The sequence below is a fragment of the Telluribacter sp. genome (genome assembly GCF_035998675.1).
In the GTDB taxonomy this organism is placed as follows: domain Bacteria; phylum Bacteroidota; class Bacteroidia; order Cytophagales; family Spirosomataceae; genus Telluribacter.
Genome location: NZ_DASYHI010000008.1, coordinates 1 through 57671, shown reverse-complemented (window position 1 = coordinate 57671; position 57671 = coordinate 1). Strand labels below are relative to the sequence as shown.

The 57671-nt window shown below is 48.9% G+C and carries 40 protein-coding genes and 4 pseudogenes (1 of these 44 running past the window's edge); 38 read left to right on the top strand and 6 right to left on the bottom strand.

Translation table 11 applies throughout. The features are described from left to right. From VGN67_RS03435 to VGN67_RS03345, 19 genes and pseudogenes are all read left to right on the top strand, one after another. On the top strand, positions 1-486 hold the 3' portion of the coding sequence (locus VGN67_RS03435; RefSeq protein ID WP_327485368.1) for a sugar phosphate isomerase/epimerase. 420 nt of this gene lie to the left of the window's left edge; the window shows 486 of its 906 coding nt (coding positions 421-906); the start codon falls outside the window, past its left edge; the stop codon is at positions 484-486. Positions 487-518: 32 nt separating this feature from the next. Further along, complete coding sequence (locus VGN67_RS03430; RefSeq protein WP_327485367.1) at positions 519-1430, top strand: sugar phosphate isomerase/epimerase; 912 nt, start codon at positions 519-521, stop codon at positions 1428-1430. 47 nt (positions 1431-1477) lie between these two features. After that, positions 1478-2395, top strand: coding sequence for an ROK family protein (locus tag VGN67_RS03425; protein WP_327485366.1), 918 nt, complete (start codon positions 1478-1480; stop codon positions 2393-2395). A gap of 4 nt (positions 2396-2399) precedes the next feature. Then, a complete protein-coding gene (locus VGN67_RS03420; protein ID WP_327485365.1) occupies positions 2400-3329 on the top strand; it encodes a DMT family transporter in 930 nt (309 codons plus the stop codon). Beyond that, positions 3326-4240: a hypothetical protein gene (locus VGN67_RS03415; RefSeq protein ID WP_327485364.1), complete on the top strand. Its 915-nt coding sequence runs from the start codon at positions 3326-3328 to the stop codon at positions 4238-4240. Before VGN67_RS03420 ends, VGN67_RS03415 begins: the two co-directional genes overlap by 4 nt. 102 nt (positions 4241-4342) lie before the next feature. Next, positions 4343-6922: a glycosyl hydrolase-related protein gene (locus VGN67_RS03410; RefSeq protein ID WP_327485363.1), complete on the top strand. Its 2580-nt coding sequence runs from the start codon at positions 4343-4345 to the stop codon at positions 6920-6922. 40 nt (positions 6923-6962) lie between these two features. Further along, positions 6963-8027, top strand: coding sequence for a hypothetical protein (locus VGN67_RS03405; RefSeq protein WP_327485362.1), 1065 nt, complete (start codon positions 6963-6965; stop codon positions 8025-8027). Positions 8028-8410: 383 nt separating this feature from the next. Further along, positions 8411-9223, top strand: coding sequence for a sugar phosphate isomerase/epimerase family protein (locus tag VGN67_RS03400; RefSeq protein WP_327485361.1), 813 nt, complete (start codon positions 8411-8413; stop codon positions 9221-9223). A gap of 178 nt (positions 9224-9401) precedes the next feature. After that, positions 9402-9956: a sigma-70 family RNA polymerase sigma factor gene (locus VGN67_RS03395; protein WP_327485360.1), complete on the top strand. Its 555-nt coding sequence runs from the start codon at positions 9402-9404 to the stop codon at positions 9954-9956. A gap of 67 nt (positions 9957-10023) precedes the next feature. After that, on the top strand, positions 10024-11160 hold the full coding sequence (locus VGN67_RS03390; RefSeq protein ID WP_327485359.1) for a FecR family protein: 1137 nt from the start codon (positions 10024-10026) through the stop codon (positions 11158-11160). Positions 11161-11385: 225 nt separating this feature from the next. Beyond that, on the top strand, positions 11386-14700 hold the full coding sequence (locus VGN67_RS03385) for a TonB-dependent receptor (protein WP_327485358.1): 3315 nt from the start codon (positions 11386-11388) through the stop codon (positions 14698-14700). Between the two features lie 54 nt (positions 14701-14754). Beyond that, a complete protein-coding gene (locus VGN67_RS03380; protein WP_327485357.1) occupies positions 14755-16350 on the top strand; it encodes a RagB/SusD family nutrient uptake outer membrane protein in 1596 nt (531 codons plus the stop codon). Further along, positions 16350-17849 carry a sulfatase gene (locus VGN67_RS03375; protein ID WP_327485356.1) on the top strand — a complete coding sequence of 500 codons (1500 nt, stop codon included), beginning with the start codon at positions 16350-16352 and terminating at the stop codon, positions 17847-17849. Before VGN67_RS03380 ends, VGN67_RS03375 begins: the two co-directional genes overlap by 1 nt. 12 nt (positions 17850-17861) lie before the next feature. Then, positions 17862-19263, top strand: a pseudogene (locus VGN67_RS03370) (sulfatase). An 88-nt stretch (positions 19264-19351) separates the two neighbouring features. Next, a complete protein-coding gene (locus VGN67_RS03365; protein ID WP_327485355.1) occupies positions 19352-20794 on the top strand; it encodes a sulfatase in 1443 nt (480 codons plus the stop codon). A 132-nt stretch (positions 20795-20926) separates the two neighbouring features. Beyond that, a complete protein-coding gene (locus VGN67_RS03360; protein WP_327485354.1) occupies positions 20927-22405 on the top strand; it encodes an arylsulfatase in 1479 nt (492 codons plus the stop codon). A gap of 120 nt (positions 22406-22525) precedes the next feature. Continuing rightward, on the top strand, positions 22526-22726 hold the full coding sequence (locus tag VGN67_RS03355) for a hypothetical protein (RefSeq protein ID WP_327485353.1): 201 nt from the start codon (positions 22526-22528) through the stop codon (positions 22724-22726). A 45-nt stretch (positions 22727-22771) separates the two neighbouring features. Next, on the top strand, positions 22772-24691 hold the full coding sequence (locus VGN67_RS03350) for a sulfatase (RefSeq protein WP_327485352.1): 1920 nt from the start codon (positions 22772-22774) through the stop codon (positions 24689-24691). A gap of 974 nt (positions 24692-25665) precedes the next feature. Further along, positions 25666-26481, top strand: coding sequence for a tyrosine-type recombinase/integrase (locus VGN67_RS03345; RefSeq protein WP_327485351.1), 816 nt, complete (start codon positions 25666-25668; stop codon positions 26479-26481). A gap of 633 nt (positions 26482-27114) precedes the next feature. Here the strand turns inward: VGN67_RS03345 and VGN67_RS03340 are convergent. The 3 genes and pseudogenes from VGN67_RS03340 to VGN67_RS24475 form a co-directional block, all read right to left on the bottom strand. Continuing rightward, positions 27115-28383, bottom strand: a complete 1269-nt coding sequence (locus tag VGN67_RS03340) for an IS256 family transposase (RefSeq protein WP_327485449.1) — start codon at positions 28381-28383, stop codon at positions 27115-27117. Positions 28384-28584: 201 nt separating this feature from the next. Continuing rightward, on the bottom strand, positions 28585-28965 hold the full coding sequence (locus VGN67_RS03335; RefSeq protein ID WP_327485350.1) for an XRE family transcriptional regulator: 381 nt from the start codon (positions 28963-28965) through the stop codon (positions 28585-28587). Positions 28966-28989: 24 nt separating this feature from the next. Continuing rightward, a pseudogene (locus VGN67_RS24475) lies at positions 28990-29211 on the bottom strand (type II toxin-antitoxin system HigB family toxin); the annotation flags it as partial. A gap of 757 nt (positions 29212-29968) precedes the next feature. Between VGN67_RS24475 and VGN67_RS03325 the strand changes: the two are divergent. Then, positions 29969-30094, top strand: a pseudogene (locus VGN67_RS03325) (hypothetical protein); the annotation flags it as partial. 146 nt (positions 30095-30240) lie between these two features. Here VGN67_RS03325 and VGN67_RS03320 read toward each other — a convergent pair. Further along, positions 30241-30969 carry an NUDIX hydrolase gene (locus VGN67_RS03320; protein ID WP_327485349.1) on the bottom strand — a complete coding sequence of 243 codons (729 nt, stop codon included), beginning with the start codon at positions 30967-30969 and terminating at the stop codon, positions 30241-30243. 93 nt (positions 30970-31062) lie between these two features. Next, on the bottom strand, positions 31063-32973 hold the full coding sequence (uidA, locus tag VGN67_RS03315) for a beta-glucuronidase (protein ID WP_327485348.1): 1911 nt from the start codon (positions 32971-32973) through the stop codon (positions 31063-31065). A 311-nt stretch (positions 32974-33284) separates the two neighbouring features. On the opposite strand from uidA, the gene VGN67_RS03310 reads away from it, so the two are divergent. From VGN67_RS03310 to VGN67_RS03235, 16 genes are all read left to right on the top strand, one after another. Then, positions 33285-37058: a ThuA domain-containing protein gene (locus VGN67_RS03310; RefSeq protein ID WP_327485347.1), complete on the top strand. Its 3774-nt coding sequence runs from the start codon at positions 33285-33287 to the stop codon at positions 37056-37058. Positions 37059-37086: 28 nt separating this feature from the next. Then, positions 37087-37467, top strand: a complete 381-nt coding sequence (locus VGN67_RS03305) for a hypothetical protein (RefSeq protein ID WP_327485346.1) — start codon at positions 37087-37089, stop codon at positions 37465-37467. A 104-nt stretch (positions 37468-37571) separates the two neighbouring features. Continuing rightward, positions 37572-38447: a ThuA domain-containing protein gene (locus VGN67_RS03300; protein ID WP_327485345.1), complete on the top strand. Its 876-nt coding sequence runs from the start codon at positions 37572-37574 to the stop codon at positions 38445-38447. A gap of 181 nt (positions 38448-38628) precedes the next feature. Then, on the top strand, positions 38629-41946 hold the full coding sequence (locus VGN67_RS03295; RefSeq protein WP_327485344.1) for a glycosyl hydrolase: 3318 nt from the start codon (positions 38629-38631) through the stop codon (positions 41944-41946). A gap of 383 nt (positions 41947-42329) precedes the next feature. Continuing rightward, positions 42330-42512, top strand: coding sequence for a hypothetical protein (locus VGN67_RS03285; protein ID WP_327485343.1), 183 nt, complete (start codon positions 42330-42332; stop codon positions 42510-42512). A gap of 155 nt (positions 42513-42667) precedes the next feature. Beyond that, entirely contained in the window at positions 42668-43123 is a 456-nt protein-coding gene (locus VGN67_RS03280) for an HYC_CC_PP family protein (protein ID WP_327485342.1), read from the top strand. Between the two features lie 113 nt (positions 43124-43236). Then, positions 43237-44727: a multicopper oxidase family protein gene (locus VGN67_RS03275; RefSeq protein WP_327485341.1), complete on the top strand. Its 1491-nt coding sequence runs from the start codon at positions 43237-43239 to the stop codon at positions 44725-44727. A 46-nt stretch (positions 44728-44773) separates the two neighbouring features. After that, positions 44774-46069 (top strand): efflux RND transporter permease subunit, encoded by a 1296-nt coding sequence (locus VGN67_RS03270; protein ID WP_327485340.1) that lies wholly within the window; start codon positions 44774-44776, stop codon positions 46067-46069. Continuing rightward, positions 46066-48000, top strand: a complete 1935-nt coding sequence (locus tag VGN67_RS03265) for an efflux RND transporter permease subunit (RefSeq protein WP_327485339.1) — start codon at positions 46066-46068, stop codon at positions 47998-48000. Before VGN67_RS03270 ends, VGN67_RS03265 begins: the two co-directional genes overlap by 4 nt. Beyond that, the gene (locus tag VGN67_RS03260; RefSeq protein ID WP_327485338.1) at positions 47984-49234 is read left to right on the top strand and encodes a TolC family protein; all 1251 of its coding nucleotides are present in this window, start codon (positions 47984-47986) and stop codon (positions 49232-49234) included. Before VGN67_RS03265 ends, VGN67_RS03260 begins: the two co-directional genes overlap by 17 nt. Continuing rightward, a complete protein-coding gene (locus tag VGN67_RS03255) occupies positions 49212-50537 on the top strand; it encodes an efflux RND transporter periplasmic adaptor subunit (protein WP_327485337.1) in 1326 nt (441 codons plus the stop codon). The genes VGN67_RS03260 and VGN67_RS03255 overlap by 23 nt, the downstream gene beginning before the upstream one ends. 3 nt (positions 50538-50540) lie before the next feature. Next, the gene (locus tag VGN67_RS03250; RefSeq protein WP_327485336.1) at positions 50541-51743 is read left to right on the top strand and encodes an efflux RND transporter periplasmic adaptor subunit; all 1203 of its coding nucleotides are present in this window, start codon (positions 50541-50543) and stop codon (positions 51741-51743) included. Between the two features lie 86 nt (positions 51744-51829). Further along, positions 51830-52384: a DUF3347 domain-containing protein gene (locus VGN67_RS03245; RefSeq protein WP_327485335.1), complete on the top strand. Its 555-nt coding sequence runs from the start codon at positions 51830-51832 to the stop codon at positions 52382-52384. A gap of 135 nt (positions 52385-52519) precedes the next feature. After that, positions 52520-53035: a hypothetical protein gene (locus VGN67_RS03240; RefSeq protein ID WP_327485334.1), complete on the top strand. Its 516-nt coding sequence runs from the start codon at positions 52520-52522 to the stop codon at positions 53033-53035. Continuing rightward, positions 53036-53290, top strand: a complete 255-nt coding sequence (locus VGN67_RS24470) for a type II toxin-antitoxin system HigB family toxin (RefSeq protein ID WP_414717285.1) — start codon at positions 53036-53038, stop codon at positions 53288-53290. A 28-nt stretch (positions 53291-53318) separates the two neighbouring features. Further along, the gene (locus VGN67_RS03235; RefSeq protein ID WP_327485333.1) at positions 53319-53690 is read left to right on the top strand and encodes a transcriptional regulator; all 372 of its coding nucleotides are present in this window, start codon (positions 53319-53321) and stop codon (positions 53688-53690) included. A gap of 218 nt (positions 53691-53908) precedes the next feature. On the opposite strand, the pseudogene VGN67_RS24615 reads toward VGN67_RS03235, so the two are convergent. Next, positions 53909-54834: pseudogene (locus tag VGN67_RS24615) on the bottom strand (IS982 family transposase). Positions 54835-55180: 346 nt separating this feature from the next. Here VGN67_RS24615 and VGN67_RS03225 point away from each other — a divergent pair. Beyond that, positions 55181-55366 carry a hypothetical protein gene (locus tag VGN67_RS03225; RefSeq protein WP_327485331.1) on the top strand — a complete coding sequence of 62 codons (186 nt, stop codon included), beginning with the start codon at positions 55181-55183 and terminating at the stop codon, positions 55364-55366. A 389-nt stretch (positions 55367-55755) separates the two neighbouring features. After that, the gene (locus VGN67_RS03220; protein WP_327485330.1) at positions 55756-57063 is read left to right on the top strand and encodes a sulfatase-like hydrolase/transferase; all 1308 of its coding nucleotides are present in this window, start codon (positions 55756-55758) and stop codon (positions 57061-57063) included. Positions 57064-57671 lie beyond the last annotated feature (608 nt).

The following is a 57671-nucleotide window of genomic DNA, read 5'->3' as shown; positions in this document are numbered from 1 at the left end:
TATTTTGCCCGGCAGTACGGGGTTACGTTTTGCGTGGAAACCTACGTGAATAATGTCATTGGCTCCGTGGAAGAAACCCTCCGACTTTTTGCCGACATTGACCACCCCAACCTGGGGCTACTGATGGACCCAACCAACTATTTTGAGGAGCACAACATCGGGGCCATGGATATGACCCTGAACCGGATTTTTGATGCCCTCTCGGGTAAAATTAAGATCGCCCACGCCAAGGACGTGCAACTGGCCGAAGCCCCGGTCGGTGTGGCCCTGGCCGCCATTGACACCGACGAGGCCCACGCCCTGCGCGGGGTCGGGATGATCGAACTTCCCGCGCCGGGCCTTGGCGCATTGAACTATGACCTGTATCTGAAAAGGCTGGCCGAAAAGCACCCGAATATTCCAATCATCATCGAGCACCTGGAAGAACCGGATGTGCCGCGCGCCAAAAAATTTATTGACAACCGTCTGCTGGTCAACGGTTTGTAAAAAAACATTTTCTCAAAAAATAGGAATACCCCATGCAAGATTTCCCTACGCGCCGAAGTTTTCTCAAAGCCTCACTGCTCCTCAGCGGCATGTCGTTCAGCCGTACCTATGCCAAAGGAGATCTGGGTTTACTGGTAAAAAGTCCGGTCAGGCTGAGCGCTCATATATGGGTATACGCCAGTAAGTACCCGCCCGACTGGAACTGCACCCCGATTCTGGAGCAGGTATTTTCGGAAATAAAAGCGGCCGGTTTTTCCGGTATCGAACTCATGAATATCCTCCTGGAACCCGACGATGCCGTCACACGCATCTCGGCGCTGATCCGGCGGCACGGCCTGCCGGTCACAGGTTGCTCGTATGGGGCCGCTATGTGGAAGGCCGACCAACAGGAGGAAATTGTGGCCAATGCCACCAAAATCCTGGATCGCCTGCAACAGCTGGGGGGCACCAATTTTGGCGTATCGGTGGGGGATGCCCGCCGCAAAAAAACCTCGGAGGAACTGGATGCCCAGGCTGCAGTGCTGAAAAAGCTCATTCCCATCGCTAAATCCAGGGGCATTATCCTGAACCTGCACAACCATACCTACGAAGTAGAACACGGTATGCACGATCTGAAAGGTACCCTTGATCGGGTACCCCATCTGAAACTCGGTCCCGACCTGAACTGGCTCATTCGCGGGGGGGTAGATCCGATTGCATTTATCCAAACCTACGGTGACCGGATCGTGTACATGCACCTGCGCGACCAAAAGGCCACCGGCAAATGGGCCGAAGCGCTGGGCGAGGGCACAACTGACTTTGGAGCTATTGCGAAAGTTTTAAAGAAAATGAACTGCCGCGGCGAGGCTGCCGTTGAGCTGGCCTTCGATGAGCCCAATCAACGTACCCCCGCCGAAAACTGGCAAATTAGCCGACGCTACGTAAAAGAGGTATTTGGCTGGTAGCGATTCACTGGCAATTATTGATCAAACCATTTGTTAATTAAAACTATATGCAAGAACTGGCCATCGGGGTGGATATAGGCGGCACCCGGACCAAAATAGGTCTGGTGGACTTACGCGCGGGTCGGGTACTGGAAACACTTATTTTTTCAACCGAAACCCGGGATGCCAGCCGCTTTGAACATATCCTTTCCGATGCTATATATACACTGCAAAATCGTCCAGAATCGGCCGACGCTACGTTGAAAGGCGTGGGCATTGGGGTTTCGGGTTTTGTATTCGAAGACGCTACCGTGGACTCCACCTACGGTTTTATAGATTTTATGGAAGATTACCCACTGGCCGGGATCGTAGAAAAGGCCCATCATCTGCCCTGCCGCCTCGACAACGACGCCCGGCTGGTAGCGCTGGGCGAAGCGCTTTACGGGAGTGGGCGGGGCTTTCATCGGGTACTTGTCCTGACGCTGGGTACCGGCCTGGGACTCGGGTTGGTAGTCAATGGGCGGTTGGCAGAAAAACTACCCTACGGGCATATGGGCGGCCATATGACAGTCACCCACAACGACAGCCGGTGTTACTGCGGCAAAACAGGTTGCCTGGAATCACTGGTATCAGCTACCGGTCTCCTGGACAGCGCACGGCGCTATTATGGTTCGGCGAAGCAAACGGTTCCTCCTGCTTCGGTGGAAGCTCTTTTCCGCGCAGCGGCTGAGAAAAACGAAACTTCCTGCCAGGTGGTACATGAGTTTCTGGGCCACCTTAGCACGGGGCTGGGCAACTATATCAACCTCTTTGCGCCTGACCGGATCGTACTGGGAGGAGGCATGGCCAAGGGACTGGACCCCTGGCTGCCCACGTTGCTCCCAACCCGGCAACTGGGGCCCTATAAAAAGTATCAAACCACCCTTTCGCTCTCCACCCTGGCCGAACAGGCCGGTATTCTGGGCGGCGCCGCCTTATTTCGATGAGCCTATGAAAACAAGGAATACCTGGATGTACTTTGCCATCGCCGCCGCCTTTTTCTGGGGAGTGTGGGGAGTAGTGGCCAAGCTAATTTCGGAAGAGGTCAATCCGTTTACAAACCACCTGCTTTTCACCCTCGGGATGCTGATTACTATTCCTTTGGTTTTGGTTAAAATCCGGCAGGAAAAGCCGGAAAGAAAGGGAATTTTATGGGGTATTATCGCCGGCACGCTGGCCGTGGCGGGCAACGTGGCCGTTTTTCAGGCCTTTACCAGCGGTGGGCTCGCGGCGATCGTTATTCCCCTCACAAACCTGTACCCGTTGGTCACCATCGGAATCGCCCTGCTGGTTCTTAAAGAAAAACTCAACTGGATCAATGCACTTGGTATCTTGCTGGCCTTACCGGCGGTGGTGATGCTTTCGGGCCAACGGCTGCTGTTTGACGATCCGGAGGCCTTCCTCAAAAACGTCGGCCTGTCCCCCTGGCTGCTATTTTCCTTCGTGGCTTTGTTTTTCTGGGGGGTATTCAGTGCTGCCCAGAAAGTGACCACCAACTTGATTTCCGCCCAATGGGCGTACGCCTCCTTCATCGGGTCGAGCGTAGGGCTATCACTGGTCTTTCTGGGGGCGGGTTGGGTAAATTTTTCTTTTTCCCAAAACACCCTTTTCCTCGGCTCGCTCGCCGGGCTGCTCAATGGGCTCGGCGTACTATGCAGTTTTGCGGCTTACAAGGCCGAAGGCAAGGCCTCGCAGGTAACAACCATCGCCGGGGCACTGCAACCGGTATTCACCATTGTTCTGGCTATTCTGTTTCTGGCCGAAAGCATCACGTACGTGGAAGTCTCCGGCATTTTGCTCGCCATTGTGGCGGCCCTGGCGCTTTCCTATGAGAAAAAAACGGCCGCCGTCATCACCCCAACCTTAACTACCCACCAATGAACACCCCCCTGTCTGAACTTCGGGAGGTTCCCGAATGCGCCCGCCAAATGCTTGCGTCGGATGTACCTCCCCTGCCGTTGGGAGTACCTTACCTCGGTATGGGATCCTCGTATTTTGCTCCCCTGGCTTTCAAGTACATGGGAGTACCTATTCGGGCCGAAATCGCCTCGGAGTATGAGTACTACCTGTCCGCGAATAAGAAAAGTCCGGAGGCGGTGCTGCTATCCCAATCGGGCCGGAGCACCGAAGTACTGTGGTGCCGGCATCGTTTCGATCGGTACACTGCTCTCACCAACTACCCCGAAAACGAATTAGGCGCCCATGCAACTGCGGTGATTCCGCTTCTGGCGGGAGAAGAGCTGTTTTCTTCCTCCAAAACTTATGTCAATACGCTGCTGGCCCTGTTCAAAGGCTTTGGGTACGATCCTGCGGATACCGTTGCGCTGCTTTCGGACAGGATGCAAGCCTACCAAGAAACCGGCAAACGCATGGCCAAAGAAGTGTTTAACCTGATCACCCGCGAAAATATTCACGGCATCTACCTCACCGGCAGCGGGCCCAACCTTGCCACCGCGCTGGAAGCGGCCCTTATTCTGAGCGAGAGTACCAAGCGTAATTTCCACGGCCTGGCCATGGCTCAATACGACCACGGCCCCAAAGAAACGGCCCGTAACAGCATTATTATTCAGATTTTGGCCCCGGGGAATTCTTACGAGCGGAGCCTCAAACTGGGAGATACCGTTGCCCGCGCCGGAGCAACCGTTTTCCAGGTAGAGGAACCCCAGGCCGAAGAGCATTTTTCAATACTGTGCAACATCCTACCCTTCAATTTCATGGCCTGCCACCTCGCCGAACTCCTGGGTATTGGCGACACATTCACCGTAGGGGGCAAAGTGACGGAGGTGTCTTGATAATGAGTGACTTTTGAATGGGTGAATGATAGCGTCTTGAAGGAGTCACCCGTGCTAAGGGCAAAAAAGAAACAATTGCTACCAGATTACCAATTTCAACCCATGAAGCCTTCCCTGATTATTCTATGCCTGTTCACTTGGTGCAACAGCCTGGCCCAGCCCGCCACCCGCATCTACCTGGCCAACGACGACCACACCGACTATATGTGGACAGCCAACGAGGCGCAGTACGATTCAGCCTTCGTGCACATGCTGGACTACTACCTCGATCAGATAGATTCGACCCGGAACCTTCCGCCCGATTTTCAGGCGCGCTTCAACTGCGACGGCAGTTACTGGCTCAGAGCGTATGAGAAATTTCGGACCCCATTGCAGTTCAATCGCCTGGTTGAAGCCATTCGTTCTGGGCACATCAGCAGTCCACTCACTACGATGGTAAGTACCTACGGCGCTCAGCCCACTGAGGCCGTATTGAGGGGCATGTACTACGCCGGTCAACTAGAACGCCGTCTAGGACTCCGTTTCCCCCTGGCAGTAGCCATGGAAAACCAGACCCTGCCGCTCGGATTGAGTAGCTTGTGGGCAGGAGCAGGGGCTCGGTACAGCTGGAAGGGAGTATGTGGTTGCGCCAGCCGTATCCCAAACGCCATACTGGCGCATCGTCGCCATCAGCTATACCGCTACAATGGCCTGGATGGCAGTGGTGTGATCATGAAATGGTACAACCTGTCGGGCTCCAACAATATGTCGTTGGGAGGCTACGCCGAAGCCCGGCAGGAAAAAGTGCTGGAGAACCCTTTGGGAAAAATGGCCAGCTTTGTGGCAGATCTGGCGGCTATGTGCGGCAATCGGACTTACCCCTATCAGGCAATCGGGGCTTTTGGGTTTGGCTGGGACGACCTGGCTACTTATGTCGCCCCTACCTTTATCATAGCAGCCCGAAATGGTACCACCCCGCAACGCCGGGTACGCGTATCCAACGAGGTGGATTTTTTTGAAGATATTGAGCGAACCTACCCCCAGCTGCCTACCGAGTCGGTCAGCTACGGCAACGAATGGGACACCTACCCCGTCTCTATGAACGAAACGACGGCCAAAGTACGGCGTGCCACCGAAAAACTGCGCACGGCCGAAGCCCTGGCCGCAGTAGTTTCCATAAAGATGCCTGATTTTGCCCGAGATCTATCCTCCGCCAAAAAGCAGGCCTGGGAAGCGTTCGGCTTTTATTGGGAGCACGACTGGACCGCAGATGGGCCCGTTTCACAGAAAGACCGGGCCGAGTGGCAAATCAAAATACAAAATCAGATCACCGGCTATTCAGATTCGCTCTATACCCGATCCCTGTTGGCATTGGGTCAGCAGCTTAAAACTGAAATTGCACCCCGGTTTTTTGTGTTCAATCCCCTGAGCTGGACCCGGAGTGACGTGGCCGATGTAGAATATAAGGGGAGCGACCCCGTTCGGGTGGTGGATGTGACTACGGGCCAGGAGGCAATAAGTCAACGGGTGATGAGGGGGGGCCGACAATACCTGAGGCTTTGGGCAGAACAGGTACCTTCGGTGGGGTACAAGGTGTTTGAAATACGCTCCGGAACGCCCGTCTCCCAGCCCGATGCCGCCCGGCTGGTGGATAAATACTTTTTGAATTCCCACCACAAAATTCGTCTCCGCCGATCAGGAGTCATCACCGACTGGATAGATCTAGCCAACAACCAGTCACTGATCAAAGGCACGCAGGGCCGCTATTTGAACGATCTGGGTACGGCTGAACTGGACGAAGGGGAACCGCTGGTCGTGGAAAACGCCGGTCCGGTGTCAGTGACCCTGAAAGCAGTCTCACGCGATCCTATCCTGCATACCGTGCGGTTGACCCTATATAAAAACAGTCCCCGCATCGAGATTCAGGATAGCATTCAGGAAAACTTCGGTGATTTGAAAACCTGGGCGTTCTCATTTGACCTAAAAAATACCACTACCCGGCACGAAGAGCTGGGTGCCATCCTGACCGCAAAAAATGAAACCCGGGGCGGACACTACGCCAGCCAAAACGCCCGCTACGACTGGCTGACGTTCAACCACTTTGCCGATGTCAGCAACGGACGATCGGGTATTACCCTCTCAAATGTGGATTGCAGTTTTTTCAGATTAGGCAAAAGTCAGCCCGATTCCCTGGATGAACATTCCGCCCAGCTCAACGCCCTGGCTGGAGGACAGACCGACCCCTACCGCGACACCCTGATGCTGGGTATCAATAACCAGTTTGGGCAGCAGGACTTTCTGTATCAGTTTGCCCTTACCGCACACAAGGGTGCTTTTGACGCCACTTCCGCCATGAAGTTCGCGCTGGAACACCAGAACCCCTTAGTGGCGGCCCTGCTCACGGGGGAAGATACCGGTACCGGAGTCACCTCTTTTTCATTACTAACCCTTAACGATCCCAAGGTTCTGCTGTGGAGTGTTAAAACCGCCGAAGATGGGCCAGGTGAAGGCTTGATTACCCGGTTCTGGAATCTGAACAACAAGGCCACCAGGCCCACCCTAACCCTCACCCGGCCCATTCGCCGTGCGTGGCGCACCAGCCATATTGAGACCAACGAGCAGTCCTTAAGGCCCACAACCGGTAAATTAAAAGTATCCTTGCAACCCCACCAGTTGAAGACATTCCGGTTGCTTCTGGATTGAGGTTAAAACCAAACGTTGACCATTACTATAGATAAGCACGATGCAAAATTCAGTTCAGAGTAGACCTACCAACCGCGAAGCGTCCTCGCGGCGGACGTTCCTGAAATGGCTGGGGGCGAGTTCGGCCATTTCGCTTTTACCTACCTCCACTCCGCAGGCGAGCAGCGGTAAGCCACCCACCCGTATCCCCACTGCCACGGGCGAAATCTTCTCTGACCAAATGGGAATCACCAGTGTCCACGAGCACATTCCGCTACCCAGCAATCCGGCTCAGCGTGAAAAAAGCCTGGCTTTTGCCATTGATGAACTTAAAAAAGCCAAAACGTTGGGTTTGCAAACCATCATTGACGTAGGCCCCACCGAAGATGTAGTGGGTATTCGGGAGGTAGCCCAGGCCACCGGCGTTAACGTGGTATGTTGTACCGGCTTTTATGTCCTGAAAGATGACCAGCAATCCATGACCGTAGAAGATTTTGAAACGCACATGCGACGGCAAATTGAGGAAGGGATACAGGGAACACAAATCCGGCCGGGTGTGATCAAAGTAGCGACCCGTCGGCTACCCATTACCCCCGCCGAGAAGAACCTGTTCATTGCTGCCGCCCGCATCCAGCAGCGATACCACCTGCCGATTTGTACCCATGCCGTCAGTGGCTGCGCCGAGCAGCAACGTATCCTCGAAGCGGCCGGCGCCGACCTGACCCATTGCTATTTTTCGCACATAGAAGCTACATTTGGTTGGGAAGGACGAAGTGTGGAGCAGGAAATTGACTACCTGCAGGCGGTGGTGGAAAAAGGCAGTACGCTGAGCTTTAATAATTTCGGCAACTGGAACCATACCAAACCGGAAGACCTCGCCCTGATTATCCGGGAACTAACCAACAGGGGCTACGACGACCGAATGGTAGTTACTATAGATTTCACCTGGTCTATGGAAAACGGAAACATTAAAATCCTCTGGGGAGATACCAACGCCGATGGCAACGACCGCACCTATTCTTACCCTATTCGCAAGGTGGTACCCTGGTTAAAAGAGCAGGGAATTCCCAACCGCAGCATTACCAGGTTCATGAAGGATAATCCGGAAAGGCTATTTACCTGGTAAAATAGACGGGATTTTTTCTGACTTCGAATTGAGCCGGACTCTGACTATGCATAATTTAACTACACGTAAAACATTACGCTTTCAAGTCTGTACTTTACAGATTACTCCGTCGCACCTCCCGGCTTATTTTTCCAATCCCGCTACCGAAAATTTATCTGTTCGCCTGCCTTTGAATTAGAAAATTACCGACCTCTTGTTAATGAAAAGTAATGGTGTGGCCGCAATGAGCCAAACTCTGTTTGGGCGGGTAAGTACCATACCAGTGAGTCGGCTGCCCACCGGGCGGTACGTGGTGGTTTTTATCGGCAAAATGGAATCACCGCGACCCGAACCTTTGTCAAACAGTAATTCCCAGCAAAATATTTAAAACCCAACCCAAAGCTATGTCCATCAAATTCTTCGCCCCCCACTGGGGCAATGTTCTACCCTTTGATAGTTTTTGTCAAAATGTAAAAGCCGCAGGCTACAATGGTGTGGAAATGGCATTACCATTTGCTAAAAAAGAGAAAGAGGAAACCATCGCCATTCTGAAAACCTACGATCTGGAATTGATTGGGCAGTATTACCAATCCTTTGAACGGGATTTGCAGGAACACCTCCAAAGCTACGAAAAACACCTGTGGAATCTGGTGGAGGTAGAACCGCTATTCATCAATTGTCAAACCGGCAAAGACTACTATACCTTCGAACAGAACCAGACGCTTTTTGAAGCCGCCGCCCGGATTGCGCGGGAAAGTAGCGTTCGTATCATTCACGAAACCCATCGGGGCAAAAGCCTCTTCGCTGCCCACATCACGCAGGAGTACCTTACCTACCTGCCCGATCTGCGGATTTGCCTGGACATTTCGCACTGGTGCGCAGTGCACGAATCGCTGCTTGATGATCAGAATGAGGCCGTAAGTCAGGCCATTTCCCGCACGGACCATATCCACAGCCGGGTAGGGTTCCCCGAAGGTCCGCAGGTCAATGACCCTCGCGCGTCAGAATGGGCCGAAACGCTCAACGCGCACCTAACCTGGTGGGATCGTGTGGTGGAGAAGCACCGCGCTGCCGACACCCGACTAACCATCAACACCGAGTTTGGTCCGGCCCCGTACATGCCCCAGCAGCCCCACACGCAGGAACCGTTGGCAAGTCAGTGGGACGTGAATGTGTTTATGATGAGGTTGCTGAAAGAACGCTATGATTTGGGCTGAATATTTTCTCTTCTTCGGTGGCCAATTTGAGCAAATCCCAAGCGCACAGCTACAAACTCTGATTTGTCAGAATGTATGTAGCTGAGCCTAAATGCGGCAGAAAAATATATGATAGGTAAAAAGTCATAAGTGGTGACTTTGCCTGCTTATCTGTCGATTTATAAACATTTCTCCTAAAATGATTGGACAGCTAGGTGAGCAGCAAATGTGGGAGGCCTTTCAATCAGGTGATGAAGAGGCCTATACAACTATTTATCGGCTACATGTAAAAGCCATGTACCGCTACGGGATGAGTCTAGTTCCGGTTTCAGAAGCCTTTGTTTTTGATTGTATTCATGATGTATTTACCGAACTTTGGCTAAAACGGAAGAGGCTTACCGTTCCCGATAACGTAAGGTTTTATCTACTTAAATCGCTCAAAGTAAGAATCCTGCATCTTCTCAAACGGAAGGAGCGGGTGCATTTACCCCTTTCAGAAGAGGATTATGATGAACTTTGGTCAGAGCCCTCTTCAGTGGACCATTTTGTGTTTAATGAAGAACTGTACAATCGCCAGGACTTGGTTAGGAAGTTGATCGATCAGTTGTCGCCCCGGCAACAGGAAGCTCTGCGACTTCGCTATGAAGAAAACATGGACTATGGGGAAATTGCTTCCCTGCTATCTATTAATCGACAGTCAGCTCAGAATCTTGTTTTTAGAGCAGTAGAGAAACTTCGGACCTGGATGCTCTGATAATTTTCATACATTTTTTACATTTTGGTGAGTATGGAAACATGCGATTAGTCATCTATTCAAAAAAATGGATCTAAAATTCGTGCTACACGATTACGAAAATTTTAACACTTCTGATTTTGTTGTGGATGATGCTTTCATCCGCCATCACTTATTTCCAACCAGAAAATCGCAACATTATTGGGATGCCTGGCTGGTCAGGCATCCTTTGAAGAAAAAGGAATGGTACCGGGCCAAAGAGTTAATAGAGGCGGTACAATTGGGGCTTAATGATTACACCAGAACGTATCTATCGGAAAAGGATGAGGAAATACTTCTAAAACGGATTCTGACTACCAATACTCAGGAGATTACACCTTCGGCTCAACTTGTGTATGTATGGAAAAATCCATGGGTTAGATCCGTAGCTGCTGCCAGTCTGCTGCTCACCTGCCTGGTCATAGGCTACATGTATTTAACCAGACGTACTGTATCAGCCTATAATCAACATAATACGGTACTCTTCAGCAGCGCTATTGAAAAAACTAACGCTACCTCAGCCGTGGATACGGTAGAGCTCCCTGATCATTCTGTTGTGCTTCTCTATCCCCAAAGCCACTTAAGCTATTCTAATGACTTTGGTAAAATAAACCGAACCGTCAATATTTCGGGAAAAGCGGTCTTTGATGTAGTCAGAGATCCTGATAAACCTTTTATTGTGTATGCCAACGAGCTTGTCACCAAAGTACTTGGAACCCGTTTCGAAGTGCAGGCCTATGATGATTCCAGAGAAGTTGTTGTGAAAGTGATAAGTGGCCAGGTTAGTATATTTAAAAACAAAAACCTGCTTGGAGCGCCTGCTCCCAGTACTGACCAACGGGCAATGCTGTTAATGCCCAACCAGCAACTCACCTTTTCCAGGCAAACTGAAGAGTTCAATAAGAAACTGGTTGAAGTACCTCTACTTGTGCTTCCTCCAAAGACTCCGCCTCCAAGTTTTGACTATGAGGAAACAGAAGTAGCTTCTGTCTTTGCAGATCTTGAAACCGCCTATGGAGTAGACATTATTTACAACAAGAGCCTGCTTGAGGGTTGCCAGCTAACAGCCTCCTTATCCAATGAAACCTATCAGGAGAAACTAAACATAATATGTAAATCCATTGGCGCTACCTACGAAATTATTGATGCACACATTATAATCAGTTCTAACGGTTGTACATTTTGACGGTAGCAGTTCATACGCAAACCTAAACCCCAAGAATTATCAATGATAACATAACTACTCTTCCATTGCACATAACAAGAATGGCAACGGCGCTTGCCCCGCCGTTGCCATTACATCCCCAAAACAGCCTTAGAAGACTGACAGGGGGGAGTTTTTGCCCTAAACTTCACAAAGAACAAAACAATCAAAGATATGAAACAAGTGAAAACTTTACTGTTCAGGTGTATGAAAATTTCGTTGGTCCAAGTATTTCTTGCCTGCATTTTCATGGGTGCTGCCTGGTCAAATGATTTATCGACACAGGAAGTACTGGATCGTCGGATAAGTATACATGTGTCAGAGGGAAGTATAAAAGAAGTATTGAAACAGATTGAAAAGGTAGCTGATGCCCGGTTTTCTTATAGTCCTCAGCTAATTCAATCCAGTCGTAAAGTGACCCTGGCAATACAAAACCAACCACTAAAGGATGTTCTGGATATACTTCTCAAGCCCTTGCATATCAGCTATGAAATAGCTGGGAAACAAATAATATTAAGAAATGACCTAAAACAGCAGGGGGCTCTGGAAAACACCGACCCGAAGCTAACTAGCTCCGCCTTTCAACCTGTGTCAGGTAAAGTCACCGACGAAAAAGGCGAAGGCCTGCCAGGAGTGAGTGTAATTCTGAAAGGAACGCAACGGGGAACCACAACTAACGCGGAGGGGCAGTTCCAGATTGAAGTACCCGATGGAATGGCCGTACTGGTTTTTAGTTTTGTAGGATACAAAAGTCAGGAAATTACAGTAGGTAATCAGAATAACCTTTCGGTGCAGCTGGAATCAGACGTGGCTAATCTGTCGGAAGTGGTTGTGGTAGGTTTTGGTACCCAGAAGAAAGTAACCATGACAAGTGCCGTTTCTACTATCCAGAGTGAGCAGATAACGGCCCGGCCGGTTAGCAATGTTCAACAGTCATTGCAGGGCCTGGCTCCCGGCCTTACCGTGCTTGATCGCGGGGGAGCCCCGGGCCGGTCAAGTGCCACCATGCGGATAAGAGGTATTACTACCCTGGGGGATAATTCGGCACTGATCATAGTCGATGGGGTGGAACAGGTCCTGTTTGATATGAATCCGGAGGATATAGAGTCAGTAACTGTATTGAAAGACGCCTCATCAACCGCTATTTATGGGTCCAGAGGAGCTAACGGAGTTATATTAGTTACTACCAAGCGTGGTAAAGCAGGAAAAGTATCAGTGGCCTATAATGGCTATTATGGGATACAGGAATCTGTCAATAAACCCAGAATGATGGAGCTGGAAGCCTACATGCGCCACCAACAAATTGCTTACACAAACGTAGGTTCAGCGATTCCTCCCAGGTTTACAGACCAGTCAATTAATGACTGGGTTAATGCAACAGACCGTTATAAGTACCCATTGCCCAATACCTGGTTCGAGACGGTATTAAAACCGGCCCCCATGTCAAATCATACCTTTTCTGTAAATGGTGGAAACGAGCAGTTTAGAGCCAGAGCAAGCATACGTATGCAGGACCAGGGGGGAATTGCTCCTAATTTCGAGTCAGATATCAGGGAGATACGACTGTCTACTGATTTTAATGCCTCTGAAAAAGTGCGCTTTACGGCTGATGCTAATTATCGGAACAATAATTCAGTCGCACCGCTCATAAATATTATAAATTTCTTTCTACATGCTACTCAGTTTGCTGTACCAAAGTATCCCGATGGTACCTACGGACTGAGCTTACAGGGGCAAAACCCGCTCATGTGGGCAGAGAAAGGAGGAGTGTCCCGGTTATCATCCGACCGCATGGTAGGTAATGTTAAGGGAGAATGGGATATCCTTAAAGACCTGACTTTCTCTACGCAGTTAGCCGGGATATTTACAAGTACCTACCAAAAAGACTTTACCAATGCGTTTTCAAATACTGATAAGAATAATAATGTAACCAGAACGGTGGCCAACAATTCCCTTACTGAAATACGCAATCAACAGAAAGAATATACCCTTACCAGTTTGCTTACCTACCGCCATACCTGGGGAAATCATGACTTCAGTATCATGGGAGGCTACCAGGAATTTTCCTATCAACTATATAATTTAAGCGCTTACCGGCAGCAATTTTATAATAATGATATCCAATCAATTGGACAGGGTATTGCTGATGCAACAAGAACCAACGGGGGGAACGACGAAGAAGGAGGAATCAGGTCCTTTTTCAGTCGCATAAATTATACTTTTGCCAATAAGTACCTTTTAGAGTTGAATGCCAGACGCGATGGATCTTCGCGGTTTTCGCCAGAAAATCAATTTGCGTTCTTCCCTTCCGGATCGATTGGATGGCGTATCTCTGAAGAAGCGTTCTTTTCTCCTTTGAAAAATGTTTTCCATGAATTAAAACTACGGGGTTCCTACGGGCAGACCGGAAATCAGGCCATTCCGCCTTACCTATTCTTCCCTCAGTTAAGTGCCAGCAGCTACACATTTGGAGGAAATACCGTCACAGGTTATCGCCAGTCCACTAGAATCGATCCGTCTGTAACCTGGGAAACAAATACCCAGACGAATCTGGGGCTGGATGCCTCAATGCTGGATAGGAAACTGAATTTAACGTTTGATGTGTATAAAAAAAGAACAGACGGTATTTTGTTGAATCTTCCTATCCCTCAAACCATAGGCCTCAATCCGGGCCCTCAAAACGCCGGTATTGTTGATAATAAGGGAATAGAATTAGGGATCAGTTACCAGAACAGCAATCCTAGTGGTTTAACGTATAATGTGGCAGGTAATTTTGCTGTAAATGATAACAAAGTGGTCAGTTTATTTGGTACCGGACCCTATATCAGCGGTACCGACATTGATCCACGCTTTGTTATAAAAGAGGGGCTACCTATTAATGCCCACTGGGGTTACCTGACCAATGGGCTGATACAAACCAAATCGGAAGCTGATGTTTCTCCGTATTTCCAGCGCACTGCTCTACCGGGAGATGTCAATTTTGTGGATTTAAATGGAGATAAAATCATCACGGAGGCGGATATGACGATGATTGGAAATCCATTTCCAAAGTATAGCTTTAGTCTTAATGGAGGGGTAGGCTACAAAAACTTTCAACTGAATTTATTTTTCCAGGGAACGGCTGATGTGGATGTGCGCTTATCAGGCGCGCTTTCTGAGGCAGGAAATCAGGAAGGTTTTATGCACGAAATCTATACCAACAACTATTGGACGACCGAAAATCCCAATGCCCGTTTTCCCAGGCCTACCAAATTTAACTTGCGCAATCAGGCGACAACGGATCGGCTGATTATTGACGGTTCGTACCTGAGACTAAAAAATATACAACTGGTATACAATATACCCCCTGCTTTCAGCAAAAAGGTATGGGTTCAAAGAGCCAGCGTATATATTTCGGCTACCAATCTTTTCACAATTTCCAAATTAAATGAATGGAGTCTGGACCCGGAAGTAGAATCCGGTCGGGCTAATTATTATCCCCAAACGGCCATGAGGACACTGGGACTTAACCTGCAATTTTGATACGTCATGAACTTGACAAAAGAATAATTTAAAAACTTTACTGCTGTCATTCCTATGAAGCCATTTTCTAAAAATAAGTACTTATTGATACTTGCTGTTGTATTGGCGGGTTCAACTACCTCGTGTAAGGACGATCTGTTAAATCCTGTTCCGAACGACAGGATTTCAACTACTATATTCTGGCAAACTGATACGGATGCCCTCCTGGCGGTCAACGCCGCCTATCCTTACCTGATGGGGCTAAACATTTTTACACTTGACGGTATTACTGATATCGGACATACGAATCAGCCATTCAATACCAATGCCTTCGTCGAGAGCGGCTCGTACGACGCCTCCCATAGTCTGATCGCTTCCGAATGGTCAAATGCTTATGCCGGAATTGCCACAGTCAATGACTTTATGGAAAACGTAGACCGTGTAAGTACAACCAATCCGGCACTGATCAATCGGTTAAAAGCCGAAATGCAGTTTCTTCGGGCTTACCAGTATGTGCGACTAGCCTCTCTTTACGGAGGGGTGCCCCTGGTAACCAAAACATTAACTACCGAGGAAGCCAAAAATCTAAAGCGGGATGATGTACAAAAAGTGTGGGATTTCGTGGACAGCGAACTTAGAGCCGCCGCCCAAACTTTACCCAACAGCTATCCGGCCAGCGATAGGGGACGTATAACAAAAGGAGCTGCATTGGGAATGCTGGCCCGGGCCAATTTATACGCAGGTAGATTTCAGAAAGCCAGTGAAGCGGCCAGTGAGGTGATGAAACAGGGATACAGACTATACCCAACCTATGGTAAACTCTTTTCCTACGCAGCCGAAAATAATCAGGAAGTAATTCTGGATCGTCAATATCTAAGTACCTCCGGACTAAGCCATAATGTCTTTGCGCATATGGCACCTTATAGCCAGAAGAACTCTAACAACAACTTTGTACCTACTAAAAAACTCGCGGATGCCTTTACAATGGCAAATGGTCTGGATATAAACGATTCTTCCAGTGGTTTTGATCCCAAAGATCCTTACAAAAATAGGGATCCGCGAATGAGGTTTACCATGTTTTTGTCTGGAGATCCATTGCCCAGTGGGGCCGCCTTTCGCCCCGAACCAACCAGTGGTACATCCGACGCTATCGGGAATACTTATCTGGCCTCTACAACTGGCTTTGTAGTCAAGAAGTATATAAATAATGAAGACTTCGCTGCCCCCGGCGTTTCAGGAATCAATATTATTCTGATGCGTTATGCCGAGATCCTGCTTACCTACGCCGAAGCAAAAATCGAGCTCAACCAAATAGACCAGACCGTTTATGATGCTATCAATCTGGTTAGAAACGGGCGGGAAGATGTGAAGTTGCCCTCCGTTACTACTGGTCTTTCTCAGGATAAATTAAGAGAAATAGTTCGCCGGGAAAGATTAGTGGAGTTCGCTTTTGAAGGATTACGTCTTTTTGACATCCGTCGCTGGAAAACCGCAGAGAAAGTTATTCCGGGTGATGTTTTTGGGATAACCTGGCTCAATAACGGGGCTTTAAGTACTATTCAGGTACAGGCTTTCAACAAAGTATTTAATCCTAACCGTGATTATCTGTGGCCGATTCCGCAGAAAGAATTGGATCTTAATAAGGAACTCACCCAAAATCCGGGTTGGTAATGCAGCAGCAATCCAGTCTATACGCCAGTCAGTATCATAAAAAGGGGCTAGTCAGTCTCCTTATGCTGCTATTGGTACTTACTGGTTTTATTCTGGTACAAAGACCGGATGATACCTCCCGCCCAAATATTATCCTAATTATAGGGGATGATATCTCGGCGGAGGATATAGGATGTTATGGTAATGCCAAGATCCGTACTCCTAACCTTGATTTGATGGCAAAAGAGGGTATGCGGTTTACAAATTTCTACCTTACCACCAGTTCGTGCAGTCCCAGTCGTTCTAGTATATTAACAGGTCGGTATCCACATAATACCGGCGCAGCGGAGTTACATACAGCGCTGCCCGCCCACCTGGATTTTTTTCCGGAACTACTAAAAAAAAGCGGGTACTTCACGGCTTTACTGGGCAAGTGGCATGAGGGTGCTGCTACCCGCCGGGCGTATGATACCCTGCTGGTGGACCGGAAAGCAAACGGGGAAGGTGGCGAGGAACAATGGATAAATATACTTCGGGCCAGGCCAAAAAATAAACCCTTTTTCTTTTGGCTGGCGCCGTACGATGCCCACCGTGAGTGGTCAACCAAAGGCTTCCACAACCGGCACGATCCACTAACGGATGTAATAGTACCGCCTACCCTGGCAGATACCAAAGAAACTCGCCAGGATCTGGCCTCCTACTACAACGAGATAAGCCGCATTGATTACTACCTGGGCCAACTAATGGCCGAACTCGTCCGACAGGGGATAGCTGATAATACCCTAATCCTATTCATGGCTGATAATGGACGTCCTTTCCCCGGGAGCAAAACACGGATGTACGATACGGGAATGCGGACACCCTTTGTGCTGAAATGGCCAAAAGGTATTAAAAGCAAGGGCACTGTTTGCGAAAGCATGGTGAGCAGTATTGACATAGCGCCTACCCTGCTTCACCTGGCCGGCGCAACGCCTTCGGCAACCATACAGGGGGTAAATTTTTCCCGGTTGATTAACCAACCCGAAGCGCCCTTTCGTACCCATGTTTTCTCGGAGCATAACTGGCATGACTATTCTGCCTATGAGCGGGCGGTACGGACAAAAGAATACCTGTATTTGATAAACCGCCGTCCTGAATTGACTAATGAGGGCCCCATAGATGCTAATCAAAGTCCATCAGCCAGGGCCTTAAAGGCTGCCCGGGCGGATGGACATCTTAGCCCGATACAAAAGGATATATTCCTCTCGCCCAGGCCTACGGAAGAGTTTTTTGATTGCAACCTTGACCCGATACAACAAAAAAATGTAATCTTTCTACCCCGGTATGCCAAGGAGGTTGCAAAACTAAGGCGAATTTTAAAACAATGGCAGACAAGCACCGGGGATACTTTCCCCAAGCACCTTACTGCCGATTGGTATGACCGGGAAACTGGACAGGCATTACCCTCCAAAGATCAGAGAGGAGAGATGCCTGGCAAATCCTCTAAGGCAGATAAAATAAATAACAAAGGCCCCTTTTAACCCATAAGTAATATGATTAGAAGACCACTTTTGTATGTTGGGGCCATGACAATGGCATTCACCATGAGCTACGCACAAAATGCCAGTAAAACTAACCGGCCCAATGTGCTGATTATTGCAGTAGATGATTTGAACAATAACCTTGGAAGCTACGGTCGCAAAATCGTTAAATCTCCTAATATTGATCAATTAGCACGACGGGGAGTTCGCTTTGAGCGAGCCTATTGCCAGTTTCCCTTTTGTACCCAGCCGAACCTCATTGCTAACGGGGCTCCGTCCAGATTCCACAAAGGTGTTTGATCTGAAAACGCATTTTCGGACCACAGTTCCTGATGTAGTAACCTTGCCTCAACACTTCAAAGTCAATGGGTACTTTACAGCCAGGGTTGGGAAGCTATATCATTACGGTGTTCCGGACGAAATCGGTACGAATGGCCTGGATGATGCACTTTCCTGGAATGAAGTTTACAATCCTAAAGGCCGCGATAAAACAGACGAACCCCTTATTACCAACCTGACTCCCAGCCGTGGCCTGGGATCCTCTCTCTCTTTTTTAGCCGCGGAAGGAACAGACGAAGAACAGACCGACGGCATGGTAGCTACCGAAGCCATTCGTTTGCTGGAGCGCCATAAAAATACGTCTGGTAGCGCGAATCCGTTTTTTCTGGCGGTTGGTTTTTTCAGACCGCACTGTCCATTTGTGGCTCCCAAAAAGTATTTCGATATGTATCCGCTGGATAAAATTATTCTTCCTCCGCACTCTCCCGGCGACACCACCCAATACCCTCAGGAAGCGTTTTGGACCTATCCTTTTAACTGGGGCCTCAATGATTTGGAACGTCGACGGGTGATCCAGTCCTATTATGCATCTATTTCCTTTATGGATGCTCAGGTAGGACGTGTTCTAAATTCCCTTAAACAACTGGGACTATCAGAAAATACCATAGTAGTTTTCTGGAGCGACCACGGCTATTTGTTGAGTGAGCATGGTCAGTGGATGAAGCAGAGCTTATTTGAAGAATCAGCCCGGGTACCCATGATTGTAGCGGCCCCCGCTGCTCAAGGGAATGGCAAGGTTAGCCCACGTACGGTCGAACTCCTGGATATTTATCCAACGCTTACCGACTGGTGCGGTCTAAGTACACCCGCCCATGTAGCTGGCCATAGCCTGGTTCCGTTGCTGAATAACCCGCTGCTTTCCTGGCATTATCCGGCTATAACCCAGACAATTCGGAAAAATGGAATGGGACGCAGTATTCGTACCGAACGCTGGCGTTTTACCGTCTGGAACGACGGTCAGGGGAAAGAAGAATTGTACGATCATGAAAACGACCCGCGGGAATTGAAAAATTTAGCCTCAGATAAACGATTCAATAAAATCAAACAAGAATTAAGCAAAAATTTATTTAAGTAAAACCTGCCTATGCCAAAAACAGGCATATTTAAAAACTGAACATGATTTATTCCTAACCATTTAATTCTCATTTACTCCATAAAGTAGTATGAAAAAAATAATAATAATTTTATTTATAACGGGTACACTCACCGCCTTTTTAACGCCTCCAAAATCAGAAAGAAAGGCTGATCGTCCCAATGTAATCCTGTTTTTTATGGATGACATGGGTTATGGGGACCTCTCCTGTTACGGTGCCCTGGGATACCAAACACCAAACCTGGACCGTATGGCTATGGAAGGTACTCGGTTTACCAACTTTCTGGTGGCCCAGGCAGTTTGCACCGCATCCCGGGCTGCCCTACTGACGGGCTGCTATCCAAACCGCATTGGGCTCTTTGGGGCATTGGGGCCTAACTCGCCCATTGGCATCAACGCCTCCGAGGAAATAATCCCGGAATTACTAAAAGAGCAAGGGTATGCTACTGGTATCTTTGGGAAATGGCACCTGGGCAGTCAGCCCCAGTTCCTGCCCCTGCAGCATGGATTTGATGAGTATTATGGCGTTCCTTATTCACACGATATGTGGCCTTTGCATCCAGCCCAGGCCAGGGCTAATTACCCAACCCTGCATTTGATAGAAGGGGATAATCCCGTTAAACCCGTTAATACTCTGGAAGATGCCAGTGAGCTGACGGCCACCTTTACACAAAGGGCGGTTCAATTTATCCGGAACCACAAAAAGGATCCTTTTTTTCTTTATGTTCCTCATCCGCTGCCTCACGTTCCTCTGGCAGCTTCATCCCGTTTCCGGGGTAAAAGTTCACGGGGAATTTTTGGCGACGTCATGATGGAACTGGACTGGTCGGTAGGTCAGATCCTGGATGAAGTTAAGAAACAAGGATTAGACAAAAACACCATTATCATATTCACAAGTGACAATGGCCCCTGGTTAAACTACGGAGATCATGCCGGCTCTGCCGGGGGCTTTAGGGAAGGCAAAGGTACTTCGTTTGACGGTGGGCACCGGGTTCCCTGTATCATACGTTGGCCGGGAAAGGTACCGGCCGGACGGGTCAGTAACAAGTTGTTATCAACGATTGATATCCTGCCTACAGTAGCGTCACTCTGTGGAGCGCGTATGCCAAAACAAAAGATTGACGGGGTAAATTTCCAGGACCTGCTGAAAGGGGATGATAGTGTAACCCCCCGTGATCAGTTTTATTACTATTACCGGCGTAATAACCTGGAAGCAGTTCGAAAAGGAGACTGGAAACTTGTCTTTCCCCACGAAGGGCGGACTTACGAAGGGCAGTTACCTGGCACCAACGGTAAACCGGGTACAGCTCCGGAAGATCATTCCTTCCCATTGGCCCTTTACAACCTGAGCCGCGACCCCAGCGAACGGTATGATGTAAAAGAACTTTATCCGGATCAGGTAGCAGAGCTTCAGAAGTTAGCTGATGAGGCACGGGAGGATCTTGGTGATGATCTTACAAAAAGTGCGGGTAAAAACAAGCGGGAAAGTGGTCTGGCTGCCAACCTTAAGTAGCACTTGAAACCACCACCCCCAGAGGCTGGTTGTAAAACCACCGTCTGGGTATCACTGATTAGCCTGCTCCCTGAGACAGAAATACCGGCTGCAGTCAACCTTTTATACCGGATCCTATTCATCGTACTAATTATGCGCAGCAAGATTATACTCCTCCTGCTATTCAGCTTCACTACCACTTTTCTACGTGCTCAACAGGCAGGAAAGCCTAACATCATCTTCATTTTCGCTGATGATCTGGGGTACGCTGAACTAGGCTGTTATGGTCAGAAGAAAATACGTACGCCCAACATAGATCGAATAGCGAGGGAAGGTATTCGCTTTACTGACTACTATACCAGTACACCCGTGTGTGCTCCCTCGCGCTGTCAGCTCCTGACGGGTACTCACGGAGGGCACTCCTACATCAGAGGAAACTATGAGCTAGGAGGCTTTGCCGATTCTTTGGAAAGAGGGCAGATGCCGCTTCCTGCTAACACAGTTACAGTTGGTACTCTTCTGCAAAAAGCGGGATACAAAACAGCCTGCATTGGTAAATGGGGCCTTGGGATGGGATATAGTACTGGCGATCCTAATAAACAAGGTTTTGACTATTTCTATGGGTACTATGATCAAAAGCAGGCCCACAATTACTATCCCACCCATTTGTGGGAAAATGGCAAATGGGACACCCTGAATAATCCGGTGATAGATGTCCACCGACGCCTTGATCCTCAAACAGCAACTGCCGGTGATTTTAACTACTTTCGAGGAAAAGACTATGCCATTAATAAAATGGCCGAGAAAGCTCAGCGGTTTATTCGAGAGAACAAGAACCAACCATTCTTCCTGTACCTGCCATTCACCATTCCCCATGTTTCTCTCCAGGCTCCCGAAGTGGCCGTAAAAGAATATGTGGGGAAGTTCGAGGAAAAGCCTTACTATGGACAGCAAAACTATGCGTCCACTCCTTATCCACGCGCTACTTATGCGGCGATGATCACCTATATGGATAAAAAGGTAGGTGAAGTATTGACTCTGGTCAAAGAACTGGGACTGGACGAAAATACCATTATTATTTTTACATCTGACAACGGTACTACCTTCAACGGGGGTGTTGACGCTAAGTTTTTTGAAAGTGTAGGTCCGTTCAGGGGGCTAAAAATGGATATGTATGAAGGTGGGATTCGGATGCCTATGGTAGCCAGATGGCCCGGTAAAATAGCCCCGGGTCAGGTGACAGATCATGTAGCTGTTCATTATGATGTCATGGCCACGCTGGCCGAATTAGTAAATGCCGGACCCGTGAAAACGGATGGTATCTCTTTTCTTCCCACTTTACTGGGGCAGGCTGGCAGGCAGAGAAAGCACGAATACCTCTATTTTGAGTATCCGGAGAAAGGAGGTCAATTGGCTATCAGGTTTGGGAAATGGAAAGGAGTCAAGGTGAACATGAAAAAGGATAAAGATGCCCGCTGGGAGCTCTATGATCTGGAAAAAGACATAAGTGAGACCACTGATCAGGCTGCTTTCCATCCAGAAATCGTTTTAAAGTTCAATCAAATTGTAAAAAAGGAGCATCGTCCTTCCCATCTGCCTGAGTGGGAGTTTGTGCATACAATTTTTGATTAGTTAAGCAATTCGTGAAATAAATGTCTGAAACCATTAAGTCAGGATTTTTTGATGGACTTTTGTAGGTGATTTGCATCGGGTTCCGGTTTATTAGGCCTTCGCCTGCATTCAGAATTTAAAATGAATAAATCAACCGTTATATTTCTTGTTTTAAGGGGACTGGAAGGCAATAGTCCGACTACCTGGGAACCTTACCCGACCAAGCGGGGCTTTAACTACTTCCCGGGCTATGGCCGTCACCGCTATGGTGATAATCATTATCCCGCGCACGAGGCCCGGGAGTGCCCAAGGGTGGAGCTTTATCAAGGCCAGGGCAGGTAGGACAAATGAAATGAATTTCGAAGAAATAAATTTAACTAGCTACGCATGAGAACTTTCTGCCTGATAGCACTTTTGACTCTTGTATCGGCGGTGGTAACTTTCGCTCAGACGAAGCCAAATATACTGTGGATTACAATAGAAGACACCTCTCCTCAGTTTATTGGTTGCTATAAAAATAAGAACGCCCGTACACCGGTAATTGATCAACTGGCCCGGGAAGGGGTACAGTTCAGGAATGCTTTTTCGACCGGAACGGTGTGTTCCCCCAGCCGTTTCACTTTGATTACTGGAATAAGGACCTACGAAGCTGGCACCGGAAATCACCGCAGTAATTATCCACTACCAGCCTATATGCGTGGTTTTCCCTACTATATGCAAAAGTGCGGGTACTACACGACCAACAATAGCAAGACGGACTACAACCTGGCTGAACCAAAGAAATTTACGGAAGAGGCCTGGAGCGAAAGTTCCAATAGGGCAGGCTGGTGGAACCGTAAGCCAGGGCAACCGTTCTTCGCCATTTTCAATTTTGAGGATTCACACCAATCACGTACCATGACCGACACTTACGAACAGTACAAGAAGAAAGTACTGGACGAACTTCCTGCCAATGAAAGAATCGGTGAGCACGAATTTGATATGCCTCCTTTTTACCGGGATAGTCCGGAAATGCGTAAGCAGTTCGCGCGGGTTTATAATTCGATAAAGCTTACGGATAATAAAATAGGAAAGCTCCTGCAGCGGCTCGACAAGGATGGTCTACGTGACAGTACTATTATTTTCTTCTTTGCCGATCATGGAGAGGGTATACCGCGAGGAAAAACAAATGGTATAAACCTGGGATACAGGGTACCCTTCATTGTCTGGTTTCCACCCATGTACAAGCATTTGTCGCCGTGGGGAGAAGGGGGTGTTGTAACTGATGAGCTGATCAACTTTGAAGATCTGGCTCCAACCCTGATTAGTCTTTCCGGAGGTGACTTACCAATCCATCTGAAAGGAAGGATATTAATGGGCAGGAAACGCTCAGCACCCGTTGACCACTTAATTTTATCGTCTGACCGCTCCGACAATGGGATTGATATGATAAGGAGCGTAACGAACGGCAGGTACATCTACTCACGGAATTACATGCCTTACATGCCGGAAGTCCGTTACATCCGCTATATGGAGATAGGCGACATAAAACAGCAAATGCGGCAGGACCTGGCCCAGCATAAATTAAATCATTTACAAAAGGAGCTATTTGCTAAGCGACCCGCCGAAGTACTCTATGATCTAAAAAACGACGGTTGGGAAACCACTAATCTTATCAATAATCCTGCTTATAGAGGCATAGCCGGGCAAATGAGAAAACGCCTAAACGCTTCCCTATTGAAATCCAGGGATGTACATTTCCTTCCTGAATACGAAATCGCTGAAATTTCAAAAACGACGACACCCTATGAATTCAGGATGCGCGATGAAGATTTTCCGGCAGCAGATGTCTATAAAGCCGCCTCATTGGCTGGAATACGTTCTGAGGCAGTAGCATACAGGCAGATCCGGTGGCTGAAAAACAAAAACAAATTTGTTCGCTATTGGGCGGCTGTAGGTTTAAGATCTCAGGATAAGGCTACCCTGTTTTCTTATAGAGCAGAGCTGACCGCAGCGATACAGGATACCTACGGTCCGGTGGCTGTTATGAGTTCCGCAATTGCATATGAAGTTTTCGGCTTACCGCAGGCAGAAGCCAGCCTTAAAGCATTTTGTGCCTCAGATAATACCGAACTTGCCTTGATGGCTTTAAATGAGCTACTGTATGTGACTTCCAAGCAGCCTTTCATAGAGAATGTAAGGTCCATACACCAGGTTTTCATTAGGAAGAATGCTGCCAATCAGTCTGTCTATAAAGTGAAAGCAGCCTGTATGGATTTTTTGGGAAGCCTTAGTCTGGTACCTAACAATCCGGATTATGCAGAATAAGGATTTTTCTTCTTAATCCATATCTAGTTTAAAACTACTTTATTCCCAGGCATCGCCTTTGCTTATTTAAAAAGTTCTATTGGCTTTCGCTTTAAAATAGCACTAGTGCGGGTACTACCTTTTTCACAGAAAAATAAATCAAAAACACAGCACGAATAACAACATCTACGCTGGTAAGATTCCTAACGGGTGACACTCCCGGTAGACGATGATCTGTGTGGAATATGGATATTCATGACGTTACCAATGGGTATTTTGACCGATTAATGGATCCGGCAGGTTAAATAATTGTAAACGAGTGTCCTCTCAATCCGGCTGATTTTCCCGGGTATACCGCTGACGAAACAGGTCCATGGCTCTACCGTGTCTACCCTAACTACCAAGAAGGTCAATCAGTCTCCTCTTGTTGACCTTTCTATTTCTAACACTACGGAAGTAATATTTCTCTGTCAGAAATATTACTTCCGATAAGTAAACCTTATCGGAAGTAATAATAAAATTCATTTACCCGCTTTTGCTTAACATAGAAGTGTATAAGGGTCTCCAAAAATTGGACAGGCAAGATAACTTGAAATATTTTACCTTAGATCTGCAAAATGTTCAAAAATGACCAATTTTCCTGCCAAGATTTTATTAGCCCGTTGATCGATAAGCAGATAAATATTAGTATGGATTCAAAAGAGCGGGCATTGGATAATATTTTTCGGGGTCGCCCGGCGATCGAGCGTTTTTGGCGTACCATCAAATTTGAGCGGTCCGCCGCCGCGGCATCTTTACTTGAAGGCCTATTCTGATGGGCGAAGTCTGCACAAGGGGTTGACATATTATTTTCACTTCTACAACCAAGAACGTAAACATCAGTCCTTGGGGTATGAAACACCTGCACAATGGTATGTTCAAGGAACAGAAGGAAAAAAATACAATTGGTAGGCTCGCACGTACAAACTTAGATTCACCCTAATCCTGTCCAACTATTGGGGAAGCTTACAGTTGCACAGCGACAGCTAGCCGACTTGCCCCTGACACCGGCCACGCTGGCAGCCTACCTCTCCAATGAGGCCACCCGACATAAATGGGCTACCCTCTCGCGCCGCCTGGCCGCCATCCGCAAGTGGCACCGGCTCCACCAGCATACCGATCCCGCCCTGGACCAGACCGTGCAACTGGTACTGGAAGGCATCAAGCGCAGCCTGGAGACCGAGCCGGGTCTGGCCCTGGCCTTTGAGATCGAAGAATTCAAGGAAAAGATCCGGTCTATCCCCCGCACACCCACTGGACTGCGCGACCGAGCCTTGTTGCTACTCGGATTCGTGGGTGCCTTTCGCCGGTCGGAGCTGGTAGCCCTGAACCTGGAAAGTATTCAGCTCACCCGGGAAGGAGCGGTGGTTTCCTACCAGGGGAGTAAGACCAACCAGTACGGAAAACCCGAGCATAAGGCGCTGTTTTTCAGCCCGGACCCAGAGACCTGCCCCGTGCGGCCATTACAGGATTACACCAGCCTGTTAAACAGACCGGCCGGGCCACTTTTTGCCCGTTTTCGCAAGGGCAACCAGATAACTCAGGACCGGCTCTCGGACAAGCAGGTGGCCCGCACCACAAAAAAATACTTGGGCCAGAACTACTCGGCTCACTCGCTGCGGGCTTCTTTTGTGACCATCGCCAAGCTGAATGGAGCCGATGACTCCCAGATCATGCAGCAAACCAAGCACCGCACCCGCACGATGATTGACCGCTATACCCGCGTGCAGCAGGTGGTGAGACATAATGCCGCCATGAAGTTGGGGCTCTAGGTAAATTGTAACCAAACCAATAAATCCAGGGAATTTGAGTCAGCGACATACGTTTCCTTCTAACTTATAAAAGTAGTATTCGATCTGCTGATCTGTTGTAAGGCATCAAACGGGGCTATAATTACCCGTTATTTAGGATTATGCCCGTAAAAATAAGAAGAGTGCTATTTTGATTAACGTGTTTGATTGCCCTGGCCAAGGCTTCTTTCAGGAATTGTAATTCGGAAGGTTTCACAATATATCTATCGGCCCCAGCTATTTTTGGCCATAATTTCCTTGTTGCTGCTGGAGGTAGAAAAGATGATAACTGGCACCTGGGACATACTTGCTATTTTCTTAAATTCGGTCAGGCACACTTTTTCGTCCATCCTGGGCCTATACAAGTCCAGGAATTTTATTCCAGGCTTTTCCCTATCTTCACCTAACAGATGCCCTAAGGCCGGGGCGAAATCTTGCTTTAGCCGAATTGCTCGAGGATGGAATCTTTGAATGTCTGGAAGATGCCTAAACAGAAATCTTTGATAGGACCGCCTAAGCGATACATTAAAAGGTACCGCTGCGGTGGATCGTTACACTACCACCGGCTCGGGAGCTAAGCTAATGGGAGTGTAAATTGAACTGTGTCATTTTCTTTCAGCGGCCTATAAACGGCTCTCGCTCCGGCTGAATCCTATCTCCAAATTTAATGTAGAGCTGTGACATAGTCAATCCCCAGTTTCGAAGCGGCATAGTCCATTTCTTGGATATATCCATTACGGCTAGATAGACCAGTTTCAGTAGGGCCATGTCGGAAGTAAAAGCCCCCTTGGTCTTGGCGGCCGCCGCTGCGGTCACCTTTCTGATCTGGCGATGCATACCCTCAATGGCATTCGTTGTGTAAATGGTACGCCGAATATCGGTGTCATACTCATAGAAAGTAGACAGATTCACCCAGTTATCCACCCAGGACTTAACCGACAAAGGATACTTTTTCCCCCATTTTACATCGAATTCGAGTAGTTTTTCATACCCCTGATCCGCGTTGATTGCCTTATAGACTGGTTTCAGATCCTGCGCCACTGTCCTTTTGTCCTTCTCCGAGACATAGCGTAAGCTAGTGCGGATCTGCGGGGTCGCCCGGCGATGAACGATACAGAGTTGAACCCGAGTCTTGGGAAACATGGCCTGTATCGCCTCGGGAAAGCCTTTCAGGCCATCAATACAAGCGATTAGGATGTCTTCCACCCCCCGCTGCTTTAAGTCAGTAAGTACCGATAACCAGAACTTAGCCCCCTCACTCTCTGAAAGATATACCCCAATTAAATCCTTTTTCCCCTCCTTATTCACTCCCAATATGTTATAGATGGCCCGGGACTGGATGGTGCCGTTTTCGCGGACTTTATAATGGATACAGTCCAGAAACACAAAGGTGTAGATCGCCTCCAGAGGGCGTGTGCGCCATTCGTTGAGCACCGGGATGACCTTGTCTGTGATGTGGGATATCTCCGTAGCCGAAATTTCCATAGCGTACATCTCCTTGATGAACTCGCTGATAGCACGCGTACTCATGCCTTTGGCATACATCGCCGTCACTTTTTCTTCCAGATCGCTCGTTAGGATCAGCTGGCGCTTGGGTAGGATTTTGGGCGAGAAGGTGCACTCGCGGTCGCGTCCGATCTCAATCTCCAAATGCCCCGAACTGAGGCTCCTGACGGTCTTTTTTGCTTTTCCATTCCGACGGTTGGTCACCCCCGAGGCCTTACTCTCTTCGAGGTGGTTAGCTAGTTCGCCCTCAAGCATAGATTCCAACAGATGTTTAATCATTGGGCCAAAGACCCCGTCGGCACCGCCCAGTTTTTTACCCTCGGACAGGCCCTGGATGGCCTCCTGCTTGAATTTCTCGAACCGGGTCGCCGGTGCGATCAAAGTTGTTGTCTGTCTGCATTTCTGTGTCTGATAACGTTTTCAATTTAGTTATTTTTACCTCAAAGCGAGGTGACACAGTTCAGTTTACAGTCTCAAGCTAATTGATCAGTTAGCCGCCGATCTTCGCGCCGACTTTCCTGATATGCCGGTAAACTAAACTTTTATCTGGCTGTGCCACAGGTAAGTGCAAAAAAGCGATTATCTTAATTCATATTCAGCAATTAAAGCATCTGCTGGTATGTGTAATAACCTGCTGAACTTTCGAATCATTGTCAATGAAAGCGCCTGCTTATAATTTAACACTTTGCTAATTGTGCCTTTGTCTCCATATTCATTGGCGAGATCTATAGGCTTGTAACCAAAATCTTCCATTCGGATTTTGATTAACTCCACAGGATCAACTTCCGGCAGTTCACTTGTCCTTTCTTCAAAGTCAGAAATGAGATGCGCTAACAAAAGTTTTTCCTTATGTTCAGTCGTACCTCTCACTGCATACTTTATCTCCTCATAGCGAGCTAGAGCAGCATCATAATCCTGCTCTGTCTCAATTAGAAACCAGTCTGATTTTATGTTTTTCATATCTTTATGTATAGCTTCCGACGATCAAACGGTTGAAGCATCAACCTTATCATATTCAGCGTGTGTTCCTATAAATCTTACTTCTACAATTCCGTCTTCGTAGTTGATCTCCACGATCAAACGATATTTATTACCTACAATTTTAAATCTGGCGCGGCTTCCTGGAATTATAGACGCTTTCGGAAAGTCCTCTAATACGTCTGCTCCTTTTTTCCAGTTTGACCTTTTAACAACCGTTTTCCAAGCTGTTAAACTTTTACCAGCATCTCCATGCTACTGTGCAAACTGATCCAGCTTGCGGGCGTAAACAATAATCATTCCTTAAATGATGTTTTGGATTTTTAAAACTTTGCTTGTCCATAATCATCAAGAGTTATACATTATCAATAAGAGCAAATGGACACTTTCATAGTACCCATTACAAATGTAGATAAAAGTTGGTAGAATACCAACTTTACTATAAAAACATTTTCACATTGCGTGGTACTGAGGAATTTGTTATACAAAACAAAAACGACGGTGGTCGTTGCAGAAGTTCCTATTCAGTCCATCAGGCTTACTAGTTTGGATTTGCAATCACTACTTCAGGAAAAGCAGCTTCTTCTGTTATAAATACACTCACCTGGGAGGTAGGTTGAGCTAGCTATGGCTTCCAAAGCTGCACTTGAAGCTACTTTCCTTTTTACAGCTTTGAAGTATTTTGTACCGACCCCCTAATTATTGGACAAACTTTCCAGGTTTAAGGCTGGAACTTTTTGTTGATTTTGATGCATATCTACATTGCCCGGCTACCCGGTCTGATCGTGGCGGCCAATACCTGTCGCGGAAGATGAAACAGCTCGTCAAGACTTTCAAGTTGAAACAGAGTATGTCCCGCGCCGACGACCCGGCACTGGCCGCCCGGCTATGACAATGCTTGGGCTGAGTCCCTGTGGATGGGACCGCCCATGCGCCCGAATGAAAGCGGAATTGGACATTCCCAAAGGGGGGCTATAGCAATCTCGAGATGTTACGATCTGTCCTCTTTGAATACATCGAAGGATACTACAATACTCGAAGATTACATTCAGCTTTGAACTACCAGAACCTCGTAGCTTTTGAGGCTGATTACTATCGAAAAACTGGTTGAAAGAGAAAACTAAAATCTATTACTAACCAGCAAGAAGTGTAAACCAAAAAGGAACTACGTCAGGTTTCAAAAGCGTATGCATCAAAACAGAATCAGAATGCTTTTCCTTTCGGGAGTTACCAAAAGTAATAATTAAAACAGTTTGGTTACGACATTTGGAACCGATACAGGTAAGGAGCCTTATTGGCCGCACCCGTGAACTTCTTTTCCAGACGTTCCAGCACATTCAGGTCCAGGATCTTCTTCTGAAAGTTGTTACGGGCAAAAGGTTTGTCATAGATAGCCTCGTACAGTTCCTGAACCTCCTTCATCGTAAACGTCTCGGGAAGCAGGTTGAAGGCGATCAGTTTCTCGTCCAGATTCCGGCGGAGGGTTTCCAGAGCATTTTCTACAATTTCGTGGTGATCCATGATCATGGGGGGCAAATTCCTGATCGGGTACCAGTCAATGGTTTCGTCTATATCGTGTTTTTGGGGTATTACCTTATTGATATCTACCAGGGCATAGTAGCCAATCGAAACGAATCGCCGGGTGACCCACTCGAATTCTTTTCGGTTTAGGCTTTTATCTCCCAGTATTTCATGATTAAGTTCGATCAGTCGTTCCATAAAACTGAGGTTGGAGCGCTCTGTATTGCCAAATACCCGGAACTGATCCAGGTAAATATCCCTGATACCGGTTCGTTCTTCCAGAATCCGCCGGGCAGCCTGGTCGATACCCTCGTCCTGATATATAAAGCCGGCGGGTAGAGCCCAGAAATCTCCTTTGAAGTTTAGCTTGGGTACTAAGACTTTGAGTTGTTTTTCCTGATAGCCAAATATGACGCAATCGATGGAAAGCTGTTGTATATAGTTTTGTTCACTGGGATTACGCATGGGAAACTGGTTTTCCGGTAAGGAATCATGAGGCAAAGATAAGTATCCTGACTCCTTACCGAAAATGCCAATCCGCGTTTTTGTGGTATACATCTATTTCTTAGTCCAGCGCGACCGCAGATAGTAGGCGGCAGCTTTTGGTTTACGATCTCTTGTGAAAACTCCCTTATAATTGACTCCTCCGAAGCGAATTATACCCTGCCCGGTTTTGAAATCAGAAAATGCCCACACGTGCATACCGGCTACGTAGTCCTTGGTAGCAGCCACGTCGAGGTAGGCTTTGATGAAGTTGGTCTGGAACTCCTCGGTAAACATCTCCGGCTCATCCGAATGCATACCGGGGTAGGTATCCGCTCCAAATTCTGTAACCATCACGGGTTTATTAAATTTCTTGTGCAAGGCATCCATTTCCATAGATAGTAGTTTGACGGCTCCGTTCATGTCACCCGCGTGGGTATACCAGCCGTAGTACCGGTTGATACAGATCACATCCGACATACCTACCCACTCGGAGGGGCCGCCCATCACCCCAACCAGGACCGCCAGACGGGTAGGGTCTTTTTGTTTGACCAGGGAGAACATCTCCTGAAACAGCTCAATGCTTTTGGGTGTTGCCTCCCGACCTCCCGGTCCTCCAGTAACACTTACCTCTCTTGGAAATGGCTCGTTGGCCACGCACCACATGATCACCGACGGGTGGTTTTTATCCCGTGTGATGAGCTCGTTGATGTACTGCTTCACCATAACCTGACGCTGCGCCAGTTCGGTAGTATCGCCGTGGAAGTAAAGTCCTACCGCCGGAATCTCATCAATCACCAGGAAGCCCTCCCGGTCAGCCATACGCATAAATTCTTCGTCGTAGGGGTAGTGGGAGGTACGGAACGAATTGGCTCCGGTCCACTTCATCAGCGAGAAATCTTTGACAATAACCGGATTGGCCGCTCCCCGTCCGAAGATGGGGAAGTCTTCGTGCTTGCCAAATCCTTTCAGGAACACCGGCTTACCATTGAGCAGCACCTGAGTGCTGGTAGTAGCGATGGTGCGAACACCGGTCTCGAGGGTATAGCGGTCGAAGGTAGTTTTGTTATCGCCCACTGTCACCTCTACCTGATATAGATACGGGTCCTCGGGTGACCACAGCCGTACATCCGGGATGGAAACAGTGGCCGTGGCAGCATTGCCCGCCAGACGGATAGGTGCTTCGTATTTCTTACCGTTGCCGGTAATCGTGATGGTACCCCGGGTGGCTTTGCCCTCGGTGGCTACGGCTACTTCCAGGCTCCCCGTCGTACCCGTAAAACCGGGCCTGACGGTAATATCTTTGATTGAAGCTACGGCGGGCAGAGAGTACAACCACACATCCCGATGCAAACCGGCGTAGGGGAAGAAGTCATAGTTAGACTTGGGAAAGTTGGAGAAAGGTCCGCCCTGCACATTACCCGTAGGTACCCGCGAAGGCTTCAGATGGTTTTCGATTTGAATAGAGATCCGGTTGGCGGCTCCCCAGTTGATATAGGGGCTCACCTCGAATGCGAAGGGTAGGTGTCCTCCTTCGTGTATGCCTACCGGCTGACCATTGATCCAGACTCTGGCGGCATAGTTGGCCGAGCCAATGCGTATAAAAATACGTTGCCCTTTCCAGGAGCTGGGTACGTAACTTTCCTTCTCATACCAAACCATACCCAGGTAGTCACGCATATCCGTAAACTGCTCGTTCCAGCTACCAGGTACTGCTATTGACCGGGTCTCGCCGCTGCCACGGTGGCCAGGCCGGGTCTCGCCAGACCGGGTCTCCATCAGTCCATTTTGCCATCCTTCTTTTGCACCTGCTTCCAGTGAGTCTTTCCTGAATTGCCACATGCCCGACAGGCTCAGGGTATTGCGGTGGTCGTTCTGCTGTGGGTACAGGGCAATCCGATCCGGATCAGCGGAAGCAAAGGTTTGGGCCATACAAGGGGCCAGGCTCAGCAGGAGGAGTAAGGGTGCCAGAAATATTGACTTCATTTTCTTGATTGGTAAGAGTACAACATGGTCCGAAAAAGAGATTGGATTACAAAGGTAAATAATTGACTAAAATTTATTGTCTATAATTTAGACAATAATAAAATTCTTTTTCTACCTTTGGTCATCGATAGCGAATACCATGTAAGAAAAGGGCTGTACCCTTTTGTTTATAAGTACTTACGGCTGTGGATAATCGCTCAGGTTCCAAAGCTTAGGATAAGAAGCAGCCTTAGTAAGAATGGACGAGCAAATTGGAAAAAGTACAAGCCAATTGCCTACCTATTAAATCAACAATAATCCAATCAACACAAATGATTCAGCGTATTCCTAATTCTCTTCGATGGTTGGTCGGGACGGTGATGGTGAGTATACTGGCCACAGCCTTGTGGTCGTATGTGGCCGTCAAAGAACAACCCCGCATTCTGGTATTCAGTAAAACCGCCGCTTTCCGGCATACCTCCATAGAAGCGGGGCAGAAGGCCCTCATGCAACTGGGTAAAGAGAAAGGCTTTGCCGTAGATACCACCGAGGATGCAAGCCGCTTTAACGAAGAAAATCTAAAGAAGTACCAGGCGGTCGTTTTTCTGAGTACGACCGGCGACGTACTGAATGCCCAGCAACAGAATGCCTTTGAGCGCTACATCCAGGCCGGAGGAGGGTACCTGGGTATCCATGCGGCCGCCGATACCGAGTACGACTGGCCCTGGTACAATCAGCTGGCTGGTGCCTGGTTTGCTAATCACCCCATGCCGGACAACGTCCAGAAGGGGGAGTTTGTAGTAGTAGACAAAAATCATCCGTCTACCAGTTTCTTACCTGAGCGCTGGGAGCGGGAGGATGAATTCTATTCCTTCAAAAACATTAGCCCGGCTCTGCACGTACTGCTGACCATTGATGAGAAGACCTACAAGGGAGGTACCAACGGCGATAATCACCCCATGGCCTGGTACCAGGAGTTTGATGGAGGGCGTTCTTTTTATACAGCCGGTGGCCACACCGGCGCTACCTTTTCGGAGCCTTTATTTCTACGCCACCTGACGGCAGGCTTGCAGTACGTCATGGGAGGTGACTCACCCAAGCCGTTGAACTACAGCAAGGTCAAAACTAAAAAGTTGCCCGAAGAAAACCGCTTTGCGAAGGTAGTGCTGGCCGAAAAGCTCGACGAGCCTATGGAGCTGACGGTACTGCCCGATAACCGTGTGCTATTGGTGGAGCGCCGCGGTGCGGTGAAGCTATTCAGCCCTTCGACTGGTAAGCTCAACCTCATTTCTAAAATCCCGGTCAATACCAAGGTTACCGATAAGGAAGGGAAAGTAGGCGAAGACGAAGGTGGGCTGTTGGGTATTACCAAAGACCCCAATTTTGCTCAGAATCATTGGATTTACCTGTATTATTCACCCGAAGGCCCGGAGGCCAAAAACATCGTGGCCCGCTACGAGCTGCGGGGCAATGAACTGGTATTGAGCTCAAAGAAAGTGGTACTGGAAGTGGCTACCCAACGTGAGATTAGTGGTCACGCGGGCGGCTCGCTTACCTTCGATGCCAAAGGCAATCTGTACATTTCAACCGGAGACAACATCAACCCCCAGCAATCCAATGGGTATAGCCCATCGGACGAACGTCCGGGTCGTGAGCCTTTTGACGCTCAAATGACCTCGGCCAATACCAACGACCTGCGAGGTAAAATACTCCGGATTCATCCCGAAGCCGATGGTTCGTATACCATTCCGGAAGGCAACCTGTTCCCGAAGGGTACCCCTAAGACAAAGGCAGAGATATATACAATGGGTCACCGTAACCCGTTCCGTATCTCCGTAGATTCCAAAACCGGGTATCTCTACTGGGGGGACATCGGTCCTGATGCCGCTCAGCCAAAGGATGACCGCGGACCGGCTGGACAGGATGAAGTAGGGCAGGCCCGTAAGGCGGGTAATTATGGCTGGCCCTACTTCGTGGGTAACAATAAGGCCTACCACCAGTACAACTTTGCTACGGCCCAATCAGGCCCGTTATATGACCCTGCTCAGCCAGTAAATAAATCGGTAAACAATACCGGGCTAACGCAGCTGCCACCGGCTCAGAAAGCCTTTATCTGGTACCCTTACGCGGAGTCGAAGGAGTTCCCTGAGGTAGCGGCAGGTGGTCGTTCGGCCATGGCCGGTCCGGTTTACTACCGCGATCAGTTCAGCCAGGCCAAGCGGGCTTTCCCGGATTACTACGATGGCAAATTATTCATCTACGAATGGATGCGCGGCTGGATGATGGCAGTAACGCTGGATGGAGACGGAAACTACGCCTCGATGGAGCGGGTAATGCCCAGCTATAAATTCTCCAACCCAACGGATATGGAATTTGGTTCGGATGGTGATCTGTACATGCTGGAATACGGTAGCGGCTGGTTCACCCAGAACGACGATGCCCGCCTGATCCGAATAGAGTACAATGGGGGGAACCGCAAGCCACAAGTAGAGATGGCTACTTCCAAAAGGGGTGGAGCCGTACCCTTCAAAACGCAACTTTCATCGAACGGTACTAAGGATTTTGATGGGGATTCCCTGACGTACGTATGGACGGTTACTCCTCAGTCGGGAGGTACTGCCCGCACGTTTAAAGAAGCTAACCCAACCGTCACTTTTGACAAGCCTGGTATCTATAAAGCCACGCTGACCGTAACCGATGGAAAAGGGGGAAGCAGCAGCCGTACCCTGGAAATCATGGCGGGTAATGAAGAGCCGGTACTTACCTTTGAAAGCAAAACCAGTAACAAGACCTTCTTCTTCCCCGGTCAGTCATTTGACTATGAAGTGAAGGTAAGTGATAAGGAAGATGGCAGTCTGGCAAATGGGAAAATCAAGCCAGGTGAAGTAGCTGTTACCATTGACTATCTGGCCGAAGGGTACGACTTGGTTACCATCGCGCAGGGACACCGCAGCGCTGACGCTACCGCCCAGGCTGGTAAAGGATTGACTCTCATTGAAGCCAGTGACTGTAAGGCCTGTCATAGTATGGAGAAAAAATCCATTGGTCCCGCTTATATGCAGGTAGCTCAGAAGTACAAGGGAGATGCCACGGCGGCCGAGCGCCTCGCTAAGAAAGTCATTGCGGGTGGTAGTGGGGTATGGGGCGAAGTAGCTATGAGTGCTCATCCCCAACTTTCACAGGCGGATGCCGAAGGTATGGTTAAATACATACTGAATCTGGCTGACCCCAAACAGGCGGCTCCCACACTACCCGTCAAAGGAAGCTATACAATGGACCTACCCCAGGGTGATAAGGGGGAGGGCCGGTACGTGGTACGGGCCGCTTACAAGGATAAAGGTAGCCAGGGAGTTCCTCCTATCACGGCAGAAAAAGTACTGGTACTACGCAGCGCGAAGGTGCCAGCAGGTAAAGCCGATAAGACCGAAAACGTAATGAAGTACGGCACCGTCGTCATTGCGTCGGTCAATAATTCAAGCATTGGATTTAGTGATATTGACCTGACGGGTATTTCACATATCAGGTTCACGGCCACCGCTCCCAAATCGCAGTTGAATACAGCCGGTGGTATCATCGAGGTACGACTTGGTTCTCCTACCGGTAAGCTTATCGGTCAAACCGCTTTCATTGCACCGGCTGATGCAGGACCAACTAATATGCCCCCACCGCTGGTCGCTAAACTGTCGGAGGTGACGGGTCGGCAGGATGTGTACATGGTATTCAAAAACGATAAAGCCGCTACCGGACAGGCGCTGTTCGTAGTTATTGATGTTGAGTTCCAGAACGAGCAATCAGCAAGTGCCAGTCAGAATTCATCCAGTACCAAGGCCGCTTCGGCCTCTGGTCCGTCGGTCCAGCAACTGGAAGCCTACGCAGGCAAGTACAAAATGACGGGGCTGCCTTTTGAGTACATTGAAATCACGCCTAAGGAAGGAAAGCTATTCATGAAGGCGGGTACCAATGAAGGGGAACTCACGCACGAAGGCGAAGCCGACGCTTTCAAGGGAGGAAATGGTGTCGTAATCCGTTTTGGCCGGGGGGCTGACCAACAGGTTACGTCAATGAGCCTGGATGTTCAGGGTATGTCTTTTAAAGGTATTAAGTAAGAAGTTTCACGTTTAATCAATTTATATCATGAAAAAAGTAAGCTTGTTTCTGTTCATTTTTATGCTGGGCGTTTGTGTAAAAGGTTTTTCGCAAACCACTACGACTCCTGACTTTTTTGCTGGCCAGTGGGAAATTACGGTAAAGGATACCCCTAATGGTGATGCCAAATTTGTCACTGACCTGACCCGCAAAGACGGTAAACTGACCGGTGAATTGAAAGACCCGGAGGGTACCAGACCGGCGGTTCCTATCACCCGGGTTGAAGAGCAGGGCAATACCATTACCATTCACTTCGATAATGATCAGGTAGGTGATATTGGTATTGAGCTGGCCAAAGTGGACGATAACAATTTGAAAGGACAACTGATGAGTATGTTTGAGGCCGTCGCCGTGCGGAAAGCCAAGTAGCTGGTTTCTGGGTTTGCTTCCAGTAACATTCTACGGATTCTCTACTAAAACCCGTCGGCCGGACTGTAAAGCCGGCCGACGGGTTTTTTGAACTTTCCCTACTAATGAAAAAAGCGATTAAAATCATACTCTGGAGTCTGCTGGGGCTGGTACTGTTGCTCGTAGCAGCCGGTGGATTAGTCTTCTACAAGATCTCGAATGGCTTCCCGGTGAGCTACGAAACCGGAAAGCCAACGATCAACTTTTCACCGGATCAGCCGGCTATCCTGGTCTTTTCTAAAACGACAGGCTTCCGTCACGGTGAATCCATTGAGGCCTCTAAACCCATCCTTCAGGAGATGGCTCGGCGCAACGGCTGGTTTATCTACGAAACCGAGGAAGGAGGCGTATTCAATCCGGAGCAGTTGAGCCGGTTTAAGGCGGTGGTTTTCAATAATTCTACGGGTCGGGTACTTAGTGATGAGCAGCAGGAAGCCCTCAGCCGATACGTGGAAGGCGGTGGTTCTTTGATGGGCATTCACGGAGCGGGAGACAACTCGCACCACTGGCCCTGGTACGAGACCAACCTGCTGGGTACCCAATTTTCGCACCATACACTTGAACCGCATTTGCAAAAAACCGACGTACATATAGAGTCAGATGTTGATTCAACGCTGGCTGGTAGCCTGCCCTCCTCCTGGACCCACGAAGACGAATGGTACGTCTTCTATAACCAGCCCAAGGGGATGAAAATATTGTCTTATATTGACGGCGATAAAATACTACCCAACGGTAATCTGCCCTGGAGTAGCGATAAAAACTTTGGCATGGGTACCTACCATCCGGTGGCCTGGTACCGCACGGTAGGCCAGGGTAAAACCTTCTACACGTCCATGGGCCACTCCAACGATGTTTGGCAGGACGCCAACTTTGCTCGTCTCGTGGAGAATGCCCTCCGGTGGCAGATCAGTTCGGCCGATAGTTCTGTAAGTATGAACTAGTAAGTTGTTAAGTACCAATTTAATAAGAACACATCCTTTAAATGGAAAAGAAGATACCTAATAAAGATAGATTACTATCAGTTAGTCATACCCGACGTAGTATTCCAGGTTAAGGTACTTAAATTCTCCGCTTTCACTCCTTCTGAAAAAAAACGGGAGGGCAGATTATAACAGCTATTTCATGAAAAAGAGATTGTCTCTACTGGCCCTGATGCTTCCGGCCCTGGCCCTGGCCCAGCCTATACCCCTGCAAAAGGGCTTTCAGACTCCTCCCAGCGCAGCCAAGCCCCGGGTTTGGTGGCACTGGATGAACGGCAATATTACCAAAGAGGGTATCCGCAAAGACCTCCTGTGGATGCACCGCTCGGGCATTGGCGGCTTTCAGAATTTTGATGCCGCCTTTATGACACCAAATGTTGTAGAAAAGCGCCTGGCGTACATGACTCCGGAGTGGAAAGAGGCGTTTCAGTATACGACTAAACTGGCCGATTCACTCAAACTTGAGATGGCTATTGCGGGTTCCCCCGGCTGGAGCGAAAGCGGTGGCCCCTGGGTAACCGCCCGGGATGGTATGAAAAAACTGGTGTGGCGTGAGGTACGGGTCAAAGGCAGTATGCCTTTCAGAGGTACTTTACCCAAGCCATTTACCACAACGGGAGCTTTCCAAAACCTGGCTCTCCAGGAAGGGTTGAGCTTATCGGCCAAGACAGCTCCGCCCCCTACCTACTACGAAGATGTGGCCCTGGTGGCATACCGGCTTCCCGCGGCTGACGTGTCTCTGATGGAACTGAATCCTAAAATCACTTCCAGCGGGGGACAATTTACCCTCGCTCTACTCACCAATGGCGACCTTGCCGAAACCAACCTCCTGCCCCGGGATTCGGTAGCGGGACACGCCTGGATACAGTTTGAATTTTCCAGGCCGCAAACCTTTAAGGCCATCAGCCTGGTAGGGGGTAGTATCAGGAGCCCCTTTGGCATTGAAGTACCCACCGAGAACCGTAGTCTGGAAGCCAGCGAAGATGGAGTACATTTTAGTGAAGTGGCGTCTATTCCTGCCGGTGGTGTGGCCCAGCAGACCATTGCTTTTCCTGCCACTACGGCCAGATACTTTCGGGTGAGGTTCCAGAATCCTTCCCCACCTTCGGGCCTGGCCGCGCTGATGGGCGGAGTCCCTAAGGCACCTGCCGGAACAAATATTGCCGAAATAGTACTGCACCCCACCACCCGCATCAACCATGCGGAGGAGAAGGCCGGGTTCGCTGCTACCTATGATATAGAGAAATATCCAACCCCGGCGGCAAACGATGCGGTGGCCGAAGGTGACCTGATTGACCTGACCGGAAAGATGGCAGCCGACGGTAGCCTGAACTGGACACCACCCGCTGGTGAATGGAAGATTGTGCGTTTTGGATACTCGCTGACCGGCAAGCAAAACCATCCCGCTTCGCCGGAAGCTACCGGATTGGAAGTAGACAAAATGGATGCAAGGGCTGTCAGAGATTACTTCACCACCTATCTGAACCAATACAGGGAAGCCACCGGTGGGTTGATGGGCAACCGGGGTCTGCAGTACATGATTACTGACAGCTACGAGTCAGGACAGGAAACCTGGACTCCCCGAATGGCCGAAGAGTTTCAGAAGCGCCGTGGCTACAGCCTGCTGCCCTGGATGCCGGTGCTGACCGGGCAGGTGGTAAAAAGTACCGAAGCCAGCGAGAAGTTTCTGTGGGACTGGCGTAAAACTATCGCTGAACTCATTGCCGAAAACCACTATGACCAGCTGACCGATATCCTGAAAACGTACGGAATGAAGCGCTATACCGAGTCGCACGAGAATGGACGGATATTTGTGGTGGACGGTATGGACGTCAAAAGAGGAGCGGCCGTACCCATGTCAGCTATGTGGGTACCCACCACCATTCCTGCCGGTTCCACCCTGACCATGGCAGAAGCCGACATCCGCGAATCTGCCTCGGTAGCCCACATCTACGGACAAAATCTGGTCGCCGCCGAATCGTTCACGGCGCTGGGTATGGGGGGCGCTGCCTGGTCTTTTCATCCCGGCAACCTCAAACCTACCGCCGACTGGGAGCTGGCCAGTGGCGTCAACCGCTTTGTAATCCATACGTCAGTACACCAGCCGGTGGATGATAAACTCCCGGGTCTCACGTTAGGGCCCGTTGGGCAGTGGTTCAACCGGCACGATACCTGGGCCAACCAGGCCAAGGCCTGGACCAACTACCTGGCCCGTAGCTCCTATATGCTGCAGCAGGGCCGGTTTGTCGCCGATATTGTGTACTACTACGGCGAGGACAACAATATTACGGGCTTATTTGGAAATAAGCTTCCTGAAATACCCAACGGCTACAGCTATGACTTTATTAACCCCCATGCGCTGCTCAAACTGCTATCGGTGAAAGAGGGGAGGCTGGTCACACCTTCCGGTATGAGCTACCGGGTGCTGCATCTGGACCCTAATGCCAGTAGGATGTCTTTACCCGTACTGCGCAAGATAGCCCAGCTGGTAAAAGCCGGCGCTGTTATTAGTGGTGCAAAGCCGGAAATGGCAGCCAGCCAGAACGATAGCCAGCAGGAGTTTGACCGTCTGGTGGGCGAGGTGTGGGGAAGCAGCCGGGCCAATGTACACACGGGTAAAACAGTACCGCAGGTACTTACAGCTCTGAACATCCAGCCCGATTTTACATACCAGTCGCAGGAGGACGCTAATCTCCTATATGTGCACCGCAAAACCATCGAGTCGGACATTTACTGGGTCAGCACTCGCAGCAATCAGGCAGAAACCGTAGAAGCCTCCTTCCGCATTAGCGGGAAACAGCCACAAATCTGGCACCCGGAAACGGGCAAAACCGAACCTGCCTCTTACCGTATACGGGATGGCCGTACCACCGTAACGCTGAATTTGACGTCCAATGACGCCGTGTTTGTGGTATTCGGAGCCCCTGCTACGAAGACTATGGTTACCCTTCCGGCAAAGACCGAAAAAGAAGTACTAGCTCTTGAAGGAGCCTGGAACGTTACTTTCCAGCCAGACCGGGGTGCCCCGACCAGTGCCACCTTTGATAAGCTGATGTCCTTTACAGAAAGTCCTGACGCAGGTATCAAGTACTTCTCTGGTACAGCTACCTACACCAGTACCATTGATCTTCCGGCAGATGCCATCCGCAAAGGCGAACAGCTTTGGCTTGATTTGGGTGAGGTAGGTAACCTGGCCGAGGTGGTGGTAAACGGCAAGTCCCTGGGTGTGGTCTGGAAGAAACCCTTCCGGGTGAATGCGACCACGGCCTTGAAACCCGGCGCCAACAAGATAGAGATCAAAGTTACAAACCTGTGGGTGAACCGACTGATTGGCGACCAGCAGCCTCGTATTACCACCCGGTTCACGCAGACCTCCTTCCCCTACTTTACCGCTAAGTCTCTTTTGCAGCCTTCGGGGCTACTAGGACCGGTCAGGCTAGTGTCTGTGATCCAGCGGTAGTACACGTTGGTGTTGAGTCCTTCGTGGCGACAGATTTCAGCCACAGATTGTTCGCCTTGCAACCCTTCCAGTACGATCCGCGGGGCGGCCCCTTAGATTAGTGAGATAATCGTTAACTTTAATAAGTACAATACCAGAAGATCCGAAGGAGTGAGCGGTGAACTACGGGGCGGCCTATCATACAGAACTAAGCTCGGAATTAGTCCCTCACGCCTTTTCACCGATCGGTTGCCATTTAGAATGCTAAGCATTAGGCTTACTGAGGCGGCCGCCGCGCGGGGATTAGTATTTCGGTGTATTCGGCTCTGGATTTCTCACCTAAACCACCAAAACTATGGAAAATCAATTTTTCATCGGCATCGACATTTCCAAGGCCACGTTGGATGCAGCCCTGTGCCAGGCCGAGCGCCCGGACCACTACACCCATCGCAACGGCGACCCGGCAGCAGTTCGACAACACTGTTGCGGGCTTTGGGAAGCTGCTTTCGTGGCTGGGCAAGCAGGGTGCCGAAGCCTGTCGCCGGTGCGCTGAGGAATGCCGCACCATGGCTTCTATGGCTGCATAAAGTAATATACTCATAAACTACATACAGAAGCCGCATGTCAAACGTGCGGCTTCTGTATGTAATAAGAAACAAAAGGTATGTAAGCCTACGGAAAAACTATGTAAGTAATTAATAGTTAAATATGCATAAGTTTGTATCGTTCAAATTTAGCTCTGATGCGTCAAGCACTTCACTTGCGGTTTATGTGCCTGTTCATGGCCATCCTTATGCTCCTCAGCAGCACGGGATTTGTTATGGTGGAGCATATTTGCCAGATGAGAGGTAAGACGCAGTCTATGTGGAATGGAAAGGACAAGTGCAAAATGCATTGTCCAGCTCCTAAGAAAGTAGCATCAACACAGAAGGAAGCGGCCACGGCTCAAATTAAAAAACAGTCCTGCTGTAAGGAAACCTCCTACTTTTCCCGTTTGGCAATATTGTCTCAAAACGGAAATTCTTTACTGGTGGAAACTCCTTCCTTCCCAGTGGTTGTGTTAGATGAAGCCATCAATTTTATCTTTCAAGCCTTACTGCCTGAGTTGGGCGTTTCATTTGGGACCCATCCCAATCCGCCTCCCTATTTACACTCTACAGGGGAGTACCTGGCCATGATTTGCTGCTGGCTGATCTGATTTTCTCCTTGTCTTTATTCTCCAGGTCTTTCGGACCGTATTAAACTCCTTATGCACAATACCTGGGAATAGGGTTTTCTCTTCTTTCTCACAATCTCTATAACTTATTTACGATGAAACGTCGGCATTTTATTTATCGTCTGGGCGTAGGCTCGGTTACTTCAGTAGCCGGAGTCAATCTCCTGCAAAGCTGTATGAAGCACGATATGTTACCCGGAAAAGAAGCCTATGTGTCGGTAGTAGAGCCAGAGTTCAACCAGCTGCTTCCTATTCCGAATACTGTTGTTAACCCTGTTAATTTTCCCTTAACAGCGCTTCAAACGTCGGCATCTGTCCGAAAAGGCAAGAATACGGCTGTTCTGGGCTTTACCCCAAACGCCACATCAAATCCTATTTTCAGGGTGGATAATGGCAAAAGATTTAGCGCCCATTATACCAATCAGACCGGTGAGAAAAGCAATATACACTGGCATGGGCTGGTTATTCCTCCCGCAATGGACGGTCATCCGGAGGCAACCATTCCCGATAAAGGTACCTTCAACTTCAATTTCCTGGTTAATCAGCGGGCTGGTACTTACTGGTATCATCCCCACCCGCACGGGAATACGGCCCGGCAGGTATATATGGGAATGGCTGGAATGTTTATTGTTCAGGATGAAGAGGAACTACAGCTGGGGCTACCAGCAGGCGAATACGAACTACCCCTTTTGCTGTCAGATAAACGTATCGCCACCGACGGATCGCTGTTGTATAAGCCTTCGATGGAGGAGGTAATGACGGGCTTTATGGGAGAAACGGTAGTTGTCAATGGTGCGGCTGGCCCTTTCCATGAAATAGCACCCGCAACGTACCGGCTGCGGATACTCAATGCTTCCAATGCCCGAATCTATAACCTGGGATTTGGCACAGGGAATAACTTTCTTTTGATCGGAGGAGACGGAGGATTGCTGGAGCGTCCACAGCAGGTAACCAGGGTTCTGTTATCGCCGGGTGAACGGGTGGACCTTCTGGTAGATTTCAGCACTTTTAATACAAACCAGGTATATCTTCGGTCAGAAACTTTTAGTGAGGGGGGGGCAGCTCAGGGCCAACAGGGGTTTAACCTTTTACTATTCAAGGTAACTAAGCCAGGGGCGAAAATGTATACTATTCCACCCACTCTTTCGGCTGTTACACCGCTGCCGCCTCCTGCCAAAACCCGCACCTTTACCCTGGATATGATGGATAGTAGCGCAGGACACGGCAGCCATGGCAATAAGGGTGGCATGGGTATGCACCGCATTAACCAGAAGCTGTATGATCCGGCCCGGGTAGATGAAACGGTACTGTCCGGTGATACGGAAGTATGGGTATTTGATAATACAAAAGGGGATGAACCCCATCCCATGCACCTTCACGGGCTGTTGTTTCGGGTTATTGAACGGAAGGGCCAGCGTGGAATACAACCCCATGAGCGGGGGTGGAAAGATACCGTTCTGGTAGCGCCCGGAGAATTAGTAAAAGTACAGATAACGTTTCCTGCCCACCCGGGCCGTTTTGTCGTGCATTGTCATAACCTCGAACATGAAGACGACGGCATGATGCTCCAGTTTGAAATAAAATAATTCTAATTGGAGAGCTACCACGCCCTTTCCCTTAAAGAGCTAAATCATGGTTCATAAGCTTATAGAATGGTCTTTACGCAACAGGTTCCTAGTGCTGGCACTTTCCATCGGACTGTTTATCTGGGGTGCCATTTCCGTGCGGGATAATCCGATTGATGCCATTCCTGACCTTTCCGAAAATCAGGTCATCGTGTTTACAGAATGGATGGGCCGTGGCCCGCAGCTCGTCGAGGACCAAATCACCTACCCGTTGGTCACCAACCTGCAGGGAATCCCCCGCGTCAAGTACGTACGGGCCAACTCCATGTTCGGCATGAGCTTTATCTACGTTATCTTTGAGGAGGAGGTGGATCTGTATTGGGCCCGGGAAAGGGTTCTCGAACGGATAAGCACCAGTGCACAGGGGCTTCCCCAGGGGGTAAGTCCGCAGCTGGGTCCCGAAGGAACGGGGGTTGGTCATGTATTGTGGTATACCTTGGAGGCTCCTACTCTTGATCTGGGAGAGCTACGGGCCATCCAGGACTGGTACATCAAGTTTGGTTTGCAAAATGTGCCGGGTGTAAGCGAAATTGCCTCATTTGGCGGGTTTCAGAAGCAGTATCAGATAACGGTTAACCCCCAGAAGCTCCTGTACTATGATCTGTCTGTGAACAATATTATAGCTGCTGTACGGGCAAATAACAATGAGAGTGGTGGCAGGAAGTTTGAGCTGAGCGACATTGGCTATGTGATCAACACTTCTGGCTACCTGCAGTCTACCGAAGAGATTGAAAACATTCCGGTTAAAACCCAGAAGGGTATTGCTGTGCGGGTTGCCGATGTGGCCACGGTTCAGATGGCCGGTGAAACCCGCTTAGGTATATTCGATCTGAACGGCGAAGGGGAGCAGGTAGGAGGTATCGTCGTCATGCGCTACGGTGAAAATGCAGCCGAGGTGATTGAGCGGGTAAAGATTAAAATGGAAGAGGTAGCCAGAGGCTTGCCGCCGGGAGTAAAATTCAATATCATCTACAATCGGGGTGAATTAATTCAGGAAAGTATTGACAGTATCAGGAACACGCTGATCGAAGAGATGATCGTAGTGTCTATCATTGTGATCATCTTTCTGTTTCACTGGCGGAGTGCACTTAGCATTATCATTCAGATTCCCATCACCATTGCGGCCAGTTTCATCCTGCTGAATGCCTTTGGCATATCCTCTAATATTATGTCCCTTACCGGAATAGCCCTGGCTATTGGAGTGATCGTGGATAACGGAATTATCATGAGTGAAAACGCCTATAAGCACCTGGCCGAGCAGTATGCCGTCTGGCAACAGCAACATAAAAACAACGACCTATGAAATGGCGTAGAAAAAATAAAAAGGCAAAGGAAAGCTGGATCTCGGAAGAAGAGCGCCTGGCTATCATAGAAAAATCAAGTAAGCAGGTATCAAGGGGAGTCTTTTTTGCGACCATTATTATTATAACCTCCTTTCTGCCGGTTTTCATGCTTACGGGTCAGGAAGGCAAACTGTTTCACCCGCTGGCCTACACCAAGACCTTTATTATGCTGGTGGATGCCCTGCTGGTACTCACCCTGGCTCCGGTTCTGATCTCCTTTTTTATGAAAGGCAAGTTCAAACCTGATACTGCTAATCCGGTAAACAGGGTTCTGGAAAGGGTTTATGAACCCGCCATACGTACCGTTCTCAGGTGGAGAAAGACTACCTTGGCTATTAACATTATAGCCCTGCTGATTACCGTTCCGCTGCTGCAAAGTCTGGGTAGTGAGTTTATGCCTCCACTGGACGAACAGAGTATTCTGTTTATGCCCGTTACGCTTCCTGATATTTCCAATGCCGAAGCCAAGCGAATCCTACAGGTGCAGGACAAGATCATCATGTCGGTACCCGAAGTAGATAAAGTACTGGGGAAAGCCGGCCGGGCCAGCACGGCGACGGACAACTCTCCCATCAGCATGATCGAAACCATCATCATTTTAAAGCCGAAGGATCAGTGGCGCGAGGGGTTGACCAAGACTGGTCTGGTCAGCGAGCTGGATAAAAAGCTGCAAATTCCAGGGGTGGTCAATGGATGGACCCAACCGATCATCAACCGCATCAATATGCTGGCTACGGGTATCCGGACCGACGTGGGTATTAAGGTATACGGCCAGGATCTGCATCAGATAGCGGCGGTTTCAGAACGCGTAAAGGCGGCCCTGGAAGGAACTCCGGGCATTAGTGATCTGTACGTAGAACCCATCACCGGGGGCAAGTACCTTTCTATAAACGTCAGGCGTGATGATCTGGGTCGCTATGGATTAAGTGTTGACGATGTAAATAGTACCGTAGAAACTGCCCTGGGAGGAGCTCCGGTAGGACAGACCATCGAGGGGCGTCAACGCTTTTCCATCAGTGTGCGACTGGCGCAGGATTATCGCAATAGCGTAGAAGAAATCAAACGAATTCCCCTGAGGTCGCCGGGCTTTGGGGAGGTACCTTTAAGTGCAGTAGCCGATGTGGTGTTTGAGAATGGCCCCCCCATGATCACGTCTGAAAATGCCATTCTCAGGGGGGCAGTCATGTTCAACGTCCGCGACCGGGATCTGGGCGGTACCGTTCAGGAGGCGATGGAGCGGATTAACCAGCAGCAGGGAATTCTGCCCGAGGGGTACTTTCTGGAATGGAGTGGCCAGTATGAGAACCTGATCCGGGGACAGCAAACGCTGTTGATTATTGCTCCCATCGTACTGGCTATTATTTTCTTCTCCCTGTACTTTGCCTTTCGGTCCATCCGCGAGGCCTTCCTTAGCCTGATTACCATTCCTTTTGCCCTGATTGGGGGTGCTTATATCATCTACTTCTGGGGCGTAAATCTTTCTATTGCGGTGGCCGTGGGCTTCATTGCCTTATTCGGTATCGCGGTGGAAACCGGAATTGTGATGGTGATCTACCTGAACGATGCCATGCAGCAACTCATCAAAGAAAAGGGGAACTCAAGCGAAACCATTACCAAAGAGGACCTGCGGGAATATGTAGTAAGAGGCGCGGCCAAACGTCTGCGCCCGAAGCTAATGACCGTGTGTGTTTCCCTGTTCGGATTAATTCCGGTATTGTGGGCTACGGGGGTAGGCACCGATGTGATGCAACCCATTGTACTGCCCATGATTGGAGGGGTACTCACCTCTTCTACCCACATACTGCTGGTAACCCCACTTATTTTTTTAATGAATAAGGAATATGAATTACGTAAATATGGAAAGCTGGAAGTGTATGATACACAGCACTAAAAGGCTGCTATGGTTGCTCCTGCTTATTCCCGGGCTATCTTATGCACAGCCGAGTGAGATATTGTCTTTGCCCGAAATCATACAACGTATTGAAGATAACAATCTGCTGCTGCAGAGCTACGGGCTCAGGGCCGATAACTACCGCTACCGGGCTGAGGCTGCTACGGCCTGGATGGCCCCTATGGTAGGGGTAGGAACCTTTATGACTCCTTATCCTGGGCAAATGATGATGGAGGCGCGTGATCGCGGCATGCTCATGTTCCGAGTAGAGCAGCAGTTCCCCAACCCGTCCAGGCAGCGGGCCGAGCGAAGGTATATCGAATCACAGGGAGACGCTGAACGTACCGCTCGGGCTGTTGCACTCAACAACCTTAAGGCGCAGGCCCGGAGTAGCTATTACGCCTGGCTGGTTTCGGCGCAGAAAATCCGGGTACTGGAAAAGAATGAAGAAGTCCTGCAGATGATGAAAAAGATTGAAGAGGTCAGGTATCCCTATAATCAGTCGCCGCTCAGTGGTATCTACCGCGCCGAAGCAGAGATTGAAAGGAACCATAATATGATCACTATGCAGGTGGGGGATATACAGCGCGCCGAAGCAAGCCTCAATGCGTTGATGAACCGCTCCGGGAGTATAGAATTCCAGATCGATACCGCTTATCAGCCTCGCTTTGTACCAGTGGCTAGCATAGATACTAGTCTGCTGGCTACCCAGCGGAGTGACATCATCCGGATGAACCAGCAGATCCGCTCTATGCAGCTGAACATTGAAGCCATGCAGCTGCAGCGCAAGCCGGATTTCAGAATCCAGTTTGACCACATGGCTCCCCTTTCCCGGATGCCTCAGATGTTCAGCCTGATGGGTATGATGACCATACCCTTTGCTTCCTGGTCTTCCAGAATGTATAAATCAGATACAAAAGCCATGGAACTCAGCATCCGGGCCATGGAAAAGGAAAGGGCGGCGATGCTGCAGGAAACCCAGGGCATGCTTTACGCTATGCAGGCCGAGATCAGAGCTATGCAGGCCCGGCTAACATCTATGGAAACAAAAGTAATACCCGCCCTGCAAAGAGCCTTTGACGCTAATTTTCTGGTCTACCAGGAGAACAAGCTATCTCTGACGGTGCTGCTGGAAACCTGGGAGGCGCTGAACATGATGCGGATGGACCTGCTGGATGAGCGGGGCAAGCTTTATCAAATGATAGTAGATTATGAAAAGGAACTATATAGGTAGTGTGCTAATAGGGGTGTTGCTTTTACTCGCTATTTCTTCCTGTAAGCAGGAGCATGATTCTGCTCATGAGCACGGGCAAAAATATACCTGCCCTATGCACCCACAGATCATAAAGGAGGAGCCCGGAGCTTGTCCGATCTGTGGTATGGATCTGGTGCCCATGGCTGCCAACAGTGAGGCCATGAGCGGTGAGGTGGCCTTGGATACAAGTTTGCTGCCCCTGCTTAAGCCAACTAATGAACGCGTCGTAGCTAACGTCCCGACCATTCGTCCCCAACGAGGTACAAAGATTATTTCCTTGTCTGCCCAGGGAGTGGTATCCTATGACCTGCGAAAGCAGGTAAGCGTAGCCAGTAGGGTGGCGGGTAGGATTGAAAATATGTACATCAAGTACAATTTTCAACCGGTCCAAAAAGGGCAGCTACTAATGGAGATCTACTCGCCGGAACTGGCAGCTGCTCAAAAGGAAGTCATCTACATCAGCCGGGTAGATAAGAATCCGGGCCTATTGGAAAAAGCCCGGCAGAAGCTGCTATTGCTGGGTATGCAGCCGGCCCTGATCGATAAAGTGATCCGAACGGGCGAGCCTCTGTACCGGGTGCCGGTGTATAGCCCTATCAGTGGGTACATAGTTGATAAGACTACACTGGCTACATCCGCTCCCGAACAACCGATGCCCGCTGCGGCCTCCTCTTCGTCCTCCGGTTCAGGTATGGTTGGAATGGGGAGTTCACAGGCATCTGTGCCAGCTCTACCACAGACTGACATGAATAACGCACCTCTAATAGTCCGGGAAGGGCAGTATGTCAGTACCGGCGAAACGGTTTTTAGCATCTACCAGGCTAACAGTATGGTCGCTGACTTTTACCTGATCCCTGCGCTGGGCACACAGGTAAAACGTGGGCAGAAACTAGTTTTCCGCCTGGTCTCTAATTCCGATCAGGCTTTTACAGGTACCATTGGACTTATTGAGCCTACCCACCGAGCGGGTGAAAACTTTGTTACCGCCCGTGTGTACCTGAAAGGCTCTGACCTGCAAGCTGGCCAACTACTCATAGCCGATGTGCCGGTTGTTGAAAATCAGGGATGGTGGCTGCCGCAGTCGGCGGTGGTTGGTCTGGGGAATCAGTCCGTTGTCTTCAGGAAAGAAGAGGGAGTGTTTGTCCCTAGACAGGTAAGAACGGGTATCAGTGCGAAGGGTGAGGTCCAGATTCTGGATGATATATCGCAGTGGCAGATCGCCCGGAATGCTAGCTACCTGGTAGATAATGAAAGTTTTATACGAGCACCAGCTGACTTTTAACCAATGATGAAGGCTATTAATATCCCATTTCTTTTCGTCAGTATAGTGCTGGCCTCCTCCTGTAATAACGAGGAGGCGGATAAGGGGGAAGCTGCGGGTGGACAAAGCTATACCTGCCCTATGCACCCGCAGATCGTCCAGAACGAGCCGGGAACCTGCCCTATATGTGGTATGGACTTGGTACCCACTGAGAAAAACAATGAAGAGGCCAGCCTTAGGCTGAGCGAGCGCCAGCGCCTGTTGGCCAATGTGACTACGGATACCGTTCGGACCGGTGCGTTCTCATCCATCAGGCAGCTCAATGGCCGACTCGCCATTAATCCCGAGCAGATTGAGTATGTATCCAGCCGGGTTCCCGGCCGGATCGAAGACTTGTATGTTCGTGAGGCAGGAGTACCCGTTCGTAAGGGACAGGTACTATACAGGATCTATTCCGAACAGCTGGCGGCCCTGCAGCAGGAGTACTTAGTGGCCACAGCGCAGGCCGAGCAGTTTCCTAACGACAGCCGGTTTCAGCAGATAGCCGAAGCGGCCAAACAGCGTTTGATGCTGTATGATCAAAAAGAAACCCAGCTCCTAGAACTGCGGAACAGCAGAAAGACCAGCCCTTATGTTAACTATGCTTCACCCGTGAGCGGAGTGGTTGCAGAGTTGTTTGTGACTCAGGGGCAGTATGTGTCCGAAGGAGGCTCCATTATGCGTATTGAGGGCTATCAAAGTGTTTGGGTAGAAGTGGATGTGTACCCTACCGAAGCCGGGCTGATCAAAAAGGGACAAGTGGTCCAGGTGACCGTTGCAGGTTATGAAAACGAACAGCAAAAGATGCGAATTGACTTCCTGGCTCCGGCCTTGCAGCCTGGTAGCCAGCTGTTGACCATCCGCGGAAAGATTCAGAATCCAAACAATCGTTACCGGCCCGGCATGCAGGTCTTTGTGGAGGTACCCGTTTCCACTACCAGTGAGGCTTTAACCCTTCCGGTTGATGCTGTAATCCGCGATGGTGAGGGTACCCACGTGTGGCTGGAAACCAAGCCTAACATCTTCGAAGCACGGACGGTAAAAACCGGAACTGAAAATTTCAGCCGGGTTGAAATCACCGAAGGGTTACAGGCAGGTGACGTAGCGGTCATTACCGGTGCCTACCTTTTGTACAGTGAGTTCGTCTTAAAGAAAGGAAAAACACCGGCCGGTGAGCACAATCATTAATTTATGGTCATCGGGCGTGTACCTTGAAGAATAGTATTTTATCAGGTAACTAATAGTCTAATAACCAACAATCTAAATTCAAAACTATGAAACATGTAATCAGATTAGTAGCACCCTTAGCTCTGGCTTTACTGCTGACCGCCTGCGGCGCAAACAACCAGGAAGCTGAAAATAAGGAGCAGGATCATGCGGCCATGGATCACAGTCAGCCCCAGGCGAGTGCTACCGGTGGCTCAGTGGTTATCGAAAATGACCAGTTGAATGCCGTGTATCAGCATTATGTACACCTGACTACGGCTCTGACCAACAGCGATGTAGCCGAGGCTAAATCAGCGGCCAATGCCATCGAGGCTGGTGCAAAAGACTTGCCAGGGGGCAATGCTATAGCCTCCTCTGCGGCTAAAATAACCTTTGCTTCGAGTATAGAAGGACAACGAGAGGCCTATGTACAACTTAGTAGCGAGATGGTAGAGCAGGTTAAGCAAGCCGGAGTAGAAAACGGAGAAGTATTCGTACAGTTCTGCCCAATGGCCAACAACGATAAAGGGGCCACCTGGCTTAGCTCTACCAAAGAGATTCGCAACCCGTACATGGGGGAGAAGATGTTAAAATGCGGCGAAACCAGAGAAACCATCCAGTAGAAGAGGCTGGAAAATGTATCCGCTTTTGGAAACTTTCCCAGCTTGCTGCCAAAGTGCTACTGGTTCAAAGTGTCAGATGCTTTCAGGTGAATGTAATAACTGCGTCACTGGACCATAAAAATCATTGATTGAGTTATGCTAAAGGATCTTAATTTGAACCTGGTATTAGTACCATTCGCAGTGCTTATTCTGGTCGTTCTGTTGTACTTGTACCTATATAATAAAGCAGGTGAAAAATCGGTATTTAAGCAGTTGACCCTCCGCGTAGTTGGGCTTGCTTTTTTGCTGAATCTTATCTGGGAGCTGGCACAAGGACCCTTGTATGAAGGCTACGTCTATGATTTTCAACACATTGCCTTTTGTGCCTTAGCCTCAGTGGCTGATGCTATTATGGTCGTCTTGCTGTACTTTAGTTTTGCCTTGGTCTTAAAAGATTCTCTCTGGATTAAGAAACTAAGCTTTTTGCAAACTTTCCTGCTTTTGGTAGTAGGTGGAGCAGGAGCAATACTGGCTGAAATCAGGCACACCGCTGCCGGAAACTGGGCCTATGCAGAAACAATGCCCTTAGTTCCTTTAGTGAATGTAGGCCTTTCACCTGTACTCCAATTCACCCTTTTACCCGTTGTGATTTATGTAGTAAGCTTTCGTTAAATAAGGCATGACGCAGTCAAGCCTTATTTAACAGCTTGGTTCAAAACGGTCAAAAAAGCCGAATGGGAAAGCGTGAAGGATATGCGGCTAGACTTCCCCAACGCAGAAATGGTCGTAGATGGGAAGGCTGTTTTTAATATCAAGGCTAATGATTACAGGCTGGTAGCTTTGGTTGGATTCAGAACAAAAAGGGTATATGTACTATGGCTTGGCACGCATGCCGAGTACAATAAAATCAAAATAAAAGACCTTTAAAGGAGTAGTATTACCCCAACTATCGACCATGGACATAAAATTAATTCATACTGATACTGATTACCAGACCGCCCTGCAAAGAATACGGGCACTTTGGGAAGCGGAACCCAGCACTCCGGAGGCGGACGAAGCGGAAATATTGGATCTTCTCGTAAACAAGTTTGAGGAGGAGAATTATCCTATTGAAGAGCCGGACCCTATTGAATATATCAAGATTCGCATGGAAGAGTTGGGATTGAAGCAGGAGGACATGGTGCCTTACATGGGCAACAAGGGCAATGTCTCTAAGGTACTCAATCGCCAACGCTCTCTTTCTCTGGTGATGATCCGAAACTTGCACCGGGGTTTACGCTTTCCGTTGGAGGTGCTTATTGCAGAGCCTAATCGGAACATGCTTTAAAATATCGAAATGGGTGCCAATGGGAGATTACAAAAGGGAAGAAAAACAGCTAAAAATGGCCTTTATTTAACCTATATGAATTTATAAAACTGTTTATATTCTATAATTTACCTGATTCCAACTAAAATAGATAGGAGCTATTTATCGGAAGTAGGGCCAACAAGAGGTAATAAGAGCCAGATAATTAAAAAGCATAGTAAGACAACGTGAATTCGACATTAGGGTAATATTCTAAAGTCCTGAACCAAGGATGGCTTTTGCTCTAAGTAGCAGTACGACGCGCCCACCGATGCCAGAATATGTGTGATAGCGTTAAGCGGGGATTTAGGTCGGGTGTGCTCAATGTCAAATACCGTCATCAGAATATCGTTGACCGATTCAATGAGCCCCCTTTTCCTAAGCATGAATGCGTCCAACATACCGAGCAATAGCCTTTTCATGTTCTTTCGGGACTTAGTTCGTAAATGGAGACCTTGTTCATAAAACTGGCCAAAAAGTGAGGAAATATACCCCTTGTCACCACAGCAGGTACCTTTATGATTATCAAGCAGGTGCCGGAGAACTTTGGGATTGTTATCGGCTCTTGAAGCTGAGGTCAGCAGAAAATTTACAACTTCGCCCAAATGATAGATTACCAGATGAAGTTTCAACCCGTAAAACCACCCGGTGGAGGACTTGCCCCGGCTGGCTATTCCCTCGAACACTTTGTGCTGGCCGATCCTGCGGTTGTCGCAGACAGCTTTTTGGAATCAACGTAGTACTTGCCAGTGCGGGCACCCTGACTGGCCTTGTACTGTACAAAGAGCCACATCAACGGCCAATGCTCTCCGATCAGTTCCACGAAGCGGGTATAGGAGACCAGTTTTGGAAAATAATCCCCAAGCCAGGTTGGACCAGTCGCTTGTAGTAATATCGCCGGGCGACCCCGTCAAAGTTCTTCATGCCGCTCAGGGGGTAAAAAAGTACAATTGTCAACACTTCGCTGCTGGACAGGTTTGGCTTAGGGCCGGACCTGGACTGATGGCTGGCAGCCAAAAAGTGGCTCTAGACATATTGGTCGTGCAACTGGCAGAAACCATCTGTTTTACATCGGATCGCCGAAGCGAAAGATTTCCACTATTTTTGTCAAGTCGATGGCATACATTGGCAAGGCTGATTAAGGGGTTTGTATGTTTCGTCGCTTCAAAATTCGCCTTTTTTAGCCTTTTTTATACACAAATCGTTGATCATCAATTTTCTATTATCGAACTCACGTTAAGTACTTAAAAGATTAAAGTTTCCAGCGCGCGTTATCTTAATTAAACAATAAGAATGTTTAGAAGTATCAGTCTGTTCGTTTTTGTTGCAATACTCTCTTGTAGTTGTTAAAAAAAGGCCGCTTCCAATGAGCAGTCCTCTGGAACTCCCCCCTCTACCAATAATGCCAGATTATCTGCCACCAAGGGTGATATTACGGGGATGGTATATATACTCGGAGGTACTTTCCTGATGTGACTGATTCGGCCGGTCCCAAAAAGGAACCGGTACCCGGACAGGAGGCTCCCAACCCTAGACTGGACGACTCGGAGCTCTTTGTTCAGAAAGCCTTCGCCGACGAAGCCCGCGAAGACCTGGGTGATGACCTGACGGACAAGCCGGGCAAAAATCGGCGGCCCGTGGGGCGGGTGAGTGAGTAGGGATTGGGTAAAGCGACTTAGGCTAAAGCGAAAGCAGCAAAGACACTATTTGAAGCGGGGATAAGACGGCGAAAAAAAATGGCAGGCTGTAAGGTATTACGCACCCTACAGTATATCAATATCTGGGGTTCCAGACTGGTAATGCTATTAACTGAGGAGCAAAGTTGTTTGTACTCTCCAAATGATAGTTCAGGAAGTTACAGCCAAGCTGTGACAGTTTGTGTAACTCTTTAAATATACTTCAGTTGCCTTTCTTTTCTACAGTGTCATGCATAATTCAACTTCTAACATTCTGTATTTCAACAACTAAAAAAGAATTTCCAAGGAGATATATTGGTAGAATTTCAATACTTCCTGCTTTTTCAATGGTACTTAACATAGCTCAAAAAATGCTTTTCTTTATAGTGAGCCTTATCGTGGCGCTCTCATCCCTTGGTTTCCTGCGGGAAAAAGCTCCCGAAAAACCCAATGTCATATTGATAATGGCCGATGACATGGGCTATGAATGCTTAGGTACTTACGGAAGCACCACTTACCGTACCCCTGTGCTGGACTCGCTGGCTTCCAACGGCATCCGGTTCGACCGTTGCATTTCCCAACCCTTATGCAGCCCCTCACGGCTCAAGCTGATGACGGGGAAATACAACTACCGAAATTATGAGTATTTCGGCTACCTGAACCCCAATCAATATACGATTGGCAATTTAATGCATGATGCGGGCTACAAAACGTGCATTGCCGGAAAATGGCAGTTGAATGGCTTGTCAAACAAGGATAGCATATCCACCTGGAATGACCCAAAAATTCCAAACCGCTTCGGTTTTGAAGAATACTGTCTCTGGCAACTGACCAAAGGCGGGGCAGAAGGCGAGCGGTATTCGGCCCCACTGTTCGAAAAGAACGGCGAACTGATTCAGGGCTCAAAGGACCAGTACGGCCCGGACATCTTTTCTGATTTTGTCATCGACTTCATCGAAAGAAAAAAGGATCAAAGGTTCTTCATTTACTATCCCATGGTACTGGTGCACTACCCATTCGTTCCTACTCCCGACAGTCCGGATTGGAAGAATAAGGAAGGCCGGTACAAAAAGGATACAGCCTATTTCAAGGATATGGTTGCCTATACGGATAAAATAGTAGGCAAAATAACGGACAAACTGCACGAACTCAACCTTGATAAAAACACCCTGATTATTTTTACAGGCGACAATGGCACCCACTCCTCCATACGCACCCCCACCATCGAAAGAACGATTCAGGGGGGGAAGGGGAATACGACCGACGCCGGAACGCACGTGCCGCTGATCGCATATTGGCCTGATCAAATCAGACACGGCCGATCGTTTGAGGGCTTGATCGAGTTCAGTGATTTCTTCCCGACCCTGGCGGATATCGCCGGCCAAACGGTCCAATCCGATGGCCGGAGTTTCTATCCGCTCCTGGCAAATCAAAGATACGAACCTAGGGCCACTGCTTTTGTTCATTATGATCCGCGCTGGAGTGCGAATGTGAATCGGTACCGGAATCGGTTTGTAAGGAACTTGGAATACAAATTGTACCAGGACGGAAAATTTTATTCCCTTAAGAATGATATCCTGGAAGAGAACCCTCTGAAAACGGATAAATTATCACCAAAAGCGCGGAAGGCCCATCGGGACCTGCAAAAAGAATTGGCCCTACATCCCAAGTGGCAATAACAGAAAACAGGTATTTTGTTGCATTTATGTGAAATAAAAGTAGATATACCCTTTCGGGCGCCCCCAGCTGACCCCGGGAATGAGTTGCCGACAGCCCTACCTGCGTTCGCGCCCATATTAGGTTTTTTTTATCTGACCAAAGAATAGCGCTAAGGGATTTCAATCATCCTAACGCTTTAAATTACCAATCGGCTTGATAGTAACCCCGGCGAAACGGAGAATATTGTAAAATGTCCTGCGGCTCCCATTCTGGAAGGAATTCATGATCTCGGTTGTAGACTGATGACCTAGTTCATACACCTCCCTAACCTCCGGAGCTATCTTCTGATAGGGCTCACTAAATTCCTTTGGCCGGCCACCATTACGTCCCCTGGCTTTGGCAGCTGCTAAACCAGCTGCGTTATGCTCCCAGATGAAGTTGCGCAGGAGCGCCGACGGTCAGCCGAACATATCTTTGTTGTGCTTGATAAGTAGTGGGTCATATTTAGTCATACATTTATTTGATTGAGAACAGGATGGAAAACACCTGGTTTCCATAATTTTCAAGAATATGGTTTACTCTCGAATGCAGCGCCGCTTTACTTTCAAAATCCTGAGGGCGCAGCCAC

Excerpts from the sequence above, each read along its gene's own strand:
- VGN67_RS03430 (WP_327485367.1), top strand. The coding sequence starts at position 519 with ATGCAAGATTTCCCTACGCGCCGAAGTTTTCTCAAAGCCTCACTGCTC.
- VGN67_RS03425 (WP_327485366.1), top strand. The coding sequence starts at position 1,478 with ATGCAAGAACTGGCCATCGGGGTGGATATAGGCGGCACCCGGACCAAA.
- VGN67_RS03420 (WP_327485365.1), top strand. The coding sequence starts at position 2,400 with ATGAAAACAAGGAATACCTGGATGTACTTTGCCATCGCCGCCGCCTTT.
- VGN67_RS03415 (WP_327485364.1), top strand. The coding sequence starts at position 3,326 with ATGAACACCCCCCTGTCTGAACTTCGGGAGGTTCCCGAATGCGCCCGC.
- VGN67_RS03410 (WP_327485363.1), top strand. The coding sequence starts at position 4,343 with ATGAAGCCTTCCCTGATTATTCTATGCCTGTTCACTTGGTGCAACAGC.
- VGN67_RS03405 (WP_327485362.1), top strand. The coding sequence starts at position 6,963 with ATGCAAAATTCAGTTCAGAGTAGACCTACCAACCGCGAAGCGTCCTCG.
- VGN67_RS03400 (WP_327485361.1), top strand. The coding sequence starts at position 8,411 with ATGTCCATCAAATTCTTCGCCCCCCACTGGGGCAATGTTCTACCCTTT.
- VGN67_RS03395 (WP_327485360.1), top strand. The coding sequence starts at position 9,402 with ATGATTGGACAGCTAGGTGAGCAGCAAATGTGGGAGGCCTTTCAATCA.
- VGN67_RS03390 (WP_327485359.1), top strand. The coding sequence starts at position 10,024 with ATGGATCTAAAATTCGTGCTACACGATTACGAAAATTTTAACACTTCT.
- VGN67_RS03385 (WP_327485358.1), top strand. The coding sequence starts at position 11,386 with ATGAAAATTTCGTTGGTCCAAGTATTTCTTGCCTGCATTTTCATGGGT.
- VGN67_RS03380 (WP_327485357.1), top strand. The coding sequence starts at position 14,755 with ATGAAGCCATTTTCTAAAAATAAGTACTTATTGATACTTGCTGTTGTA.
- VGN67_RS03375 (WP_327485356.1), top strand. The coding sequence starts at position 16,350 with ATGCAGCAGCAATCCAGTCTATACGCCAGTCAGTATCATAAAAAGGGG.
- VGN67_RS03365 (WP_327485355.1), top strand. The coding sequence starts at position 19,352 with ATGAAAAAAATAATAATAATTTTATTTATAACGGGTACACTCACCGCC.
- VGN67_RS03360 (WP_327485354.1), top strand. The coding sequence starts at position 20,927 with ATGCGCAGCAAGATTATACTCCTCCTGCTATTCAGCTTCACTACCACT.
- VGN67_RS03355 (WP_327485353.1), top strand. The coding sequence starts at position 22,526 with ATGAATAAATCAACCGTTATATTTCTTGTTTTAAGGGGACTGGAAGGC.
- VGN67_RS03350 (WP_327485352.1), top strand. The coding sequence starts at position 22,772 with ATGAGAACTTTCTGCCTGATAGCACTTTTGACTCTTGTATCGGCGGTG.
- VGN67_RS03335 (WP_327485350.1), bottom strand. The coding sequence starts at position 28,965 with ATGAAAAACATAAAATCAGACTGGTTTCTAATTGAGACAGAGCAGGAT.
- VGN67_RS03320 (WP_327485349.1), bottom strand. The coding sequence starts at position 30,969 with ATGCGTAATCCCAGTGAACAAAACTATATACAACAGCTTTCCATCGAT.
- uidA (WP_327485348.1), bottom strand. The coding sequence starts at position 32,973 with ATGAAGTCAATATTTCTGGCACCCTTACTCCTCCTGCTGAGCCTGGCC.
- VGN67_RS03310 (WP_327485347.1), top strand. The coding sequence starts at position 33,285 with ATGATTCAGCGTATTCCTAATTCTCTTCGATGGTTGGTCGGGACGGTG.
- VGN67_RS03305 (WP_327485346.1), top strand. The coding sequence starts at position 37,087 with ATGAAAAAAGTAAGCTTGTTTCTGTTCATTTTTATGCTGGGCGTTTGT.
- VGN67_RS03300 (WP_327485345.1), top strand. The coding sequence starts at position 37,572 with ATGAAAAAAGCGATTAAAATCATACTCTGGAGTCTGCTGGGGCTGGTA.
- VGN67_RS03295 (WP_327485344.1), top strand. The coding sequence starts at position 38,629 with ATGAAAAAGAGATTGTCTCTACTGGCCCTGATGCTTCCGGCCCTGGCC.
- VGN67_RS03285 (WP_327485343.1), top strand. The coding sequence starts at position 42,330 with ATGCAGCCCTGTGCCAGGCCGAGCGCCCGGACCACTACACCCATCGCA.
- VGN67_RS03280 (WP_327485342.1), top strand. The coding sequence starts at position 42,668 with ATGCGTCAAGCACTTCACTTGCGGTTTATGTGCCTGTTCATGGCCATC.
- VGN67_RS03275 (WP_327485341.1), top strand. The coding sequence starts at position 43,237 with ATGAAACGTCGGCATTTTATTTATCGTCTGGGCGTAGGCTCGGTTACT.
- VGN67_RS03270 (WP_327485340.1), top strand. The coding sequence starts at position 44,774 with ATGGTTCATAAGCTTATAGAATGGTCTTTACGCAACAGGTTCCTAGTG.
- VGN67_RS03265 (WP_327485339.1), top strand. The coding sequence starts at position 46,066 with ATGAAATGGCGTAGAAAAAATAAAAAGGCAAAGGAAAGCTGGATCTCG.
- VGN67_RS03260 (WP_327485338.1), top strand. The coding sequence starts at position 47,984 with ATGATACACAGCACTAAAAGGCTGCTATGGTTGCTCCTGCTTATTCCC.
- VGN67_RS03255 (WP_327485337.1), top strand. The coding sequence starts at position 49,212 with ATGAAAAGGAACTATATAGGTAGTGTGCTAATAGGGGTGTTGCTTTTA.
- VGN67_RS03250 (WP_327485336.1), top strand. The coding sequence starts at position 50,541 with ATGATGAAGGCTATTAATATCCCATTTCTTTTCGTCAGTATAGTGCTG.
- VGN67_RS03245 (WP_327485335.1), top strand. The coding sequence starts at position 51,830 with ATGAAACATGTAATCAGATTAGTAGCACCCTTAGCTCTGGCTTTACTG.
- VGN67_RS03240 (WP_327485334.1), top strand. The coding sequence starts at position 52,520 with ATGCTAAAGGATCTTAATTTGAACCTGGTATTAGTACCATTCGCAGTG.
- VGN67_RS03235 (WP_327485333.1), top strand. The coding sequence starts at position 53,319 with ATGGACATAAAATTAATTCATACTGATACTGATTACCAGACCGCCCTG.
- VGN67_RS03220 (WP_327485330.1), top strand. The coding sequence starts at position 55,756 with ATGCTTTTCTTTATAGTGAGCCTTATCGTGGCGCTCTCATCCCTTGGT.